The 57,671-nt window shown below is 45.9% G+C and carries 40 protein-coding genes (1 of these 40 running past the window's edge); 16 read left to right on the top strand and 24 right to left on the bottom strand.

Features of this window, described 5'->3' with window-relative positions; all coding sequences use genetic code 11:
• Window positions 1–582 carry the 5' portion of a glycine zipper family protein gene (locus tag AC1EK4_RS04400; RefSeq protein ID WP_036896594.1) on the bottom strand. It extends 264 nt beyond the left edge of the window, so the window shows 582 of its 846 coding nt (coding positions 1–582); its start codon is at window positions 580–582; its stop codon lies beyond the left edge, outside the window.
• Window positions 583–1,023: 441 nt separating this feature from the next.
• Here AC1EK4_RS04400 and AC1EK4_RS04395 point away from each other — a divergent pair, with 441 nt between their 5' ends.
• Complete coding sequence (locus tag AC1EK4_RS04395; protein WP_036896595.1) at window positions 1,024–2,793, top strand: MutS-related protein; 1,770 nt, start codon at window positions 1,024–1,026, stop codon at window positions 2,791–2,793.
• Between the two features lie 737 nt (window positions 2,794–3,530).
• Here the strand turns inward: AC1EK4_RS04395 and AC1EK4_RS04390 are convergent.
• The gene (locus AC1EK4_RS04390; RefSeq protein ID WP_036896577.1) at window positions 3,531–4,814 is read right to left on the bottom strand and encodes an O-acetylhomoserine aminocarboxypropyltransferase/cysteine synthase family protein; all 1,284 of its coding nucleotides are present in this window, start codon (window positions 4,812–4,814) and stop codon (window positions 3,531–3,533) included.
• 148 nt (window positions 4,815–4,962) lie between these two features.
• On the opposite strand from AC1EK4_RS04390, the gene AC1EK4_RS04385 reads away from it, so the two are divergent.
• Complete coding sequence (locus tag AC1EK4_RS04385) at window positions 4,963–5,817, top strand: glycoside hydrolase family 16 protein (RefSeq protein WP_480357176.1); 855 nt, start codon at window positions 4,963–4,965, stop codon at window positions 5,815–5,817.
• Window positions 5,818–5,835: 18 nt separating this feature from the next.
• Here AC1EK4_RS04385 and AC1EK4_RS04380 read toward each other — a convergent pair whose 3' ends face one another.
• From AC1EK4_RS04380 to AC1EK4_RS04350, 7 genes are read right to left on the bottom strand one after another with little or no spacing between them, the layout of a single operon-like run.
• Window positions 5,836–6,963 (bottom strand): sensor histidine kinase, encoded by a 1,128-nt coding sequence (locus tag AC1EK4_RS04380; RefSeq protein WP_036896578.1) that lies wholly within the window; start codon window positions 6,961–6,963, stop codon window positions 5,836–5,838.
• A complete protein-coding gene (locus tag AC1EK4_RS04375) occupies window positions 6,960–8,267 on the bottom strand; it encodes a sigma-54-dependent transcriptional regulator (protein ID WP_480357175.1) in 1,308 nt (435 codons plus the stop codon). Before AC1EK4_RS04375 ends, AC1EK4_RS04380 begins: the two co-directional genes overlap by 4 nt.
• Window positions 8,268–8,286: 19 nt before the next feature.
• Complete coding sequence (locus AC1EK4_RS04370) at window positions 8,287–9,765, bottom strand: TolC family protein (RefSeq protein ID WP_480357173.1); 1,479 nt, start codon at window positions 9,763–9,765, stop codon at window positions 8,287–8,289.
• Entirely contained in the window at window positions 9,762–11,090 is a 1,329-nt protein-coding gene (locus AC1EK4_RS04365; protein WP_480357172.1) for an ABC transporter permease, read from the bottom strand. Before AC1EK4_RS04365 ends, AC1EK4_RS04370 begins: the two co-directional genes overlap by 4 nt.
• Before the next feature lie 6 nt (window positions 11,091–11,096).
• Window positions 11,097–12,365: an ABC transporter permease gene (locus AC1EK4_RS04360; protein ID WP_480357170.1), complete on the bottom strand. Its 1,269-nt coding sequence runs from the start codon at window positions 12,363–12,365 to the stop codon at window positions 11,097–11,099.
• Window positions 12,362–13,615, bottom strand: a complete 1,254-nt coding sequence (locus AC1EK4_RS04355; RefSeq protein ID WP_480357168.1) for an efflux RND transporter periplasmic adaptor subunit — start codon at window positions 13,613–13,615, stop codon at window positions 12,362–12,364. Before AC1EK4_RS04355 ends, AC1EK4_RS04360 begins: the two co-directional genes overlap by 4 nt.
• Before the next feature lie 11 nt (window positions 13,616–13,626).
• On the bottom strand, window positions 13,627–14,292 hold the full coding sequence (locus tag AC1EK4_RS04350; RefSeq protein WP_036896584.1) for an ABC transporter ATP-binding protein: 666 nt from the start codon (window positions 14,290–14,292) through the stop codon (window positions 13,627–13,629).
• 817 nt (window positions 14,293–15,109) lie between these two features.
• Here AC1EK4_RS04350 and pflB point away from each other — a divergent pair.
• Both pflB and pflA read left to right on the top strand, forming a co-directional pair.
• Window positions 15,110–17,356 (top strand): formate C-acetyltransferase, encoded by a 2,247-nt coding sequence (gene pflB, locus AC1EK4_RS04345; protein WP_480357165.1) that lies wholly within the window; start codon window positions 15,110–15,112, stop codon window positions 17,354–17,356.
• A 208-nt stretch (window positions 17,357–17,564) separates the two neighbouring features.
• Entirely contained in the window at window positions 17,565–18,305 is a 741-nt protein-coding gene (gene pflA / locus AC1EK4_RS04340; RefSeq protein ID WP_480357276.1) for a pyruvate formate-lyase-activating protein, read from the top strand.
• Window positions 18,306–18,322: 17 nt separating this feature from the next.
• On the opposite strand, the gene AC1EK4_RS04335 is transcribed toward pflA, so the two are convergent.
• Window positions 18,323–19,297 carry an alpha/beta hydrolase gene (locus tag AC1EK4_RS04335; protein ID WP_231725605.1) on the bottom strand — a complete coding sequence of 325 codons (975 nt, stop codon included), beginning with the start codon at window positions 19,295–19,297 and terminating at the stop codon, window positions 18,323–18,325.
• Between the two features lie 154 nt (window positions 19,298–19,451).
• On the opposite strand from AC1EK4_RS04335, the gene AC1EK4_RS04330 reads away from it, so the two are divergent.
• Both AC1EK4_RS04330 and AC1EK4_RS04325 read left to right on the top strand, forming a co-directional pair.
• Complete coding sequence (locus tag AC1EK4_RS04330) at window positions 19,452–22,436, top strand: PEP/pyruvate-binding domain-containing protein (protein ID WP_480357164.1); 2,985 nt, start codon at window positions 19,452–19,454, stop codon at window positions 22,434–22,436.
• 318 nt (window positions 22,437–22,754) lie between these two features.
• Entirely contained in the window at window positions 22,755–23,300 is a 546-nt protein-coding gene (locus AC1EK4_RS04325; protein WP_036896588.1) for an RNA polymerase sigma-70 factor, read from the top strand.
• 56 nt (window positions 23,301–23,356) lie between these two features.
• On the opposite strand, the gene AC1EK4_RS04320 is transcribed toward AC1EK4_RS04325, so the two are convergent.
• From AC1EK4_RS04320 to AC1EK4_RS04295, 6 genes are all read right to left on the bottom strand, one after another.
• Window positions 23,357–24,382, bottom strand: a complete 1,026-nt coding sequence (locus AC1EK4_RS04320; RefSeq protein WP_036896589.1) for an endonuclease/exonuclease/phosphatase family protein — start codon at window positions 24,380–24,382, stop codon at window positions 23,357–23,359.
• The gene (locus AC1EK4_RS04315; protein ID WP_480357161.1) at window positions 24,379–25,947 is read right to left on the bottom strand and encodes a beta-N-acetylhexosaminidase; all 1,569 of its coding nucleotides are present in this window, start codon (window positions 25,945–25,947) and stop codon (window positions 24,379–24,381) included. Before AC1EK4_RS04315 ends, AC1EK4_RS04320 begins: the two co-directional genes overlap by 4 nt.
• Before the next feature lie 10 nt (window positions 25,948–25,957).
• Window positions 25,958–27,820, bottom strand: coding sequence for an FAD-dependent oxidoreductase (locus tag AC1EK4_RS04310; RefSeq protein WP_480357160.1), 1,863 nt, complete (start codon window positions 27,818–27,820; stop codon window positions 25,958–25,960).
• Window positions 27,821–27,829: 9 nt separating this feature from the next.
• Window positions 27,830–28,789 carry a FecR family protein gene (locus tag AC1EK4_RS04305; RefSeq protein WP_062433529.1) on the bottom strand — a complete coding sequence of 320 codons (960 nt, stop codon included), beginning with the start codon at window positions 28,787–28,789 and terminating at the stop codon, window positions 27,830–27,832.
• 354 nt (window positions 28,790–29,143) lie between these two features.
• Window positions 29,144–30,727 (bottom strand): RagB/SusD family nutrient uptake outer membrane protein, encoded by a 1,584-nt coding sequence (locus AC1EK4_RS04300; protein WP_036896591.1) that lies wholly within the window; start codon window positions 30,725–30,727, stop codon window positions 29,144–29,146.
• A 14-nt stretch (window positions 30,728–30,741) separates the two neighbouring features.
• Window positions 30,742–34,008 (bottom strand): SusC/RagA family TonB-linked outer membrane protein, encoded by a 3,267-nt coding sequence (locus tag AC1EK4_RS04295; RefSeq protein WP_480357157.1) that lies wholly within the window; start codon window positions 34,006–34,008, stop codon window positions 30,742–30,744.
• A 310-nt stretch (window positions 34,009–34,318) separates the two neighbouring features.
• Between AC1EK4_RS04295 and gdhA the strand changes: the two genes are divergently transcribed.
• Complete coding sequence (gene gdhA, locus AC1EK4_RS04290; protein WP_480357156.1) at window positions 34,319–35,656, top strand: NADP-specific glutamate dehydrogenase; 1,338 nt, start codon at window positions 34,319–34,321, stop codon at window positions 35,654–35,656.
• A 224-nt stretch (window positions 35,657–35,880) separates the two neighbouring features.
• The gene (locus tag AC1EK4_RS04285; protein ID WP_062433538.1) at window positions 35,881–36,426 is read left to right on the top strand and encodes a septal ring lytic transglycosylase RlpA family protein; all 546 of its coding nucleotides are present in this window, start codon (window positions 35,881–35,883) and stop codon (window positions 36,424–36,426) included.
• A gap of 199 nt (window positions 36,427–36,625) precedes the next feature.
• Here the strand turns inward: AC1EK4_RS04285 and AC1EK4_RS04280 are convergent, their stop codons facing one another.
• Window positions 36,626–37,471: a glycine zipper family protein gene (locus AC1EK4_RS04280; protein ID WP_036896594.1), complete on the bottom strand. Its 846-nt coding sequence runs from the start codon at window positions 37,469–37,471 to the stop codon at window positions 36,626–36,628.
• A gap of 441 nt (window positions 37,472–37,912) precedes the next feature.
• Between AC1EK4_RS04280 and AC1EK4_RS04275 the strand changes: the two genes are divergently transcribed.
• The gene (locus tag AC1EK4_RS04275) at window positions 37,913–39,682 is read left to right on the top strand and encodes a MutS-related protein (RefSeq protein WP_480357153.1); all 1,770 of its coding nucleotides are present in this window, start codon (window positions 37,913–37,915) and stop codon (window positions 39,680–39,682) included.
• Between the two features lie 371 nt (window positions 39,683–40,053).
• Here AC1EK4_RS04275 and AC1EK4_RS04270 read toward each other — a convergent pair whose 3' ends face one another.
• A complete protein-coding gene (locus tag AC1EK4_RS04270) occupies window positions 40,054–40,311 on the bottom strand; it encodes a hypothetical protein (RefSeq protein ID WP_480357150.1) in 258 nt (85 codons plus the stop codon).
• A gap of 271 nt (window positions 40,312–40,582) precedes the next feature.
• Here AC1EK4_RS04270 and AC1EK4_RS04265 point away from each other — a divergent pair, with 271 nt between their 5' ends.
• The 6 genes from AC1EK4_RS04265 to AC1EK4_RS04240 all read left to right on the top strand — a co-directional run bounded on the left by AC1EK4_RS04265 (window position 40,583) and on the right by AC1EK4_RS04240 (window position 48,854).
• Window positions 40,583–41,044: an MIP/aquaporin family protein gene (locus tag AC1EK4_RS04265; RefSeq protein ID WP_036896601.1), complete on the top strand. Its 462-nt coding sequence runs from the start codon at window positions 40,583–40,585 to the stop codon at window positions 41,042–41,044.
• Window positions 41,045–41,252: 208 nt separating this feature from the next.
• The gene (locus AC1EK4_RS04260) at window positions 41,253–42,470 is read left to right on the top strand and encodes a sugar MFS transporter (RefSeq protein ID WP_036896602.1); all 1,218 of its coding nucleotides are present in this window, start codon (window positions 41,253–41,255) and stop codon (window positions 42,468–42,470) included.
• 211 nt (window positions 42,471–42,681) lie between these two features.
• Window positions 42,682–43,695 carry a class II fructose-bisphosphate aldolase gene (locus AC1EK4_RS04255; RefSeq protein ID WP_036896603.1) on the top strand — a complete coding sequence of 338 codons (1,014 nt, stop codon included), beginning with the start codon at window positions 42,682–42,684 and terminating at the stop codon, window positions 43,693–43,695.
• Window positions 43,696–43,881: 186 nt separating this feature from the next.
• Window positions 43,882–45,168 (top strand): Gfo/Idh/MocA family oxidoreductase, encoded by a 1,287-nt coding sequence (locus AC1EK4_RS04250; RefSeq protein ID WP_480357146.1) that lies wholly within the window; start codon window positions 43,882–43,884, stop codon window positions 45,166–45,168.
• A gap of 88 nt (window positions 45,169–45,256) precedes the next feature.
• Entirely contained in the window at window positions 45,257–48,436 is a 3,180-nt protein-coding gene (locus AC1EK4_RS04245; RefSeq protein WP_062433547.1) for a 3-keto-alpha-glucoside-1,2-lyase-like domain-containing protein, read from the top strand.
• 199 nt (window positions 48,437–48,635) lie between these two features.
• Window positions 48,636–48,854, top strand: a complete 219-nt coding sequence (locus AC1EK4_RS04240; protein WP_036896605.1) for a hypothetical protein — start codon at window positions 48,636–48,638, stop codon at window positions 48,852–48,854.
• A gap of 72 nt (window positions 48,855–48,926) precedes the next feature.
• On the opposite strand, the gene AC1EK4_RS04235 is transcribed toward AC1EK4_RS04240, so the two are convergent.
• The 5 genes from AC1EK4_RS04235 to AC1EK4_RS04215 form a co-directional block, all read right to left on the bottom strand.
• Entirely contained in the window at window positions 48,927–51,164 is a 2,238-nt protein-coding gene (locus AC1EK4_RS04235) for a glycoside hydrolase family 3 C-terminal domain-containing protein (RefSeq protein ID WP_480357143.1), read from the bottom strand.
• A 221-nt stretch (window positions 51,165–51,385) separates the two neighbouring features.
• Entirely contained in the window at window positions 51,386–51,718 is a 333-nt protein-coding gene (locus AC1EK4_RS04230; protein ID WP_036896607.1) for a cupin domain-containing protein, read from the bottom strand.
• Between the two features lie 32 nt (window positions 51,719–51,750).
• Window positions 51,751–52,383 (bottom strand): DUF4923 family protein, encoded by a 633-nt coding sequence (locus AC1EK4_RS04225; RefSeq protein WP_480357142.1) that lies wholly within the window; start codon window positions 52,381–52,383, stop codon window positions 51,751–51,753.
• A 41-nt stretch (window positions 52,384–52,424) separates the two neighbouring features.
• The gene (locus AC1EK4_RS04220; RefSeq protein WP_480357140.1) at window positions 52,425–53,855 is read right to left on the bottom strand and encodes a C69 family dipeptidase; all 1,431 of its coding nucleotides are present in this window, start codon (window positions 53,853–53,855) and stop codon (window positions 52,425–52,427) included.
• Between the two features lie 312 nt (window positions 53,856–54,167).
• On the bottom strand, window positions 54,168–54,896 hold the full coding sequence (locus AC1EK4_RS04215) for a Bax inhibitor-1/YccA family protein (RefSeq protein ID WP_036896609.1): 729 nt from the start codon (window positions 54,894–54,896) through the stop codon (window positions 54,168–54,170).
• A 636-nt stretch (window positions 54,897–55,532) separates the two neighbouring features.
• Between AC1EK4_RS04215 and AC1EK4_RS04210 the strand changes: the two genes are divergently transcribed.
• Window positions 55,533–56,033 carry a Dps family protein gene (locus tag AC1EK4_RS04210; RefSeq protein ID WP_036896610.1) on the top strand — a complete coding sequence of 167 codons (501 nt, stop codon included), beginning with the start codon at window positions 55,533–55,535 and terminating at the stop codon, window positions 56,031–56,033.
• A 121-nt stretch (window positions 56,034–56,154) separates the two neighbouring features.
• Here AC1EK4_RS04210 and AC1EK4_RS04205 read toward each other — a convergent pair whose 3' ends face one another.
• Window positions 56,155–57,003 carry a Cbp1 family collagen-binding glycoprotein adhesin gene (locus tag AC1EK4_RS04205; RefSeq protein ID WP_036896611.1) on the bottom strand — a complete coding sequence of 283 codons (849 nt, stop codon included), beginning with the start codon at window positions 57,001–57,003 and terminating at the stop codon, window positions 56,155–56,157.
• Window positions 57,004–57,671: the final 668 nt, after the last annotated feature.

Genomic DNA, 57,671 nt, shown 5'->3' with positions numbered 1-57,671 from the left:
GACTTTGCAAATTTCACCTCGACTAATCTTATTGTCTTGATTGGCATCTACAAATCGGGCATTACTAATCTCTATCGTGGGACTGTACTTATATCCATTGGCCAATTCTTCTACGCTAGAAGATAGTGGCATGTTGGTAGTAGGTTGTTGAGCGCTGTAGTTTCCTGTATAATCCGTACCGTCGAAGTCATAGATTCTGTCGTCACCACTGTTGGTTTGATCAAATCCACTGTTGTCCGATGTGTCGGAATATGGATAATCGTCAGTGCCTTGATAGTCGCGGTTGCGTATCTTATCGCGCACTCGCTCGTAGCGGTCGTGGCGCACTGGAGCGTCAGAATAGACACGTTCTTGTGCACGTTGGTCGGCCGCGTTGCCGATAGCGCCTCCTATCACGGCACCACCCACCATTCCTACGATGGTTCCTAAGTCCGAACCGCGTGGTCCATCGCTTATTCCACCAACGGCAGAACCCAGTATCGATCCCAATGTGGCGCCGGTATAAGCGCCGGTTCCTGTATAGGTGTCACAGCTACTTGCCATTATAACGGTGCTCATTGCTAATATCGTAAATCTCTTCATGACGAATTTTGCTTTTTAATCTTGTTTCTGTCGCAAAGATACGGTATTTTTCCCCGCTCTTCAAGATTGTTTCCCTACAATGTGATAGGAAAAATCCTATTTCCCCAGTTCTACCACTATATATATTAGAATTTGCATCAGTAGGTTATTACTAGGGCGAAGTTGGTTTTCGCCCTAGCTATCAGTGTGTAGTTATTTGGCATGAGCAATTCACCCATCTTGGTGAGCGAGTATTCCATGCGAGTCGATATTTCGGGATAGACGTTGCTATTTACTCAGTGGTAATGTTCCTGATTCTTCTATGTTTATGATAGCATTTTCTGTAGACAGTAGCTTCTCCATGATCGCTAAAAGATGTGATGATTGCGGAAAAATTCTTTTAAAAGGCTGTGTTCTTGAATATTTTTCGCATATTTGCACTTGTAAATCATATACGACCGAATGGATTTAAAAGCATATTATAGCAGCCATGCCGAATCATTGGCACTCGAAATAGCGCAACTTAAAAGAAAAGGAAATACATTAGTGATAGCCCAAATAGCATTCTTTGTGCTGTTTGTGGCTTTCATTGTTTTATATACGGTGGTGTCGTGGGGCTGGCCTTTATTGGTCGGTTCGGCTCTGTCGCTGTTGGCTTATGCCCTCGTGAGGCGTATAGATGGTCGAAATTCCGACTTGTTGCAGCGTAAGACTGATTTACAACAAGTGTTTTTGCACGAGCAGGCTTCTCTTGACGGCGACTTTACGGCATTCGATGATGGCCGTCGTTATGTCGATGCTCGTCATGAATACACGTTCGATTTAGACGTCTTTGGGCCGGAGTCGTTGTTCCAGCGCATGAATCGTACGGTTACATCGGGCGGTAGTGATCGACTGGCTCGGCAGTTATCGCAATTGGAATATGATGAGAAAGGAGCGGAAGCCATCGCTGAGTTGGCCGTCAAGGATGCTTGGCGAGCTGAATTTATAGCCCTCGGACAGCAGCGACGATTGGATACCAACGAGGTGATGCGGGTGGTGTCGTTGATGCGCGAGACCCGTATTCCGAGTTTTGCACAGAGTAACGGGGTGCGTATCTTGGCGTTTTTGGCCATCGTCGGCTGCTTGTGTGCTTTCGGCGCAGCCTCGTTTGGTATGGCAAGTTGGAATCTTCCGATATGGTGGGTCATCTTGCAATTCGGCCTTGTGTTCCTCTTTACGTCCGGCACATTGAAGCGAGTAGGGAGCGTGGTAGACCGGTTGCACGAGCAGATGGGTACTTATATTAAAGTGGTAAGGCACATCGTAGACGAATCTTTTGCCACTTCGTTGAACACAGCTGACAGTAAGATGCTACGCGAAGCTATCGACTCGTTTGCCCAACTGGAGCAGATATTGGGCGGACTCGACCGTCGCGGTAACATTCTAGGGCTTTTCTTTGCCGATGGACTGGTGTGGAGCGACTTCTTCCTCTTGCGCCGTTTTGCCTTGTGGCAGCGTGATTATGCCGATGAAATGGGCGAGTGGATGGATACGGTAAGCCGTATGGATGCCCGCATATCAATGGCTACGTTCAGCTATAACCATCCCGAAGCCTGTCCGGCAGAGGTGTTGGACGATACCAAAGAGCTGGTATATGAGGCGCAAGGGCTGTTCCATCCATTCCTTGGAGCTAAGGCCGTGCGCAACGATTTCTGCATCGTAGACCACCATTATTATATTATCACTGGTGCCAACATGGCGGGTAAGAGTACTTTCCTGCGTGCGGTGGGCATCAATTATATCTTGGCCATGAACGGTATTCCTGTGTTTGCTGATGGTTATCGGGTGTCTGTGTTTCACCTATTCAGCAGCATGCGCACCACCGACGACCTAGCCCACGGCATCTCTTACTTCAATGCCGAGCTCTTACGCTTACAACAATTGCTGCAATACTGTCGCGATTGTCATCCTACACTCATTATTCTCGACGAGATATTGAAAGGTACCAACTCGCTCGATAAGCTCAATGGGTCGCGCATGTTCTTAGAGGCAATCAGTCATCTCGACGTTACCGGCATCATAGCCACCCACGATTTGGAGCTCTCGAAGATGCAAAGCGACCGATTCCATAACTATTGTTTCGAGATAGAATTGGGTGCTCATGTCACTTATTCATATAAGATTACCTCCGGTGTGGCGCGTAATCAGAATGCTACCTATCTGCTTCGCCGTATATTGGAAGGGGAATAAAAGGTGAAATACCGTTTATTCCGGTTGGGTAGAGATGGTATGTATACCGTCTCTTTTTTGTATAAGCCTTCGCAATAGAACGTTGTAGGGATGCGACATGTCGCGTCCGTAGACCGTATATATACTAAAAGAATGGCATCAAGAGATTGTAAATTCCACCGCGGACGCGGCATGCCGCGTCCCTACAGGAGCCCCACCCCGTCCATTATCTCCCTCGTTTTCTGTCGCACCGACTGAGCCGAAAGCGACTACTCGGTCGATGACCGATGGTTCCCAAAAGGGGGAGGGCGAAAGAAATAGCCCTTCTCCGTCCCATAACTTAAAAACTTATCAACTCAAAAACTTACAAACTAAAACCAAAACTCGTCTACTTATCCACTTAAAACCATCTCCCTCCCCTTTTGGGGAGGGCTGGGGTGGGGCTGTTGCAACGGCTTCTCAGCATCGCTGCCTCGACTTTTCAGCATTTCGGAATAGGCTTGGCAGTAGAGCTGCTGAGCCCTTGCAGCAACCTTACTCTGACTCTCCCCAAAAGGGGAGGGAGATGGTTTTAAGTGGATAAGTAGACGAGTTTTGGTTTTAGTTTGTAAGTCTTTGAGTTGATAAGTCCTTTAATTGTGGGACGGGAAAGGTTCTTTTCTTTCGCCCTCCCCTCTATGGGGAGGGTTGAGGTGGGGCTTCTGTCCTTAATAAAAAAAGGTGTGCCCAAACAGACACACCCTTGTATATACTCATTCTTAAATCTTATCGAGCGCTTGCTTGATGTCATCGAGCAAGTCGTCGGCATCTTCTATACCCACAGAGAGGCGGATGAGGTCGTGAGCGATGCCTGCCTCGCGCAGCTGTTCGTCGGAAAGTTGACGGTGGGTATGACTAGCCGGGTGGAGCACACAGGTGCGGGCGTCGGCCACATGGGTCACGATGGCGATGAGTTGTAGTGAGTCCATGAACTTAATAGCAGTCTCACGGTCGCCTTTCAGACCGAATGCCATAACACCACAAGAACCATTAGGCAGGTATTTCTGGGCTTTGGCATGGTTCGGGTCGGTGGGTAATCCGGCGTAATGTACCCATGCCACACGGTTGTCGGCAGACAAGAATTCGGCTATACGCTGCGCATTGCGACAGTGTTGAGGCATACGTAGATGGAGCGTTTCAAGTCCTAGGTTGAGCAAGAACGAGTTCTGAGGACCGGGGATAGACCCAAGGTCGCGCATCAACTGTGCTACTAGTTTGGTGATATAGCCCATCTTACCGAACGCTTTGGTATAGGTGAGTCCGTGATATGACTCGTCGGGTGTACACAGTCCGGGGAATTTATCGGCATGGGCATCCCAATCGAAGTTGCCACTATCGACTACTACACCGCCCACTTGGGTGGCATGGCCGTCCATATACTTTGTCGTAGAGTGGGTGACGATGTCGCATCCCCATTCAAACGGACGGCAGTTGACGGGCGTAGCAAAGGTATTATCCACTACGAGAGGAACGCCATGAGCATGCGCAACACGTGCAAATTTCTCTATATCCAGCACATTACAGCCGGGATTAGAGATGGTTTCACCGAACATGAGTTTGGTGTTGGGGCGGAAAGCTGCACTCAATTCCTCTTCGGTAGCGTCTTGATTGACGAACGTACATTCGATACCGAGTTTCTTCAGCGTTACTCCAAAGAGGTTGTAGGTGCCACCGTAGATTTCGTTGGAAGCCACTACGTGATCGCCGGCCTCACATATATTGAAGATGGCGAAGAAGTTGGCCGCCTGTCCGCTCGATGTAAGTACAGCACCGATACCACCCTCAAGTGTGGCAATCTTCTTGGCTACGGCATCGTTAGTGGGGTTTTGTAGGCGGCTATAGAAATATCCTTCTTTCTTCAAATCGAAGAGTTGAGCCATTTCTTCAGTGTTGTCGTACTTGAAAGTGGTACTCTGTACGATGGGCAACACGCGTGGCTCACCGTTTTTGGGCTCCCATCCTGCTTGCACGCAGAGGGTAGATGTCTTCAAATTTTTCTTCATAATACAAATGATTTATAATAGTCTCTATCGATGTATGTTGCAAAGTTACAAAACAATTTGAGCCACACAACTAAATACTACCGATTTGTTTGGCATTCCGATAGACTTATGTTATTTTTGTAGACACAATCTATATCAATCAAAAACAATGAAAACCATAATTCAATCTATCCAAACATTGACACTAACCTCAATTCTATTACTGGGTTCCATGAGCTTACAAGCGTGCACTAAAGCCGCTATTGTTCCTGAAGAGAAAGGACAAAAGGGTGATAAAACATTATTTGTGGAGAATTTCGACGGTGTATCCAAGCGACCCGACCCGGCTGTATGGATGCTCTGTAAATACTCAGATACGGTATGGGGACGCTACTTCGAGCATGCACAGAACTATGAAAACGTGCGTGTGGAGGGCGGTTATCTGAAGTTGAAAGCCGATAAACGCGACGGAATTTACCGCAATGGAGGCATCAGAACCATCAAAGGGTTCCCATGTAATACACGCGTTGAAGTGAAGGCGCGGTTCACTCATCAGGTCAAGGGAGGTTTCCCGGCCATTTGGCAGATGCCAATTAAGGGTAAAAACTGGCCTCAAAGTGGCGAGATAGATATCATGGAATGGATACAAAGCACACCCGGAGAAATCTATCAGACGGTGCATACGTCGTACAATCGAGAGCATTTGGGGCGCACCGGAGCCACCAATACACAGCCTAATCGCAACCTCGACATCACGAAAGACCACGTGTATGCGGTCGAGAGAACCGAGAAAGCACTCATATTCTATCTCGATGGATGTGAGACATGGCGCTATGAGAATCGACAAACTACCGATGAGAAAGGGAATATACAGTATCCGTTTGCCGATTACGACTTCGATATTATCTTGAATTTCTCACTCGGTGGCAAGTTCAAGGGTGAGGAAACGTGGCCCGGTGACATTGATGATGCCGATTTACCCGGTGAGATGTGGATAGACTGGGTGAAAGTTTCAAAACTCTAAATCAAGTTTTAGGTTCGTTTAAAAACAAATCTTGAAGACCGTGAGGCCGTTGCTTTCGGTCTTCAAGGAAAAACTGAAGCCATGACGGGTGAGCACTTCGCGTACGAAGATAAGGCCGATGCCTTGTCCGTTGGGCTTCGATGAATAGAACGGGGTGAAGAGATGCGACTCTGTTTCAGCAGTGATAGGGTCGCCATCATCGCTGATTTCAATGCTGTGTGAAGTGGTTGTAAGAGTTATTGTACCCTTGCCATCTATGCTTTCTATCGCATTTTTGATGATGTTTACAAACAACTGTTCCATCAAGATAGGGTCGGCTTGGAGGATGAGCGGCTCATATTGTCGACGGATGGTGATATCTTGGCAGAGTGTTTCCATCGACCTGAGACAAGTATCTAGATGCTCGCATACATCCATAGACTGTAAAGTGGGTTCTGGAATCTTCACCACATCGGCAAAACGTGTGATGAATCGACTCATGGCATAGCTACGGTCGATACACACGCGCATCAATTCCGCGATGTCGGTATCGGCTTTTAATTCCTCTGAAATACTCTCAAGACTCGACGTAATGCCCGCCACGGTGTTGTTTACCTCGTGGGCAATCATACGGACAACTTGTTTATAAGCCTTGTTCTCGGCCTTTCTCACCTCATCGGTCATCGATTCTATAAGTACGAAAGGATGCTGAAAACCATGGTCGATAAACGAAAGTCGTGCTAAACGGTAGATATGACTGTCGCTCAAATGGAGTGTAACGGTCTCTCCTTCTTGCAAGGTGGCGATGCGTTGGACTAGTTCTTGGTTGGCAAGGAAGTGCCGGGCAGCAGGATTTAGCGACGTGGTGTGGCCCTCGAAGTCCATCTGTACCACGCCCATGGGAGACGCCTCGATGAGCAAATCAAGGAAATGATTCTGCTCACGGACGCGCAATCGGTTCTCTTTCAACTGCTCCATCATGCGGTTGAAGATGTCTATGATGCGGTCGGCATCCTTTTGTCCCACGTGTCGAAGACGCGAATTGAAGTCTTGAGCCGACAGTAAATCCATGCCACTCTCAATGATTCGTCGTGGTTTGACGACGTAACGATGATAAAGACCTGCCAAGATGAGAGCCGTGAGAAGAGCTGTTGCTGCGTAAATCATGCCTTGTTGTATTTTTCTAGTCGGCGGTATAAGGCTTGCCGAGTGATGCCTAAGTGGGCTGCCACACGCGTAATGTTACCACCAAATAGCTGCATAGCCTGTTCGATACGGGCACGCTCGGCATCGGCCAGCGTACCGTTGGATTCTGAAGAGAATATCCTGTCGCCATGTTTCAGCCCCAGTTGGAAATCATTGGCGGTGAGATAGTCTTTGTCACTGATGATAATGGTGCGCTCCACAAGATTCTTCAGTTCTCTGATGTTACCCGAATAATTTTGCTCAGACAGCATATCCATTGCTTCTGGGGCAATGTCTACCGAACGAACTTGGGCTGCAAAATGGTTCACGAGTAATGGTATGTCTTCGCGACGTTCGCTGAGTGAGGGTAGATGGATGGTGATTAAGTTGATACGATAGAACAAATCTTCGCGGAATCTACGCTCGTTGATGCGGCTTGGCAAGTCGGCATTGGTGGCCGACACTACACGTATATCAACCTTACGAGGCCTACTGTCGCCCAATGGTTCGAAAGTTTGGTCTTGCAATACACGCAATAGCTTCACCTGTGAAGCCATGTCCAAGTCGCCTATCTCGTCGAGGAAGATGGTTCCTTTGTCTGCCATTTCGAATCGACCGATGCGATCTGACTGTGCATCGGTGAACGCTCCCTTGCGGTGACCGAACATTTCGCTCTCGAAAAGCGATTGTGATATGCCGCCTAGATTGACTTTGACAAAGGGCTTCTTGGTTCTACTGCTATTGCGATGGATGGCTTCTGCAATGAGTTCCTTACCTGTTCCGCTCTCTCCGGTAATCAATACGGATGCCTGAGTTTTGGCCACTCGCGCCACCATATCAAGACATTCTCTGAGCGCCCGACTCTTTCCGATGATTTCAGGAAAGTCGTTTGGTGCCTCCGTTTGTGGTATGTCGTTCATTTGTAGAGCCGTCTCAATGCGCTGTAATAGACTGGCATTGTTCCAAGGCTTGGTGATAAAGTCGAACGCTCCGGCCCTCATACCTTTCACAGCAAGGTCTATACTGCCCCAAGCTGTCATGAGTATGATCGGGATATGAGGCAAAAACAACTTCACTTGGCGTAATAATGTCAAGCCTTCGTCGCCCGATGTGGAGAGCGAGAAGTTCATATCCATGAGTATCAGTTGCAGTTTTGCCCCTTGACTCCGTATCATATCCATGGCTTCCGTGGCGTTGCTGACGGCCAATGGCGTCATTCCTGCTCGCTTCAGCATGAAATTAAGCGATGAACGTATGGTGATGTCGTCGTCAATTATCAGTATCATAACACAAAGCTATATATTTTCATGGCTTCTCACAAATTATTGCTTCAAAATCAGCATCAATGCTATTGTTTGTCGAGAAATCCCATAATGTGAGGCTACGAAGTTGATAATAGTAGTGCCAAAAGAGGTAAGTCTCGTTGATATATTGTTGTCGTGCCTCGTCTTTTCGGATTTGTGCATCGTTCAAATCAAGCGTGTTAATCTTGCCCATGACAAATGTTTCGATACTCGTTTGGTAACGCCGACGGGCTATACTGTCGGCTTCGACGGCGATAGAGAGCTGTCGTCGCTGGTTGTTGAAGTTTTCTACAAGTAGGAATATGTTCTGGTTGAAGGCTTGTTGTTGCTGACGTAGTCGGCTCTCGGTGACCTTTCGGTTGCTTTCGGCCATGCGTAATGTACCGCGACGCTTCCCCCAATCCAACAGCGGAATGGCCACACCTACTCGCACGATGGCATTATCGCGCAGGTCGCGATAGGCATTTTGCAATCGGTCGTTGGCTATTCCGCTCCATCCCATCGTCACGTTGAGCGATATATCTCGTAGGTTTCCGCGTGCTTGCGCCACCGCATAGTCGGCTTCCAATTGGCTTCTTCGGATACTTTGAACGAATGAATTACGAGTTAAAGCCTTGTCTAAGACGTCGACATAAGCAAGTTGGGGTGTGCCGGTAAGTACTTGTTGGGGTGGTGATACTACTTGTAAATCGGCCGAATCGGGCATATCGAGGAAGGCACGCAGCCTGAACAGGCTACTGTTCTTGCTGCTTTCGGCTCGCGCCAATGTCGCTTCGGCTTTGAGCAAGGATAGTTTTAGTTGCATGACATCGCTCTCGCTGACGTGCCCCATACGCCTTCTTTCGCGGGCAATATCGTATAGTCGCTGTGCATTTTCCTTGTTTTGGCGGGTTATATTCACGTTTTCGTTGGCCAAAAGTAGGTCAAAGAAATATTGGATAGTCTTCATGGTGACCTCTTCGGTGGCCGAGATGAAAGCGGCTTTTGCCTCGTTATACTTCACCGGTTCAATGCGTCGGTGCCACTTATGATGGTTTACGCCGAAGAGAGGTTGCTCAAATGTGAGACTCAAAGGTACCGACATGAAGTTCCGATTGTTGGTGTCGTGGATGTAATCGAGCGATGATGTGAGCGATAACCGGCCGCCCGTGAGCCATATATTCTGCTTAATGTTGAGTGCACTCGCTAGCGATGTGGTCTCATTGCGCACATACTTATATGTTCCGTCGGCCTGTTGATAGGCGCTATAGCTTTGGTTGAACTGCGGAAGAGTGCCCACCAATGACAACTCCGGAAGCATATCGGCTCGGTAAGCACGATACTCCCAATAGGCAGCAAGCAACGAATTGCGAGCCACTGCAGCATCCAAGCTCTGCCGACGAGCCATGGCGATGGCGTCGGGGAGCGATAGTTGCAGCGTATCGGCGGCCGCAACGTACTGGCAAATGGTTGTCAAGAGCAGTAAAAACAATCGTCTCATAGTTCTCGAAGGGCTTCTGATGGTAATTCACGCGCGGCTTTTCTCACAGGAATCAAGGTGGCTAAAGTACTGATAAGTACTAAGATGACGTAGGTGATGAGCGTTGTTATACAAAGCAACCGGATGGGGTGATACATCAAATACGAGTAGTATTCTGCCAAAGATTCTTGTCTTGGACTGATATGGAACATTCCCATGGGTTGTAAGATGCTTATTGCTGCCACCCAAGCAAGACAGAATGCGAGTGTTGTGAGCATGGTAGACTCCAGTAAGTATTGCTTCATGATGCTGCGAGTGTCGGCTCCCATCGCCTTTTGTACGCCTATTTCGTCTCGTCGGTCGGCTGTTCTTAACCAGAAAGTTCCTAATATTCCGAGGAATATACAAGCCAAAAGGAAAAGCATAAAGATGCCGGCTATGCGTACAGCACTCATCAAACCGTATACTTCTAACTGGTCTTTCTGTCGTTCGATATCGTTTTTGAGCGATACGGAATAGATATTTCCGGTGCGTAATTTGGGGACAACAGTGGTTTGAAACCATTGTTTGAATGTCTCCACATCGGTATCCTCACGCAGTCGCAACGCAATATTAGTCTTGTCCCATTGGTCTTTCATATCGAAGTTGAGATTCCGGAACACCAGCAGGTTACCGTCGTTCACTTGCATAGTCTGCATGCTGACGTCGTCGAATACCCCAGCAATGGTATAAGCTGTATGTGCATCATCGCTGTATAGTATCTTCTTGCCGATGGCATTGCGTCCGGAGAAGTAGGTTTCAGCAATGTATTTGGAAATATAGACCGTGTGCGGCGAAGTGATACCATGCTCTCCCGGCTTTAACAGATGGATGGGGCGACCCGTATAGGCATCGCGAAACCGATAGAGATGGAGTTGATCTCCACCTGCCATAGGGACGATATGGAAGAATCGTGCAGGTATTTTTCTAGCAGTATCGCCTTGTACCAAGAATTGACTTGCAGTTAAATTATTTCCGTAAGGAGTCGATTCTCCCGTGCCAATCACGCATTCTTCCACGTCTTGATGCTTTTGAATGAGCTGTAAAGCGTGGCGTAGCTCCTGCTCATATACACTGTCATTAGCGCATGTTTCTTTCCATCCTTCATCTTGATTGGTGTACCTATTTAACTCCACGGTATATAGATGGCGACTGTCATAGCCCTTGTCCGATTGAAACGTTGGCCATTGCAATAAGCCAAAATAAACAATAAAGAAAAGGAAGAAAGCCACAAGTGCCAGTTCAATAAACAGCCAACTGTTTTTACTACGTTGATTCCAAAGGGTTTTAAAGATAATTCTTAGCATACGGTTTTACTTTTTAAGGTTCAACGAATCTACAATATTGCGACGCAAAGAGAGGCATCCGGGGACCACGGCTGCCAATATGTTGACTGTCAAGCATACCAAGATAGTGAACAATATAATCCATGGATTGAACAGCATTTCAATAGTGATGATGGGATCGTCGCCTGTTTGGGTGAGCATCGACCGTAAGGCCGAGGCATTGGAAACCACAAGTACATAGGCCAACAAGAGGCCGATGAGCGACCCGATAGCTGTGAGTAGCACGTTCTCTACCATCACTTGCCACAGCAATGTGGACCTTCGCGCACCGAAAGCCTTTCGTATGCCCATTTCGGGAAGGCGTTTTTCCATACGACTGGAGATGAGACTGCTCAGGTTAAGCGACGGAATGACAAGTAGTCCGACTACTAATATTCCCAAAAGAATCAATGTTGCATAGTTGAATTCGTCTCCCGTCATCTCAAAATTGGCCGATTCTGCCAACATTCTTAAGTCGACTTGAAATTCTTTTTGAGAGGTATTCAAGCGTTTGAAGAAGTCGGCAATGGATTGTTGGGCTTGCTTTTTATCGCTCGTCAGTAGGTAGACATCCCATGTACCAAATAGTTTTTCGCTTGCTTTCGTGGCTTTGTTTTGGAGCATCTGTGGCGAAGCTGGCAGCCAAACTTCAGCATACGGTTCGCTAACAAAGGCCGATACGTCGGCTACTACGCCTGCTACGCGGCGCAACATGCCATTGAAGAGTATCTGTCGGCCGGCAATTTCGCTCGCTCCAAACATGCGTTTAGCCAGTGATTCACTGATAACAATGTCGCTTGATGCCCTGAGTATGTCGGCTTCTCCATAGGCTTTACCACTCAAGAACTTGAATTTGAACACGTCCCAAAAGCCTGCATCGGTGTAGACATAGGTTGCCGTGGTGGCTTGTAGATTGTTGGGAAGACTGAGTTGCCCTTTGTTCGGCTTGGTCTTGGTACCTATATAGCTCACTCCTTTCAGCGTTTTTAATCGTTCGGCAAGGCTGTAACTGAGTCTCCCCATCTGAACATTACGGTCGGCAAACTCTGCTTTGCCCGGTAATTCTATACGTAGTGAGGTCATCTCCAACATCATATTGCGTTGGTTGTAAGGGTAAAGAGGCGCCACTTTGATATAGGTTAAGATGATGACCGACATGGTTAACATCACCGAAAGAGCCGTCCCCACGATGTAAATAGTAGAGAATAGCTTATGTTGCCCTATCATTGTTCGGGCCTGACGAAGGTATATATTCATTGTCTTTTGATTTTTAATACGTTGTTTTTATACTGACTCATATCGCTCGTCACGACGGTCTCGCCCTTTTGGAGTCCGCTTTTTACTTCGACAAAGTCAAAGTTTCCAACGCCCAACTTTACCTGTCGGGCTACGAGCCTGTCCTTGCTTTCCTTTACGTATAATATATAGTCGCCTGCGCCTCGATAGAAATTACCGTTGGGAAGGCGCAGTGTGGCCGGACGAGTGGAGGTAACTACGAATACATCGGCTACCAATCCGGGACGTAGTTTCATCTTTTTCGGTTGGTTGTTGAGTTCTATCGTGAACTGTACGACGCCGTTTTGTGCCTGTGGCGTTATACTGCTAATGGTGCCGGTACATATACTTGAAGCTATCTTGATATAGGTTTTACCACCTATCATCAACTGTTCGGCGTAGTCGGCAGCTATCTCTGCGTTGACTTTAAAGTGGTTCATGTCGGCTATGACGGCTACTTGCTGCCCCTGCCCTACCTGTGCTCCCACTTGCGTTTGGATGTAAGTGAGTGTCGCCTTACGCGGAGAACGAATCTGAGCATCTTCCAATGTGCGCTTGTTTTCGGCCATAGTCTTGCCTTGCATGGCCACATCGAGCAGCTGAGCACGCATTTCTGCTTGTTGTATTCGGCGTGTATTAGCCAGTTGATGTTCCTGTTGTTGCAGTTGTAGTCGGGCTACATTGTATTCCATTCGTTTGCGTTCCACGTTGTCACGCGTACTTGAACCGATGCTGTCTAGATGTTGTTCGGCACGCAACTCTGCTTGTAGTCGATTCATTTTCATACGAGCCACGCGTATCTCCATTTCCATATTGGAGAGTGAGGTTTGTTGATTTACACGCAATTGACTAAGCCGTGCCTGTCTCATTTGTGCTTCGTCTTGTGCCCGTTGATACTCGGCTTCGGCCGCATGTAGGTCGAGTAGTAACAGCGGAGTGCCTACTTCTACTTGGTCTCCGGCTCGTTTGTAGACCTCTAAGATACGCGATGAGATGGGCGAATTGATAATTTCTTCGAACATCGGCACCACTTTGCCACCAGCCGTAACGCTTGCTACCACGTCTCCGCGGTCTACTGTAGCGAGTCTCAGCGTACTTTCGGCCACGCCGGGAGTTATCTTTGCGCGAACTATCAGCAGTGCAATGATGAGTAGAATGGATGCTCCACTCACTTTGGCAAGCCTCATCAACAGCCGACGCCGTTTCTGTTGTATGGTAATTTCTCTATCCATGAACTTCCAAATTATATAACCTGCCGGCCGTCGAAGAAGCGAATGGTGCGCGAAGTGTCGCGTGCCTGCTGCTCATTGTGTGTTACCATGACGATGGTAGTGCCGTCTTCGCGATTCAGTCGATGGAGTAGCTCCATGATATCTGCCCCCATCTTCGAGTCGAGATTACCGGTTGGTTCGTCGGCGAGGATGATTTCGGGTGCTCCGATGATGGCTCTTGCGATAGCAACACGCTGACATTGTCCACCGGAGAGTTGTGATGGCAGATGGTGCATGCGATGGGTAAGTTCCACTTTGGCCAACACCTCTTCGGCACGGTGTCTTCTTTCTTTGGCGCTCACGCCTCTATAGAGTAGCGGCATCGACACATTGTCGAGCACATCGAGCGAGTTGATGAGGTGGAACGATTGGAAAACGAAGCCCAATTTACGATTACGGAAGTCGGCCATCTGTCTGTCTCGCATGCCTACTGTGTTTATCCCGTCGATGACGATGCTACCTGTGGTGGGTGTTTCGAGCAGTCCCATAATATTGAGCAAGGTTGATTTGCCACATCCGGATGGACCCATAATACTGAGAAATTCTCCTTTTTCTACTTTGATATTGACGTTTTCCAGTGCTACGGTCTCTATATCGCCGGCACTATATACCTTACTAATGTCTGTGAGTAATATCATATTGTTTATATTATTTTTACTGTTGCGATATGAACAAGATGCATGCCAAAGTTGTAACTCGTTGATAATCAACGCTAGTTGTGTTTTGCTGGTGTACGAAAGCGGACAGTGCGTACGTTGAAAGAGGAGGAAGAGGGAGAAAGAAAAGAACCTTTCCCGTCCTACAACTAAAGAACTTATCAACTCAAAAACTTAGAAACTAAAGCCTAAACTCGTCTACTTATCCACTTAAAACCATCTCCCTCCCCTTTTGGGGAGGGCTGGGGTGGGGCTGTTGCAACGGCTTCTCAGCATCGCTGTCTCGACTTTTCAGCATTTCGGAATAGGCTTGGCAGCAAAGCTGCTGAGCCCTTGCAGTAACCTCACCTCAACCCTCTCTCAAGGAGAGGGAGATGGTTTTAAGTTGACAAGTAGACGAGTTTAGAGTAAGAAGTGAGGAGTTATGAGTGATGAGTAGGGGCGAATTGTATTCGCCCAATAACAGTTTTGATTGAGGGGGAGTACCTAAAGGCATTCAATTTTTGTATCCCTATTAGTCCGCCAGCCGTCATTTCATTCCGGCAAGCGGCTAACGCAGAGGGTAGCCATGTTGTGGCTGGTTGCTGTAGTGAGGAGTTTCTTATCCTCATTACTTGGTATTTTTCCTTAATGTGTATGTCATATATTCTTTGATATGAAGAAATGGTGTTACCTTTGTAGTTCGATTTCCTGTCGGATGAAATCTTTACAGAGGATAAAGATGCTTCTCGGACAGATGAGATGACATAACTATAGAGGTATACAGATTTTATTTTTTCACTCAATAATATTAAGGATAATGAAGAATGAATGGAGAAGTTTCGTAGGACATCAGTGGACAACCGAAGTCAATGTGCGAGATTTTATTCAAAACAATTACACAGGCTTTGACGGAAACGAAGATTTCTTGGCGGCTCCAACGGCTGCTACGGATAAGCTTTGGGGTATTTTGCAGCAGTTACAGAAAGAAGAACGTGCCAAAGGTGGTGTACTTGATATGGAGACTGAAGTCGTTTCGAGTATGACAGCTTATGGTTCGGCTTATATAGACAGCCAATTGAAAGACCTTGAAAAGGTGGTTGGACTTCAGACAGACAAACCTTTGAAGCGTGCTTTCATGCCTTATGGCGGTATTAAGATGGCAGAACAGGCTTGTACCACCTATGGCTATACACCGTCTGAGAAGTTGCACGAAATCTTTACGAAATATTGTAAGACTCATAATGATGGAGTTTTCGATGCGTATACCGACGAGATGAAGTTGGTACGCCACAATCATATTCTTACAGGATTGCCCGATACGTACGGTCGTGGACGCATTGTGGGCGACTATCGCCGTGTAGCTCTGTATGGTGTTGACTTCTTGATAGAAGAGAAGAAGAACGATTTGAATCTCTGTGGAGACGGTACGATGACCGATAATGTCATTCGTCAGCGCGAAGAAATATCAATGCAGATAAAGGCACTCAAAGAGATGAAGGCTATGGCTGAACTCTATGGGTATGATATTTCACAACCTGCACAGAATGCTCGTGAAGCTGTTCAATGGCTTTATTTCGGTTATCTGGCTGCCATCAAGACGCAGAATGGTGCAGCAATGTCTGTAGGTCGTATTTCAACATTCCTTGATATTTATATTGAGCGCGACTTCCGTGAAGGTACTCTTACCGAAGATGAGGCTCAAGAATTGATAGATCACCTTGTGATGAAGTTCCGCATGGTGAAGTTTGCTCGCATTCCTTCATACAATCAACTATTCAGTGGAGACCCCGTATGGGCTACATTAGAGGTGGCAGGTATGGGTATGGACGGGCGTTCGATGGTGACGAAGAGCGACTTCCGCTTCCTTCACACGCTTGAGAATATGGGACCATCGCCCGAACCTAACCTCACTGTGCTCTATAGTCCGCGTTTACCCGAAGGTTTCAAGAAGTATACAGCTGCTATTTCGGTGAAGACAAGTTCTATTCAGTATGAGAACGACGAGGTGATGCGTCCGGTATGGGGTGACGACTACAGTATTTGTTGTTGCGTATCTGCTACCCAGACCGGTAAGGAAATGCAATTCTTTGGTGCTCGTGCCAACTTGGCTAAATGTCTCACTTATGCAATTAGCGGTGGTGTAGATGCTAGAACACGCGAGCAATGTGGTCCTGCTTTGCGCCCAATAGAGGGTGACGTGGTGACTTACGATGAGTTTATGCCTCGCTTCATGGATATGATGGAATGGTTGGCAGGTGTATATGTGAATACCCTCAACCTCATTCATTATATGCACGATAAATACTTTTATGAGGCAGCGGAGATGGCTCTTATTGATACCGATGTACGTAGAACATTCGCAACAGGTATTGCTGGCTTCAGCCATGTGGTCGATTCTATCAGCGCTATCAAGTATGCCAAGGTCAATATCCTGCGTGATGAGACTGGATTCCCACTCGAATTTAAGACCGAAGGCGACTTCCCCCGTTACGGAAATGATGACGATCGTGCGGATGATATTGCTGTATGGTTGCTCAAGACGTTTATCGGCATGATTAAGAAGCACCATACCTATCGTGAATCCGAACCTACTACCAGTATCCTTACCATTACTTCTAATGTGGTTTATGGTAAGTTTACCAGTAATATGCCGGATGGTCGTCCGGCCGGAACACCCCTTGCGCCTGGTGCAAATCCATCGTATGGTGCCGAGAAGAACGGATTGTTGGCATCGCTCAATTCTGTGGCTAAGTTGCCTTATGAGTATGCGCTCGATGGAATTAGCAATACACAGACTATCAGCCCCGATACATTAGGACACGATGATGAAGAACGCGCTCGTACACTTGTGGGTGTCATGGATGGTTATTTCAGTCGTGGTGCTCATCATCTCAACGTAAATGTATTTGGTGTAGATAAGTTGAAAGATGCCATGGAGCATCCTGAGAAACCTGAATATGCTAATTTTACCATTCGTGTGAGTGGTTATGCCGTGAAATTCATCGACTTAACGCGCGAGCAACAAGAAGATGTGATAGCACGTCAGGCACACGACAAGATGTAAAAACGAGAAAAACTGTAGTTTACTCTATATCAAATGAGGGAGCTATGGTCATATGCTCGGATATGAAAAAGAAACGGAGCGCCTCAACAGCGCTCCGTTTCTAATTGGCAAATAGAGAGGATAAGAAATGGAAAAGAACAAGTTAAATATACAAGAACAGAAAAAATGTATGTCGGCGAATGGCGATTTGCATGGCATTCCGGATGATATGGACAGTCCGAAAGTGGGCTTTCTGCATTCTACCGAGTCGTTTGGTTCGGTAGATGGCCCCGGTATTCGCTTCGTCATCTTTTTACAGGGCTGTCCCATGCGTTGTCGCTATTGTCATAATCCGGACTCTTGGAAAAAAGAAAAGCAGCAGAGCGTTACGGCAGAAGAGTTGCTTGGCCGTGCCGAACGCTACCGAAGTTATTGGGGAAAAGACGGGGGGATTACGGTGAGTGGGGGTGAGGCGTTGCTCCAAATCGATTTTCTGATAGAACTGTTTAGCAAAGCTCATGAGCGAGGTATCAATACATGTCTTGATACTTCTGCCCAACCATTCTCTCGACAGTCGCCCTTTTATGATAAGTTTGTACATCTCATGGAGCATACCGATTTGGTGTTACTCGATATCAAGCATATTGATAGCGAGGCTCATCGTATGTTGACAGGGCATCCTAATGAGAATATTCTTGATGCAGCTCGTTGCCTTTCAGACATGGGTAAGCCTGTATGGATTCGTCATGTATTGGTTCCGGGCATTACCGATGATGAAGATGCACTTCGAAGATTGGCTGCTTTTATTCAAACATTAAGCAATGTGCAGCGTATAGAAGTGTTGCCCTACCATGCATTGGGCATTTATAAATGGGAGAATCTGGGTATTCCCTATAGCTTGAAAGATGTGTCTACGCCTGCGAAAGAGCAGGTAGAGTGGGCTGGGAAGATACTTCGTGGTGAGCAGTAAACGTAGGTTGTGGATGCTTATCGAAGGAAGTCATGAGCCAATCTTATGCTTTCTTGGAAAGCAGATTCTTGCCCTTTAACGGTAATAAACAGGTGGACGCTACCTGGTAATACTTCTCGTCGGGCATCGACGCCTAATTGTTGAATGCGCCCGACGAAGGTTTCCCCTTGAGAACATAGAATATCGCGCTCGGCAGCAACCAATAATAGTTTTGGCAATTGTGCCAGTAATGTGTCTGAAGCCATAGAGGGTGAAACCAACGGATGGCATTCCCGACCCTTGGCGTAGGCTTGGTTGAATGCTTCCATGATACTTCCGTCTAAGGCAAATCCTTTTTGATAGGCCTTCCACGATGCCGACTGATCGTTCCAAGCAGATATTACGGGATAGAAAAGGAGCAGCGAATGGAGAGGTGATGTTCCTTTTTGCAAGAAGTTTAATGTGGTGGTGAGGGCTAAATTTCCCCCTGCGCTGTCGCCACCGATAGATATTCGGCAACTATCTGCGCCCCATTCAGAGGCTTTCTCTTTTGCCATACGCACCGCATTGATACAGTCTTGCAGTCCGGCAGGGAAGGGATGTTTGGGTGCTAACCTATAGTTGAGAGCCAATACCATCACTTCGCCTTGGGCAACCAGTTGCTGACAGAAGCGAGCACAGCTGTTGATACTGCCGAATGTCCATCCACCACCGTGCAGATAGATGAGGAGTGGGAGCGTCTTTTGTTTCTTGTTACGGGGAGTATATAGACAGAGTGTATTGCTGATGTAAGATGTTATGACCTCATTACATACTTCTGGAACTTGGTTGCGTGAATTTCTAATAGCGGCAAGTGGGGCAGTATTGCCTTCTATGGCTTTACGAATAGCTGCTGTTTGTTTTACTTGTAGTCCTTCAGGCATCTGTTGCAAGAACAAATCGGCTTCTTTCTTGAAATTATATTCAGTAGTGATATTCTTTTGTTGTGCAAAAGATGGGAGGTTGGATATCATTATCAGACAGCTTATAAATAGTAAGATACGTTGCATGATGAAACTGTTTTGAACTTCGGAATGCAAAACTACAATAAAAAGAGAAGCCAGCAAAGCTTTCATATAAATTGCCTGTAAATTTCGTTATTATCTTCTATTTACGTTATCTTTGCCTATGACTAAAGTAACAATTATGAGCGGAGATACCGAGCAAAAGAAGTTTCTGAATAAGTTTTATCTCAAAGATGTGACGTTTGTCAACCTGATGATGCGTCGTATTTATAATGTTCTCATTGTGGCCAATCCCTATGATGCGTTCATGTTGGAGGACGATGGACGCGTAGAAGAGAAGATATACAATGAGTATATGCAGTTGGGATTACGTTATCCGCCTACGTTTACGCAGGTGAGTACGATAGAAGAAGCTTCAAAAGTGCTACAGACAACGAACATAGACTTGGTGATCTGTATGCCGGGTAACGCCGATAATGATGCTTTCACCGTGGCTCATGCCATCAAAGATGAATTCCCCGCCATTCATTGTATCGTACTGACGCCTTTCTCTCACGGTATTACCCGTCGCATGCAGAATGAAGATTTGAGTATCTTTGATTATGTGTTTTGCTGGTTGGGCAATACCAATCTCATCCTTTCTATCATCAAATTGATAGAAGACAAGATGAACATAGAGCACGATATACGCGAGGGTGGGGTGCAGATGATTCTCTTGGTGGAAGACAGTATCCGTTTCTATTCGTCTATTTTGCCCAATCTCTACAATTATATATTGTTGCAGAGCCAGCGGTTCTCTACCGAAGCGTTGAACAAACACACGGCTACGTTGCGTATGCGAGGTCGTCCGAAGGTGGTATTGGCACGAACTTACGAAGAAGCGTTGGCCATGTATGAAAAATATAAGGACAATACGTTGGGCGTTATCAGCGACGTTCGTTTCCCACGAGGCGGTGTGAAGGATGGCGAGGCTGGTCTCTCATTGTTGAGAGAAATCAGAAGCCGTAACGAGTATGTGCCGCTTATCATGGAGAGTTCGGAGTCGGCAAACCGCCAAATGGCTGAGGCTGCAGGCTTCCACTTTGTAGATAAGAATTCGAAGAAGATGAGTATAGACCTCCGTCATTTGATGGAAGAGCACATGGGATTTGGAGATTTCATCTTCCGTAACCCGAAGACACATGAAGAAGTGATGCGTGTGAGCTCGCTCAAGGAACTGCAAGACAACATTTTCAAGATTCCCGATGACTCCATGCTCTACCATGTGAGTCGCAATCACATGAGTCGTTGGCTCTCGGCGCGTGCCATTTTCCCGGTATCGGCGTTCCTTAAGAATATCACTTGGCACGAGTTGCAGGATGTAGAAGCACACCGTCAGATTATATTCGACGCCATTGTGCAGTATCGACACATGAAGAACATCGGTGTGGTAGCCGTGTTCGACCGTATGAAGTTCGACCGTTACGCCCATTTCGCACGTATCGGTGAAGGTTCGTTGGGTGGTAAAGGGCGCGGACTTGCATTCTTGGACAATGTTGTGAAGATGCATCCGGAGTTTAATGCCTACGAGAATATAAAGGTACAGATACCCAAGACGGTAGTATTGTGCACCGATGTGTTCGACCAATTCATGGAGCAGAACAACCTATACCAAATAGCTTTGAGCGATGCAACGGACGAAGTGATACTTCAACACTTCTTGCGAGCGCAGTTGCCCGACTCGTTGATAGTCGATTTCTTCACATTCTTCGAGGCTACGAAACGCCCTATTGCTATTCGTTCGAGTTCGTTGTTGGAGGATAGTCACTATCAACCATTTGCCGGAATCTACAGTACTTACATGATACCTTACTTGGATGACAAGTATGCCATGCTGCATATGTTGGCCGCAGCCATCAAGAGTGTGTATGCATCTGTGTACTATCGCGATTCTAAAGCGTACATGACGGCCACCAGCAACGTGATAGACCAAGAGAAGATGGCCGTGATATTACAGGAAGTAGTGGGAAAACAATACGGTACTCACTATTATCCGAATATCAGTGGAGTGCTGCGTTCGCTCAATTATTATCCCATTGGCGACGAAACGGCCGAAGAAGGAATCGCCTCTTTGGCTCTCGGACTGGGTAAGTATATCGTGGATGGAGGGCAGACTTTACGTGTATCTCCTTATCATCCCGACCAAGTGTTGCAGATGAGTGAATTGGAAATAGCCCTGCGTGAGACGCAGACGCAGTTCTATGCACTTGATATGGCGCACGTAAGCGACGACTTCAATGTAGACGATGGGTTCAATATCAGTCGTCGGAAAGTGAAAGAAGCCGACAAAGATGGCTCGCTTTACCTGATAGCATCGACCTTTGATCCCTACGATCAAGTGATACGTGACGGGCTATATGAGGGTGGACGAAAAATCATTTCGTTTGCCGGTGTATTGCAACAAGGAGTGATTCCGTTTGCCGAAGTGATGCAAATGTCGATGAAGTATGGCTCTGAAGCCATGCGAAGGCCGGTAGAAATAGAGTTCGCCTGCAATATCTCGGAAGATAATGCTGCCGAATTCAACCTGTTACAGGTACGTCCAATCGTCGACGCCAAGCAAATGTTGGATGAGGATGTGTGTGGTATTACCGATGAGGAATGCCTGTTGCGCTCGCATCACTCGTTGGGACATGGTATTTCGGAAGATGTTGTCGACGTGGTATACGTGAAGTACGACGACACGTTCTCGGCCATGAACAATTATTATGTGGCCGACGATATAGAGCGAATCAACCGCAAGTTCCTGACAGAAGGGAAGAACTACATCCTTGTAGGACCCGGTAGGTGGGGTTCAAGCGACCACTATCTAGGCGTACCGGTGAAGTGGCCGCATATCAGTGCAGCCCGTGTTATTGTGGAAGTGGCGCTCAAAGATTATCGGGTAGATCCTAGTCAGGGTACCCATTTCTTCCAAAATCTGACAAGTTTCGGCGTAGGCTATTTTACCATAGATATGAATACAGAGGATGGCGGACTCATTCGGAAGGAGTTATTGGATAGCTTGCCTGCCGTGGAAGAGACGCCGTATGTACGCCATGTACGCTTCGGCCATCCGCTACGCATTCTCATGGACGGTAAGAAACAAGAGGGAGTGGTGTTGAGGTAAGTAACTGTTAATAAGCCTTTTGAAGACAATAAAAAACTAAAGAAACAGACCTTTTATCACAAAATATTTGGAAGCAATTTGTTTTCATATTATCTTTGCATCGTGTTTTTCATGGTATTAGATTTAAGGTTAACAAAGGTTGGGACTCAGCGGAGCCCCTTTTTTTATGCCCTTACGTTTGTATGGCGATTTTCTAGTATCTTATTGGCTTGGTTAGGCTTGTGAATTTCAGTTTTTTTACTTACTTTTGCTGTCAATAATACAATACGGATTGTAGTATGATAATGCTGTGCTTAATCCCTCATCTACACGGATATAATGACCGATTTTGAAAGACTTTATATCACATGGTATGCTCGTGTGAAGAACTTCGCACTTGTCTATGTGAAGCGTGAAGCCGATGCGGAGGATATAGTGCAGGATGTTTTCGCGAGAATATACGAACGTGAAGACTTGTTTAATAAGGATATAAACATCACAAGTTATCTGTTTATATCGGTCAAGCATGCTTGCTTGAATCATTTGCGCGAACGATTGACGGTGTCGGAAGCTTATTCCAAGTATTACGAAACGCAACGACTGGAGATGCAACTCATGTATGACTCGTTGGAACAGTTGGATATGAACTTCTCGGACGAGTCTATAGAGACGATGTTGGAAAATGCCATTAACCATCTACCGGATAAATGTAGGCAGATATTTATCATGAGTAAGCTCAAAGGCACGAAGCAAAAAGCCATCGCACAGGAGTTAGGTGTGTCGGTAAATACGGTGGAAGTGCAGATGAGCATTGCTTATAAGAAGCTACGAGAAGAACTCAAAAACTGCATTCCTTTGTTGGCGTTCCTGTATATGATGCCTTAGAATGGTAGCCTCGTGCCTTAGTTTGAATGTCTTACTCAGATTTCATAACTTGGTAGTCAACGGATTTTGAATTTCACCAATACGCCTTTATGGTCGGTGGGCCATAGTCCTGTGGGAAGCACAAAAGAGTCTTTGGTATCTTCCTTGAGAGCTGTTGAGCGGTAGGCAGACATGTCGGGACCGAATATCTGAGCCGATATGGGCGTCACACCTTTACCTTTATAGTAGATGAAGTCGATGCGTTCGCGCTCGTCGGCCTTTGGTGCCCACGTTAATTGTTCCATCTTTACAGCCGGATTATAGCTTGGATAAGTGAAGCCGGGATGCGTGATGGCACTGGGATAAACCTCGCGATAGGCATCTCGGAAGCCGTTTTTGTAGAGCATGGTAGACACGGTCCAAGGTACGATCATGCCATGATGGTCGTAAAGGTCTTTGGTTTGGGCAGTCCAATCCAAATGAGACGGTTCGTTGAAGTCGCCTCCGAAGACTACACAATGACCTGCTTTGATGTCATGGCGAGCCTCGTTGATAAACGTCTGTACCTCATTGTCACGCCAAGAGAGGTCGTTCAACTTCAAAAGTTCGGCCACCGACTGTGGTCGTTCGCACTCCTTCCATGTGCAACCATCGTATCCGTAAACATTGTAATAAGCACAATCAAGGTAGTCTAAATGTCCTGTATAGACGCTGACCTTGCGCCCTTGCACCTCGGCTGTGAGTTTATAGATGCTCCCATGATCCTTGTTGAGGGTTGAAACGTAAACAGAATCAAGGATAGGATAGCGACTCAAAAGGCCAGAATCGTCTGTGCGGAAAGAATAATAGGTTAGTCCTTTGGCCTTCAAATCGTTGACGAGTCGGCGCGTAAAGTTTACGTTATGGTAGTTACGCACTTCACTCAGCGTGACGAAGTCGGGTTTCAGACGGCACAACTCGTTGACGATGGCATCGTAACCGCCCGGTACCACCGTGCCTTCCTGCCATATATTCCATTGCAATACGGTAATCTCAACATCCTTACGAGCCTGAACGTTGAGGCTCATCAGTACCACTAAAAGGGTAAATAAAATCTTTTTCATTTTGTTATTTCTGCTTTGTAAGTATTAGTTTCATGGTTTATGTCGAAGCAATTGTAACCCTTGCTTCGCAGATAGGATTCGATATGGAGCACGCGTTTCCTAAAGTCGGTATAGGATGACTTGGTTCCCCAAGCTGTTTCGGCAATGGCTAAGAGACGTGGATACATCATGTATTCAACGTGAGAGGGTGTTTCTATATATTCCGCCCATAGGTTTCCTTGTATTCCATCAATGTATTTCTCTACGTTGCTTCCTTTTAGTTCGGCAGGAATAGGGTCGTAAGAATAGACCTTTTCCAAAGGTGAATAACCGCCAAGAGCCTTTGGCTGTGTTTCAGGCTTATCTTGATAATGGTCTAGATAGTAGTATTTAGATGGACATATCACAACATGATGTCCCATTTTGGAGGCTTTGATGCCACCTTTTTCGCCACGCCATGACATGACAAGTGTTTGTGGCGAAAGTGTAGTACCATCGAGAATTTCGTCCCAACCTATCATTCTGCGACCGTGAGCCGTAAGGAAACTGTCGATTCTACTGATGAGATAGCCTTGTATCTGTGCCGTATCGTTCATGTTCATACGATTGTATAGTCCGATACATTTGGGACATTTCTTCCAATAACGCATCGTCGCTTCATCGCCACCGATATGGATTACTTTTGAAGGGAAGACACGCATCACCTCTTGTAAGATGTCGGTAAGGAACTTAAACGTATGCCCATTGCCCACACAAAGGTCGAACCCATCACCTTGTCCGGTACAAGACAGGTCTTTAAACACCTGCATCACCTCGTAGCTATGGCCGGGCATCTCGATTTCAGGGACGATATTGATGTATCGACTGCGTGCATACGCTACGATTTCTTTTAAATCTTTTTGTGTATAATAGCCTCCGTAAGCCCCCGGTGTGTCTTTTTTACAAAACTTACGTCCTTCGTCTATCCACTGGTCGCGACTGCATTGCGTGCGATAAGCCGCCCCGTCGGTGAGTTGTGGATACTTCTTAATCTGCATTCGCCACCCTTCGCAATCGGTAAGATGCAGATGTAAGGTGTTCAATTTGAAGTAGGCTAGAGCGTCAATCTGTTTCTTGATGAAGTCTTTTGACCAAAAATGGCGCGATGTATCAAGCATGAATCCGCGATGAGCAAAGCGCGGGCTGTCGGTTATCTCGGTACATGGAATATGCTTCTGCTGCTCCATTTGGCGTAAAGTCTGTATTGCATAGAATATACCGGATGCTGTGGAAGCCTCTATCCGAATTGTATCGAGCCCCACATTCAGTTTATATCCTTCGGCGCGAAAGGCTCCTTGGGTGAGCCGAAGTACAATGACGCCTTTTGGTTGTGCTTGTGTTGTCTGTTTGGGCGTGCCCATCAACATTGCCACCTGTTCTTTAATGTACTTCGAGTCCTTACCTTTTAAGTTGCTCACTATCTTGTAATGTCTATCGACTGCAAAAGTTCCATTACCTATTTGTTGCTGTACGGGCAATGGCAGTAGCGTCTGTGCATTGAGACCAAGGCAGTAAAAGAGACCGAGATAAAATAGAAACTGTTTCATGTTAGTATATTTATTGTACGGTAGGCGGCTTACTTAAGATGCCACCCTCATTGTATTGCTGATTATTGGGGAGTCCTTGACCTCCTATCCCTTTCTTCATAAGCTGCTTTAGGAGACTGAGATACCGTGTATAAATGTCGCGTGGAAGTGCTTGATGCTGTTTGCAGAGCGATGCTGCCATTCCTACAACCTCGCCCATCATGCCCGTTGTGCGCATGACACGAACCGAACCGAGGGCTATATGTGTCACGCTGATGTCGCGACCAGCCATAAAGAGATTGTCAATATTTCTAGAATATAGGCATCGATAAGGTACGCCATAAGGATAAATTACCTTTTGTTTCGATATGGCTTTATACTCATTGCCGGGGAAATAAATGCCGTTGAGTGAGTCGGGATAATGCAAATCAATACTCCACGTGGTGGTGAACGATGCATCTTCGTGCGAAACATGTTTTATAAGATCTTGTTCACTCAGTACATAGTCGCCTAGTAGACGACGCGACTCGCGTTTTCCGGCAACATAAGCCACCCATCCCAACTGTTCTTTCTCAAACTTTTTTCTCTTTGAATATTGGTTTTTCAGGTAGCTCCAGTTAGAATATACCACCATCAGACCGTAGTCTCTGATTCGTTCAAAGTCGGTTATCTGATTTTTGTTGAGCCCTGTCTCCCATGTCCATTCGCCCTTTTTGATGGGTTCACAACTCTCTTCGGTGAATGAGATACCATAGTTGAATGGGCGGAATGTATTGGTTTTCTTCGTTGGTTGGGCATACCATTGTACCGAAGCCCCCATGGTCATCTCGTCGGCCTGCTTCGGTGCTAATGGCTCTTCGAACTCATTGTAGGCTTCACGTCCCATCTTATAGTCGGCTCCGGCTAAATATCCCACTGTAGCATCGCCCGTACAGTCGGCAAACAGTGGCGCCTTGAAGATCAGTGGTTGCGATGTCTGTGTGTTTAGGGCTATGACACAGGCTATTTTATTACCTTCCATCTGCACCTTGTTCACGTGGTAATTGGTAAAAAGAGAAATGTTTGGTTCACGCTGAACGATGTCCATCTTCTTGTGGTCGGCATAGTTTTCGGCTGGCATGGCATTGCCCTCTTCCGTTGGGCCAAACTCTTTTTGGAGTCCACCGAGGTTTGGAAACTTTCCTGTTTCGATTCTTCCACCTAGATGGACTCGTACTTCTGAACTGTTATTGCCACCCAAGATGGGGCGATCTTGCACCAAAGCTACTCGCATTCCTAGTCGGGCTGCTGATACAGCCGCGCTGATTCCGGCCACACCACCACCTACAACAACAAAATCGAATGTTCCTGCCGAAGAGGCAACGCTAGGTAGTTGGAGCAGTCGTTGGCGCATATTGGCTAATGCTAGCGAATCATCGGACGGTAAGTTGTTGCCAGTTGTGAGATAAATGGCATCACAGCGACCGTCAAATCCAGTTAGGTCTTTTAGTCGGAGCGTTGCTTTTCCTTTTTTCAGAGTCACCTTACCGGCCTTTTGCCACATCCATTGTGTGCCGATATTTCCAAGTGTTGGCGACAATCTCTTACCATTAATCCATAGCGAGAAAGCCCCTGCACCCTGCCCATGATGCCACGGTGATGTCCAGTTATAGGTTCTAACGAATGCATAGTATGTGCCATCGTGTGGCACGGTGATGTGGGTTGATGCGTCGGCAACAGGCACTCCCATGCCGTGGGCGATGAGATAAGGCGACCCCATTTGGTCCATAAACTGTTGGTCGACCGCCCATCCGCCTTTTACTTCAAAGCTCTCTGCCTCTACAAGTATGTCTGCGGCTAGTGCTGAAGTTGTGACGAGTAGGGGTAATAAAAGGGTTGATAGAATTTTTATCATGCGTATGTATTAGTATAATATGATTTCGTTTTTCTCGGCATTGTGGCTGATATGGAACGGATATACCTTCGAAATAAGCTGTAGAATCGACGTAACACCATCGTGTAGACGGAATTTTCCTGTGTATTCTTGTTTGGCAATATCGTCGTTTTTGATGATGATGTCGACATGGTAATACTGGTGTAGGCGTTCGGCCACTTCTTGCATGCTGGCCGACTTAAACGAGATGATGCCATCGCGCCATAGTATATCGTCTTGGTCTACGGCTAGAATCTTTTGTTGGTTGCCGGCTATAATGAGTTGCTGATGGGGCGTTAGTATTGTTCCTTGAGCTTCCTTGCTAGGTTGATAGACTCTGACCGAGCCTTCATAGAGGGATACGTCTAGTGTAGTGGGGGTATAGCAACGCACGTTGAATTCCGTACCAAGCGCTTTTACCTGTCTATTGCCTGCTTGAACAATGAATGGATGACTCTCGTCTTTGGCTACATCGAAGTAAGCTTCGCCATGCAGCAAGACGGTTCGTTCGTCCCCAAAGGTCGATGGATAAGTGATAGTAGAACCGGAGTTGACCCATACCGAGGTGCCGTCGGGAAGTGTAATCTGTGCCCGTTGTCCCTCCGGTACATTTAGTTTCTGATAAGCTATGGGTTGCTGAGAACCTATGTGGTATTTGAAGATAGCGGCTGTACCGATGATGCCAAGTATCAATATGGCTGCGTAGCGAAGCAGTTGTCGAGCCAGCAATTTCATGGTATCTCTTTTTTGAGCCTTCTGTCTCTGTAGTAGACTTTCTCTGCCGGCTTCCTCATTGGTGAGATCGGGGTGGAGAGATATCAGTGCTTTCATATTGATAGCACGGGTTAGTTCGGCCTTTAATGTTGTCGACGACTGTGCATCTTGTAATAGCTGTTCGGTATCTTGGCTATTGAGAGTTCCTTCCAAATATTGATTGATGCGTTCATCCATTTGTTCCTGTTTTTATGATATAGACAAGCAAATATAAGAAAACCACTAAACAAAAGAGCTAGAAAATGTATCTAATTTGCTATAATTTACTCTTTTGTGGGTAGATTGGGTGTTTTAGACGAATATAGTTTACCTTAGCGACATGAGATAATTGATACTTTGAGTATTTAAATGAGTCATGAGTTATCTCAAGTGTCCATCTTCTTAAATTGCTGCAAGGCTCTTGCAGTAATGTTGAATGGGCCATGCAGCATTACTGCCAAGTTGAGACAGAAATGTTGCCTAGCCTAGGCAGTAAACACAAAAAAAGAGAGACAGCGTGTCACCACGCCATCTCTCGTGTCTAATATAACCTTAACGTCGTATATTTGAGTTCAAAGAGGCATCGTCGGCAGGGTAAGGTAGGTAGATGCTCTTGTCTCCATTCCATGTCACATTATCAGGAATGAGGACGTTTTCTTTTTCCATTACACCTGTTGTAATTTCGATAGGAGCATTCTTCTTGCGATAGTTGAAGAGCGATTCCAAGCGGTTGAGACGGAACAAGTCTTGACGTCGGCAAACCAAAGCAGGCCAATATCCAGCAATTTCCCAACCATGCTCCTTCACACAAGCTTCGGCAAACTCGTTTCCTGACATGCCTGTTGGGAGATTCTCCAGACCTGCTCTATGCCTAACTTGGTTGATACAGTCGTAAGCTAAAGCGTTGGGAGTACCCTCTGAACGGGCTTGTGATTCGGCATACCACAGCAATACTTCAGCGTAACGAACCAAGCGATGGCGATGGCTATTGGTGCTTTTGCCACCTGCTGGTTTTGTATAGTCATAGTCGGTGAAGCCGGTTCCAGTGAGTAGATTGCAGTACATGGGGTGCTTCTCCTCTACTTCCCACCAGTCTATCAGTTCTGTTTCGCCGTTTCGCCCGTTATTTTTAACTATTTTCGGACTAATGGTGGCGTCTTTACGAGCGCCTGCGGGGAAGTCTTTCCAGAACTTGTATTCGCTCCAACCATCGCCCCATCCACCGAGAGATTCAAACAAATCGCTGACAGCCATCTCGGAATCTTCGTCCCAAACATACGAGCCATTGTAGTTGATACCTACGATGGTCTCGTTGGTATAGTTGTGGCTGGGAGCATAGACCATGTTGTAGCTAGGCTCAAGCATGTATTCATACTTGCCGGCTTTTACTCCGTCGATGACTGCTTTTGCACTGGCGGCCGCTTCTTTGTAATATTCGGTCTTGTTAAGGGGCCATCCTGCCATTCCCATATAGACTGCTGCGAGTACAGATTGTGCTGCTTGCTTGGTGATATAGATATTGGCTCCATTCATCTTCCGGGGTGCTTTGGCGTAAGAGGTGGGCAATATCTCGACACAATCTTTCAAGTCTGCGACAATTTGATTATATATTTCTTCGACCGAAGCAAGAGGACGCGAATAGTCAACTTCACCGCTTAGGTTCATAGGAACGGGGCCAAATACTCTTACAAGTTTGAAGTAGCTCACGGCACGCCAAAACTTTGCTTGTCCGATAGCAATGTTTACTTCCTCTTGAGTAGTCGGAGTTTTCTCTGCATTGTTGATGAGATAGTTGGCAGCCTTAATCACTTTATATCCCGAATTCCATACAGCTGCAGCGCCTTTATTGCCGTCTGTGGGGTGGAAAGCATCTACATCAGCATACGCTTGCTTGTTGCTTCCGGGGTGTGTAGTGATGTCGTCGCCTTGCCAAGCAATGATTAATGGGTTGGTGTTGTTTTGAGAATTCATTACTTGGCGGTACAAAGCGTAGGTGCCCATGTCTAGTTCTTCTTGGGTAGAAAAGAATGTATCGGCAGTCAACCTACCCTTAGGATCTTCGTCAAGGAAGTTTTGGCATGAAGTCATCAGTGCCAAGCAGGCACTTAATCCGGCTATAATATAAGTCTTTTTCATATTGTCTGTGTCTATTAGAAGTTAACTTTCAATCCAAATGTTACGGTTCTTGATAAGGGGTAAGCACCCATATCGATACCATCATTGAGGTCGGTGCTGCCCAATTCAGAACTCATGAATGAGACACCGGCAGGATCCATACCTTTATATTTGGTAATGGTAAACAGGTTTTGAACGCTTAATGAGAGGGTGGCATCGGCAAAACGAAGCACCTTCTTGGGTAGGGCGTACGACAGAGATAGATTGTCCAACCTGAGATAATCGGCGTTCTCCAGCCATTTAGTAGATGCTGCCTCGTAGTCGTTGTCGGTGACTGTGACTGATGGGTATATGGGGTTAGCGCTCTTTCCAAATGAGTTGTAGTAGGCATCACGCAGAGTGATGAATTTAGAGTTGCCATTGAAGGAGGCTGCCGTATAGCGAATGAGGTTTAGGCGCTGTACACCAATGGCTCCGGTGAAGAACGCGCTGAGAGTCCAGTTGCGCCACGTGACGATGTTGTTCCATCCGAAACTGAAGTCGGGAGTAGCTTTGCCGGTCACAATTTTGTCGCCTTCGGAGAGCGTACCGCTGTTATCATAGTCGGCATACGTATCATGTCCATTTGCATCGATGCCTGTCCAGTCGTAAAGGAAAAACGAACCGATGGGGTAACCTACCTTTACGCGCGATACAGCTCCGACCAAACCATAGGCTGGAGTGTTTCCGGCGATGAATGGGATGTTGTCTAATGAAGTGACCTTATTCTTCAAGAAGGTGCCTGTAAAGGCTGAATTCCATGAGAAATCTTTCGATCTGAGGATATCGGCATCAATAGTAAAGTCCAAACCACGGTTGGTTACCTCGCATGCATTGACCCAGTAAGAACCTCCACCGTCGTAGTTGGGCATGTTCTTGCGTAGCAATCCATCTTTCGTAAACTTTACAAAGTAATCGAATGTGAATCTTATGCGACTATCAAGGATACCGAAGTCAAGACCAGCGTTGAATTGATGAGTTTTCTCCCAAGTCAAGTCGGGCGTAGGAACATTGGTTCCAGTCCAGTAACCGGTGTACTTGGAGTCGCCACCAAAAGCGATAGTGGTTTGAGACATTAAGCCTAATGTCTCGTACGGATCAATAGCCTGACTACCTACGATACCATAACTGAGTCGTAGTTTGGCATTCTGGATAACGTTCTGGTGTTGCATGAAATTCTCATTACCAAGTTGCCAAGCCAAAGCAAGAGATGGAAAATAGCCCCATTTCTGATTAGAGAACTTGGAAGAACCGTCGGCACGGAATGTTCCGGTGACCAAGTAGCGATCGTTGTAGTTGTACATCAAACGGCTCACATAAGAAAGAAGCGACCACGAAGAGTAACTGTTGTTGTCTTGACGACTTTTGGCTAGTGTAGAATTCCACCAACCTACGCTCTCTGTTAAGAGATTATCGCCTGAAATTTTCATGAATCTGGTTTTGGAGAATGAAGATTCAAAGACACCGGTAGCTGTGAGAGAATGCAGTCCCCATTGCCCATGATAAGTCATGTTGTTGGTGGTTTGTAATGCCATTCGTTGGGTATCGGCATTCGACATACCGTTATTGATGTTGACGGAAATCTTCTTTGAGTTGAAATAATAATATTTATAGTCGTTGTAGTCTACTCCATTAGTAGAGGTGAACGTAAGGTTTGGCAGGATGGTAAACTTTAAATCTACTCGCGCATTGAGAATGTCGCGACGATTTTGCGACCTACTTTCCTTCAAAGTTGCAACAGGATTATACTCTGTAATAGCGCAATAACGGTCGGGATTGTAGCCTCCGTTGGCATCGTATATGTCTGTTACGGGAGAGTAGTTGAGCATAGCCCACAGCACATTGTTTTTAGATGCGGTGAAGTTATGGCTCTTATCAGCACTGTGAGAGAAGTTGATGTCGGTGGTAAGACTTAGCCACTTCGATACGTCGGAAGTCATATTGGCTCTGAACTGGTAGCGATTGTAGTTGTTTTCGATGACGGTGCCTGTCTGACCTATATAGTTGGCAGAGACATAATATTGTGTCTTATCGTTGCCATTAGACAATGCTACTTTGTAATCTTGGGTGATACCGGTCTTGAAGACTGCATCTTGCCAGTCGGTTCCAGTTGTTCCGTTTTGGAAAGAAGATAGCTGGTTGCTGTCGAAAGTATTGGGATGAGCTTCGTTGTAAGCCACTGCGAACTCATAAGGACTAAGTGTATCGTAACGTTTTGCCACATTGCTGACACCCAGTTTGGCATCGAAAGTGATGAGTTGTTGGTTGGCTTTACCGGTTTTAGTTGTGATTAAGATGACACCATTGGAGCCTCTTGAACCGTAAATGGCTGTTGCCGAAGCATCTTTGAGGACTTGCATGGACTGTATATCTTCCGGATCTAGACCGGCAACACCACTCTCTCTCACGATACCATCGACTACATATAGCGGGTCGTTGCTACGATTAATGGAACTGGCACCGCGTACCCTGACTTTGATAGTGCCTCCGGGAGCGCCACTATTGGTAACCGAAACACCAGCAACACGACCTTGTAACGCATCTGTGGCATTGACAATGGGCTGATCTCTGTACGATTTGCTGTCGAGCACAGCGATAGAACCGGCCAAATCTGCTTTTTTTACGGTGCCATAACCGATGACGACGACTTCATCGAGGGCCTCTATATCGTCGGTCATTGTTATCTGCATACTTTCGCTAGCTTTGATTTCTTTATCCTTGGCACCTATATATGAGACGAGCAATGTGCTTCCTTTGGGGGCATCGATTTCAAAGTTACCATCCATATCGGTAATTGTTTTGTTCTGTGTACCTTTCTGTATGATGGTAGCACCGATGAGTGGTTCCCCTTTTTCATCTGTGATATGTCCGGTAAGTTTACTTCCTTTAGTACTTTGTTGGTGTGTTTCGACAGCCTTCTTTCTAAATACTACATATTTATTTTGTGTAATATCATAATTGAGATGAAGTTCAGAGGCGAGGTGAGAAAGGAAATATTTCAGGTTGCCCTTGGTTTGTGTAAACGTAATCTTGGCGTTTACATCGACGTCTTTATCGCTGTAGACGAGCAAAAATCCTGTGGAATGTTCGATTTGAGCAAATAGTTTACCCACAGAAAGGGTTTTGGTAGGAATCTCAAGGCTTTTGTTTTGGGCAAAAGTTTGTGGTGTTGATAAGAGTAAGAAAAGGAAGAGTAGGAGTCTCATCGGATGTAAATAAGAAGAAGGTGAGCTCTTCCGACATTTAGATAAATAACGATTCATAGGTTTTATAGTTAGAATTAATAAAGTCTTTAATGGCATATTGGTGCATCGCCCTTATTGCATGGCGTGCATAGATTGTTTCTCTGGTCATATTCTCATAGGCGTTTTTCTTATAAGTTTTGTTATTATAACACAGCAGAATAAAAAATCCACTAAGAGCAAACAGAAAAAAATAGGATATATTGCCATAAACTTTATTATTGTTTTAAATCTTTTTTGACATTGTGATTTGGCACTTATGTATAAAAACTCTATATTTGCAACATAACCAAGGGTGTTGGTTCGCCTGCCCTTTTAATCGATACTAGTTATGGAAGTAAGTAAAATCTTGAATGATTTGGAGCGAAGGCATCCGGGTGAAAAGGAGTATTTGCAAGCAGTAAGTGAAGTCCTTATGTCTATTGAAGACGTGTATAACAAGCATCCGGAGTTTGATCGCATGAAGATTATGGAACGTTTGGTGGAGCCGGAGCGCATCATTACGTTTCGTGTACCATGGGTTGACGACCGTGGAGAGGTTCATGTGAACTTGGGCTACCGCGTGCAATTCAACAGTGCCATAGGTCCTTATAAGGGTGGACTGCGCTTCCATCCGTCGGTAAACCTGTCGATTTTGAAGTTCTTAGGGTTTGAACAGACATTCAAGAATGCGCTCACCACGTTGCCAATGGGTGGCGGTAAAGGCGGAAGTGACTTCTCCATACGTGGTAAGAGTGATGCCGAAGTGATGCGATTCTGCCAATCTTTCATGCAAGAACTCTATCATTATATCGGCCCGGACGAGGATGTTCCCGCCGGCGATATAGGTGTTGGAGCCCGCGAGATAGGCTATCTCTTCGGCACATATAAGAAGCTGACGCATCGTTGGGAAGGTGTGTTGACCGGTAAAGGCGTTGAGTGGGGCGGCTCGCGTATTCGTCCTGAGGCAACTGGATTTGGTGCTTTATACTTCGTCAATCAAATGTTGCAGATCCACGATATAGACATCAAGGGCAAGACTGTGGCTATTTCGGGTTTTGGAAACGTGGCTTGGGGAGCTGCTAAGAAGGCTACTCAACTCGGTGCAAAGGTCATAACGATTAGCGGACCGGATGGATATATCTATGATCCGGACGGTATTTGCGACGAGAAGATAGCTTATATGCTTGAGCTAAGAGCCTGTGGCAACGACGTATGTCAGCCCTATGCCGATGAATTTGAGAGTGGTCGGTTCTTCGAAGGACGCAAACCTTGGGAGCAAAAAGCCGATATTTATCTGCCATGCGCTACCCAAAATGAACTTAATGGAGAAGATGCCGACCGCATATTAGCTCATAAACCGCTCTGTGTGGCAGAGGTATCGAATATGGGATGCACTGCCGAGGCGGTGGAAAAGTTTATCCAAGCGCGACAACTATTTGCTCCCGGAAAGGCCGTAAACGCCGGTGGTGTGGCCACATCGGGACTTGAAATGACGCAAAATAGTATGCGCCTATCATGGCCGGAAGAAGAAGTAGATGCACAATTACATCGTATCATGCACTCTATACACGACCAGTGTACGCTCTATGGTAAGCAGGCCGACGGCTATATGAATTACGTGAAAGGAGCTAACATTGCTGGATTCATGAAAGTAGCCAAAGCTATGATGGCGCAAGGTGTTGTGTGATAGCATGTGGTGTTAGTAGGAGTTAATGAGAGTTAGGCTCGCGTTGCTCATTGGGAGTTAGGTCAAATGTCTATAGATGAGGCAAAAAAAACAAATGGCTTTTAACTCCGAGGCTGTCGAAGATAGCCTTAACTCCTGCTAACTCCTTTTAATAACTTAATATATAACGAGTGGAATATCGAAGAAGCGTAATCCTTTTAATATGGTTATGTGCCTTTACCACGATGTTTGCACAGCAAACCGGGAAGGCATCCTACTACTCCAAGAAGGCTACAGGAACCCGTACGAGTAGTGGAGAGAGGCTACATCATGATAGCCTTACGTGTGCTCACCGTACTTATCCGTTCGGTACGTTGCTGAAGGTGAGAAACCTTAGCAACGACAAAACGGTCATTGTACGAGTTACCGATCGTGGCCCATATGGTCGCGGCCGTGTTATTGACCTATCATGGGCAGCAGCCAAAGAGCTGGGAATGCTTGCCCAAGGAGTGACCGGCGTTGTTGTTGAAGTGTATGCTGAGGCTCCTGCTATTCCTTACAAGCCCGATGAAGAGGTGTATATGCCGAGTTTAGATTTCGGAGTTGCTGAAAGTGGCTCTAGTTTTGTGAGCGATTGGGTTGAAGATGCTGCCCAAGAAGCCAAGAAACTTCCCCAGAAAGCTAAGGCTGTCAAACCTGTACGGCGTAAGCAGAAGGTGCAATATGCTCCCTCTAAGCAAGCTCCCAAGACTAATAGTTGGAAGAATATATTCAATAAATTCTTAGAGTAGAGCAAAAAACTCTACTCTTTTTTTGTGCCATCAAACAGCCTTTAAAGAGTTGGAACTAGCAATAAAAATGTCGACAGAAACCCCGCCTTCACCGTTATGGCTGTGACTCTTTAGTAAGAATCAGCTGAGTATCTGTCGACAAATATATGGAATTGTACGCTTATGTACTCTTTCCAATGTTTTTAAGACAAAGCTATCATTATTTCTGTGTGGGAATATTAAATTCGCTTACTTTTGAGATAGCTTTGTTACCCTGTACCACCGAGATACAGATTTTGGCCGTTCCTGCTTTCAACTTGTTATCAGCTTTCACTACGGCTGTATATCTTATGCCCTTTCCGGGGAGTATTTTCTCGATATGGATGCTAGGCGAAACGTAGAGATGTCGGTTTCCGTCGGCCTCCACCACCATCGGTTGAACGTCTGATATAGTTTCTTTACCACGGTTGTAAACCTCAAAGATGACTTTGCAAATTTCACCTCGACTAATCTTATTGTCTTGATTGGCATCTACAAATCGGGCATTACTAATCTCTATCGTGGGACTGTACTTATATCCATTGGCCAATTCTTCTACGCTAGAAGATAGTGGCATGTTGGTAGTAGGTTGTTGAGCGCTGTAGTTTCCTGTATAATCCGTACCGTCGAAGTCATAGATTCTGTCGTCACCACTGTTGGTTTGATCAAATCCACTGTTGTCCGATGTGTCGGAATATGGATAATCGTCAGTGCCTTGATAGTCGCGGTTGCGTATCTTATCGCGCACTCGCTCGTAGCGGTCGTGGCGCACTGGAGCGTCAGAATAGACACGTTCTTGTGCACGTTGGTCGGCCGCGTTGCCGATAGCGCCTCCTATCACGGCACCACCCACCATTCCTACGATGGTTCCTAAGTCCGAACCGCGTGGTCCATCGCTTATTCCACCAACGGCAGAACCCAGTATCGATCCCAATGTGGCGCCGGTATAAGCGCCGGTTCCTGTATAGGTGTCACAGCTACTTGCCATTATAACGGTGCTCATTGCTAATATCGTAAATCTCTTCATGACGAATTTTGCTTTTTAATCTTGTTTCTGTCGCAAAGATACGGTATTTTTCCCCGCTCTTCAAGATTGTTTCCCTACAATGTGATAGGAAAAATCCTATTTCCCCAGTTCTACCACTATATATATTAGAATTTGCATCAGTAGGTTATTACTAGGGCGAAGTTGGTTTTCGCCCTAGCTATCAGTGTGTAGTTATTTGGCATGAGCAATTCACCCATCTTGGTGAGCGAGTATTCCATGCGAGTCGATATTTCGGGATAGACGTTGCTATTTACTCAGTGGTAATGTTCCTGATTCTTCTATGTTTATGATAGCATTTTCTGTAGACAGTAGCTTCTCCATGATCGCTAAAAGATGTGATGATTGCGGAAAAATTCTTTTAAAAGGCTGTGTTCTTGAATATTTTTCGCATATTTGCACTTGTAAATCATATACGACCGAATGGATTTAAAAGCATATTATAGCAGCCATGCCGAATCATTGGCACTCGAAATAGCGCAACTTAAAAGAAAAGGAAATACATTAGTGATAGCCCAAATAGCATTCTTTGTGCTGTTTGTGGCTTTCATTGTTTTATATACGGTGGTGTCGTGGGGCTGGCCTTTATTGGTCGGTTCGGCTCTGTCGCTGTTGGCTTATGCCCTCGTGAGGCGTATAGATGGTCGAAATTCCGACTTGTTGCAGCGTAAGACTGATTTACAACAAGTGTTTTTGCACGAGCAGGCTTCTCTTGACGGCGACTTTACGGCATTCGATGATGGCCGTCGTTATGTCGATGCTCGTCATGAATACACGTTCGATTTAGACGTCTTTGGGCCGGAGTCGTTGTTCCAGCGCATGAATCGTACGGTTACATCGGGCGGTAGTGATCGACTGGCTCGGCAGTTATCGCAATTGGAATATGATGAGAAAGGAGCGGAAGCCATCGCTGAGTTGGCCGTCAAGGATGCTTGGCGAGCTGAATTTATAGCCCTCGGACAGCAGCGACGATTGGATACCAACGAGGTGATGCGGGTGGTGTCGTTGATGCGCGAGACCCGTATTCCGAGTTTTGCACAGAGTAACGGGGTGCGTATCTTGGCGTTTTTGGCCATCGTCGGCTGCTTGTGTGCTTTCGGCGCAGCCTCGTTTGGTATGGCAAGTTGGAATCTTCCGATATGGTGGGTCATCTTGCAATTCGGCCTTGTGTTCCTCTTTACGTCCGGCACATTGAAGCGAGTAGGGAGCGTGGTAGACCGGTTGCACGAGCAGATGGGTACTTATATTAAAGTGGTAAGGCACATCGTAGACGAATCTTTTGCCACTTCGTTGAACACAGCTGACAGTAAGATGCTACGCGAAGCTATCGACTCGTTTGCCCAACTGGAGCAGATATTGGGCGGACTCGACCGTCGCGGTAACATTCTAGGGCTTTTCTTTGCCGATGGACTGGTGTGGAGCGACTTCTTCCTCTTGCGCCGTTTTGCCTTGTGGCAGCGTGATTATGCCGATGAAATGGGCGAGTGGATGGATACGGTAAGCCGTATGGATGCCCGCATATCAATGGCTACGTTCAGCTATAACCATCCCGAAGCCTGTCCGGCAGAGGTGTTGGACGATACCAAAGAGCTGGTATATGAGGCGCAAGGGCTGTTCCATCCATTCCTTGGAGCTAAGGCCGTGCGCAACGATTTCTGCATCGTAGACCACCATTATTATATTATCACTGGTGCCAACATGGCGGGTAAGAGTACTTTCCTGCGTGCGGTGGGCATCAATTATATCTTGGCCATGAACGGTATTCCTGTGTTTGCTGATGGTTATCGGGTGTCTGTGTTTCACCTATTCAGCAGCATGCGCACCACCGACGACCTAGCCCACGGCATCTCTTACTTCAATGCCGAGCTCTTACGCTTACAACAATTGCTGCAATACTGTCGCGATTGTCATCCTACACTCATTATTCTCGACGAGATATTGAAAGGTACCAACTCGCTCGATAAGCTCAATGGGTCGCGCATGTTCTTAGAGGCAATCAGTCATCTCGACGTTACCGGCCTCATAGCCACCCACGATTTGGAGCTCTCGAAGATGCAAAGCGACCGATTCCATAACTATTGTTTCGAGATAGAATTGGGTGCTCATGTCACTTATTCATATAAGATTACCTCCGGTGTGGCGCGTAATCAGAATGCTACCTATCTGCTTCGCCGTATATTGGAAGGGGAATAAAAGGTGAAATACCGTTTATTCCGGTTGGGTAGAGATGGTATGTATACCGTCTCTTTTTTGTATAAGCCTTCGCAATAGAACGTTGTAGGGATGCGACATGTCGCGTCCGTAGACCGTATATATACTAAAAGAATGGCATCAAGAGATTGTAAATTCCACCGCGGACGCGGCATGCCGCGTCCCTACAGGAGCCCCACCCCGTCCATTATCTCCCTCGTTTTCTGTCGCACCGACTGAGCCGAAAGCGACTACTCGGTCGATGACCGATGGTTCCCAAAAGGGGGAGGGCGAAAGAAATAGCCCTTCTCCGTCCCATAACTTAAAAACTTATCAACTCAAAAACTTACAAACTAAAACCAAAACTCGTCTACTTATCCACTTAAAACCATCTCCCTCCCCTTTTGGGGAGGACTGGGGTGGGGCTGTTGCAACGGCTTCTCAGCATCGCTGCCTCGACTTTTCAGCATTTCGGAATAGGCTTGGCAGTAGAGCTGCCGAGCCCTTGCAGCAACCTTACTCTGACTCTCTCCCAAAGAGAGGGAGATGGTTTTAAGTTGACGAGTAGATGGATTTAGTGTGAGAAGTGATGAACTATGAGTGATGAGTAGGGGCGAATTGTATTCGTCCAATAGCAGCTTTGGGGTGAGGGGAGTACCTAAAGGTGCTCGACTCTCGTATCTCTAGCAGTCCGCCAGCCGTCGTTTCACTTCGGCAAGCGGCTAACGTGAAGGGTAGTCATGTTGTACAGTTCTTCTTAAAACGGCACGATGAATGTTCTGAAATAAAGGACGATAGGAGTAAAATATGCAAAAAAGGGTAAAGAGTAGTTGTGACCTAAAGATAATTTACTTATATTTGCGTTGTCTAACGAAACGAATCACCTCTTTTAAAAAGAGTTATATGAAAAAGTGTTTAGCAGAAATGATTGGCACGATGGTGCTGATTTTGATGGGTTGCGGCGTTGCTGTGAGCCTGAATTGTTCTTCAAATTGTGCGGATGTAGCTAATGCCGGTACGGTTATTGGTACGGCTATGGCATCCGGTTTGTCTGTTGTAGCGATGGCTTATACCATTGGTGGTATTTCCAGTTGCCACATCAATCCGGCTATTACGCTCGGTGTTTACCTCAGTGGAAGAATGAATGCCAAGGATTGCGGTATGTATATGCTGTTCCAAGTCATCGGTGCAATCATCGGTTCTGCCATCCTTTATGTGTTGACCATGAATGCACGCTCTATCGGCCCGGCTTTGTTCCAAGGTGGTACGGCGCTTGTTAACCTCTGGATCTTCATTGTAGGTCCGTTCGTAGGTGCAGCTTGTGCAGCCGGTATTTGGAAAATGATAGACCCTGCAACTAAGTAATACCATCAAAAAAATAATCAAGGGAATTGGTAGCGATACCATTTCCTTTTCTTTTGTCTGCTTGTCGACTGTGAAAATGCAGTCGGTATAAGTAATAAATGGAGGCGGGTGAATCGTGTGACGTCTCCGGAGTGTGTCATCCAATAATCTATATGAAGTAGTGAAAATTCAGCAATTTGAAAATCAGGGTGGGGAGCAAGGGGGCTTATTGACTGGTAGTCGTGCTTCGTTGACAGCGAAACAGTATGTCGTTCCGTTTATTCTGATAACGACCTTATTCTTTTTGTGGGGCTTTGCCCGCGCCATATTGGATGTGCTGAACAAGCATTTCCAAAACGAATTCAGTATCTCTATCACTCAGTCGTCGTTTATTCAGGTGACTACCTATTTGGGATATTTCTTGATGGCGATACCTGCCGGCATCTTCATCAATAAGTACGGATATCGCAAAGGAGTAGTTTTCGGACTCCTGCTTTTCGGTATTGGTGCCTTGTTGTTCATTCCCGGCTCGGCTTCGGGTACGTTCAATGCCTTTCTAGGTGCATTGTTTGTCATTGGTTGCGGGCTTGTATTTCTAGAGACTTCTGCTAATCCTTATGTTACGGAATTAGGTGATAAGTCGACAGCTACGAGCCGATTGAACCTCTCGCAGTCGTTCAATGGCTTGGGAAGTTTGTTTGCTACGTTCGTTGTAGGGCAGTTCTTATTCGGCAATTCCATTGATGGTGGCGACGTAGCCGTTCCTTATACCATACTGGGTGTGCTGGTGTTGATGATAGCAGCGGTCTTTGCCAAGGTGAGACTACCGGAAATTAACCATGGTGAGGAGCCTGCATCGGGTGGTGGATTGTGGAGCGATATACGTGGACTGTGGCAACATAAGGTCTTCGTCTTTGGGCTCATAGCTCTCTTGGCCTACGAGGTGTCAGAGATTTCCATCAATAGTTATTTTATCAACTTTGTCACCGGACAAGGGTGGATGGACGATAGCGTGGCGGCAGTGGTACTTACTTGTGCGCTGGCCTTCTTTATGGTAGGTCGGTTCTTAGGCAGTTGGATTATGCGATATGTCCGTCCGGAGCGTATGTTGTTTATTTGTGCGGTGGGCAGTGTGTCGTGTCTTTCGCTTGTATTGCTCGATATTCGTATCGTCTCTTTGGTGGCGTTGATAGGCAACTATCTGTTCGAGGCCATCATGTTTCCGACCATATTCTCACTCGCATTGACCGGTTTAGGGCGATTGACCAAGAGTGCTTCGTCGCTATTGATGATGACTCCGATAGGTGGATGCGGCTTTTTGTTGATGGGATTGATAGCCGATAACGTGAGTATTGTGGCTCCGTTCCTCGTTCCGCTCGATGGTTTCATCATCGTATTGCTCTATGCTTACAAGTTGTTGAAACACAGTTGTAAGAGTGAGGAATGATGAGTTAGGAGTTAGGAGTGAGGAGTTTTGTGATAGTATAAAACTTGCCATTTAGACTAAATTAACCCTATATCAACTTCAAAAAAACGGAACATGTTTTCTTATTCAAAAAGAAAATGTTAATTTTGCATGCAATAGGCGTGCCCATGTGGGCTCTCTTCGTTAGCGCCTATTTAGCTATAGGCTATTCACATATAAACATAAATAAATTATGGCAGTAGATTACAAAAAACTAGGCTTGGTAAACACTCGCGAGATGTTTAAGAAAGCCATCAATGGAGGTTATGCTATTCCGGCATTCAACTTTAACAACATGGAGCAGTTGCAGGCTATCATCAAGGCTTCTTCAGACTTGAAGTCACCTGTAATCCTTCAGGTTTCTAAGGGCGCTCGCAACTATGCTAACGCTACTTTGCTTCGCTATATGTCACAGGGTGCAGTAGAATACGCAAAGGAATTGGGTTGTAACCATCCCGAAATTGCTGTTCACTTGGATCACGGAGATTCTTTCGAGACATGTAAGAGCTGCGTAGATGCAGGTTTCTCTTCTGTAATGATCGACGGTTCTTCTCTTCCTTACGATGAGAACGTAGCTTTGACCAAGAAGGTTGTAGAATATGCACATCAGTTCGACGTAACTGTTGAAGGTGAACTTGGTGTATTGGCAGGTGTAGAGGATGATGTTGTTGCAACAGAATCTCACTATACAAAGCCTGAAGAAGTTATCGACTTCGTTACAAAGACAGGTGTTGACTCACTGGCTATCTCTATCGGTACTTCTCACGGTGCTTATAAGTTCACTCCGGAGCAGTGTACTCGTGACCCGAAGACTGGTAAGCTTGTTCCTCCTCCATTGGCATTCGACGTGCTCGATGCTATCATGGAGAAGCTCCCCGGATTCCCAATCGTGCTCCACGGTTCTTCTTCTGTACCACAGGAGTATGTTGATATGATCAACCAGTACGGTGGTAAGTTGCCTGATGCAGTAGGTATTCCTGAGGAACAACTTCGTAAGGCTTCTGCTAGTGCAGTATGTAAGATTAACATCGACTCTGACTCTCGCTTGGCATTTACTGCTGCTGTTCGCAAAGTATTTGCTGAAAAGCCGGGCGAATTCGACCCACGTAAATACTGTGGACCTGCTCGTGATTTGATGACAGAGCTTTATAAGCACAAGATTAAGGAAGTGCTGGGTTCTGACAACAAGATTGCTCAGCTCGACTAATCCGCATTAGTATATATAAATAAAGGTGGAACTCTTCGATAGAAGGGTTTCACCTTTATTCGTTTAGGGGCAGTATGAATGTTCTGTTTTTTTGAAATTTTACATTTAAATGCAAAATTTTGTAATAAAGTTTTGCAATCTAGATTTCTTTCGTAACTTTGCATTTCTGCAAAAACTATTATTATCATGAAAACAGACAGACGTACTTTTCTCAAAACAGCAGGTGTATTGGGACTATTTACTATCGTTCCGCGCAGGGTATTGGGTGGTAATGGGTTCATAGCACCTAGTGATCAACTTACAAAAGGCATTATTGGAGTGGGAGGTATTGGTAAAACCTCTAACCATTTCACAAGCAACCAAGCTTGCCGACTCACTGCTGTTTGCGACGTAGATTCCAAACATTTACAACAAGCAGTGAATTTAGGGAAGAATAGGCTTGGTGAAGATTTGAAGACTTATCATGACTTTCGTGAATTGATTCATCAGTCAAACGTAGACATTGTGCATATTGCAACACCGCCACATTGGCATGCGCTGATGGCTGTAGAGGCCGCTAAGGCAGGGAAAGACATCTGGTGTGAGAAGCCAATGACACGTACTATCGGTGAAGGAAGAAAGGTTGTGGAAGCCGTTCAGCGTTATAAGCGTGTATTTAGACTGAACACTTGGTTCCGTTTTACCGATACATTCTATGGATTAGGGACAACTGTGACTCCATTGAAGAAACTGGTGGACAGCAAAATGTTGGGTTGGCCGCTCAAGGTTAGGGTGTCTGGCGCTACCGGTTTCACTTGGAAGTTCTACTGGGTAGGCAAAGATCATCTCAACGTACAGCCTGTTCCGCGTGAGCTTGACTATGATATGTGGCTCGGACCGGCTCCATTTAAGCCTTATAGCGCTCATCGTGTGCATCAGACATTCCGTGGCTATTGGGATTATGATGGTGGTGGACTCACCGATATGGGGCAGCATTATCTTGACCCGGTGCAATACTTGCTGGGTAAAGACAATGAATCGCCTGTCAAGGTAGAAGTGGATGCTCCTCAACAGCATTGGGATGCCGTAGGAATATGGCGTAAAATCACTTATACTTATGCCGATGGATGCCAAATAATACTTGAAGGTGAGGGTTACGAGAGCAAAGGTAAGGTTCCTTACATCGAGGGTCCTGAAGGTAAAGTGTATAAGGGATTTGAGTGTACTATCCCCGATGTGATGAACAAATTGGCCGAATTGCCCGACCCGGAACCGCAGCGTACCGACTTCTTAGATTGCGTTCGTACACGTCAGAAGTTTGCTCTGAACGAAGAAAATGGGCATCGTAGTTGTACATTGGTCAATATGGCGACAGTGGCATTACGTCTACACCGTGATGTTTTAAATTATGATCCAAAGAAAGAACAGTTTATTGATGACGATGCTGCAAACGCTTTGGTAAATCAACCTATGCGTGGTGGTTGGACATTGTAGTACTTATATAAATATAGCATACCAGATGAAAACATTGAGATATTCATATATTATATTATTATTGTGTTGTTTGTGCTTCCACACAAGTATGCGTGGGCAAGACGCACGAAACCGTGTGGCATCGACAATCATAGCCGATGGTTTGGCACAATTGCCAGCCAAGAACAGCGCGGTGTACAATGAAGTCATGGACGAGATAGCTCGTACCGGTGCAGAAGGAATGACTTCATTGGTAGGAATGCTCGTACCGGAAGGCAAGGGCAACAACGCGCCATTTGAATATGCCATTAGTAGTGTCACGGATTATGTCACACATCCTAGCAAAGCAGGTTTGCGTGACGGTGTGAAGCAAGGACTTATCAAGGGACTTGCTGCCTGTCAAGATAACGCTAATAAGGCTTTCGTGCTGGCACAGATTCAGAAAGTGGCAACACAGGCAGACATTCAGCTCTTCATGGGATACCTTGGTGATACTTATTTGCAGTCGCATGCCCTCGCTGCATTGGCTACCGTGCCGGGCGTAGATGCTACACTTGTTGCCAAGATGGGTGGTATGAAGGTGTCGAAAGAAGGAATTGCCCATTTGATAACCATGCGTAAGCTCACAGACCCTGTCTTGGAAGAAATGCTTTTGTCGTGGATTCCCGGCGCCGATGTCGCTACTTTGAAGAGTGTTTACGATGCTTTGACCTATTGCGGTGGTTTGAAATCGATGAAGGCATTGGCTGTTGCGGCTCAGAAAACGGGTTTCAAATATGAGGGAACACAGGCTACAGACGCTTATATGAGACTATTGGAGCGTCTAGCTTCGACTCATGGCAAGAACGTAATGAAAGCATCGAAGCAACTGATAGCACAAGGTGATAGAGCCGTAAGATGCAATGGACTGGGCTTATTGTTGCAGTCGGCTGGGCCAAAGGCAGGTGCTGAGGTGCTGAAAGCGCTGAAAGATGGTGATATTCAGTATCGTAACACGGCATTAGAGATGGCTGAAAGTTGTGCCGGTGATGGTATTTACGCTCAAGTATTGCGCAGTTTTGCTAAGTTATCTCCTACAGCTCAGTGCGATGTTGTGCGTTGGTTAGGTAACAACCATGTATCGTCGGCTATCGAAACAGTGAGCAATGCGATGAATAATGCCGATGAGAACTTGGCTAAAGCAGCTATTCAGGCTGCCGGAAAGATCGGTGGTGAGCGTGCATTGGAGGCTCTTACCGGTCAGTTGAGTGGTAAATATGCCAAGGAAGCCATGAGTGCCTTACTCGCATTCAATGGAAATGTGAATACGGCAGTGGTAGGTTTGTTGGCAGATAACAATCCATCAACTTTGACACATGCACTAGGTCTTGTTTCCAAACGTCATATTTACTCTGCTTACGATGCTGTTCTGCGCTTGTTGGATAATTCTGATAATGGTGTAAAACAAGCTGCTTATGGTGCTTTGGTAGGTATTACGAGCCCCAAACAGTTTGAACAATTGAGTGATATGCTTGAGAAATCAGATGCCACAACGGCTTCCAAACTCCAGAATGCACTCCTTTTTGCATTGCATACTATGTCTCCTGACCAACAGTTCAAGCTGGTTAGTGGTCGTATGGTTGCTAGTAAGCGTCCTCAACTTTATTATCCTCTGTTGTCTCAGGCAGGTAATATGGAGGCACTTCAGTTGCTGCAAAGTGAATATAAGAAGCCTTCTACGCAGGCAGATGCCTTTGCTGCCTTGTTGAAAGTGAAGAATCCGGAAGCTATTTCTACTCTCTATGCTATAGCATCTACCGACAATAAGCGTAAAGATACAGCTCTGACGAGCATGTTGGCCTTGCTGAAAGCATCTCCGAAGAATGCAATGGGTAGATTGATGGAGTATGAGAAAGCTCTCGCTTTAAATCCTTCTGCAGCGGTAAAGAATGCTTATCTTGGCGCTGTAAGTAGTATCTATGAGTTGCCGGCATTGTCGTTGGCAGTCAAATATCTCGCGGATAACACCACATCATTTGCAGCTGCAACAGCCGTGAAGACCATTATTGGTAAGAACAGTGGCCTGCAAAAGGGCGAAATGACGCGTGGATGGTTAGAAAAAGCATTGCAAGTGTTTGCCGGTATGACCAATAATGCCGATGCAGGATATTCTGTTGATGAAGTAAAAGGCATCTTGGCGAAGTTTGGTACTGGTGGTTTTGCTCCGGCCATGAATGATGGTAAGACGCAGAAGGGTGTTAGCTTGAATGCTAAGAAGAACTATGAGAACTTTGAGTTGTACGCAGAATGGCGTGCCAACGAGAAGTCTGAATTGTGGCTGAGGTCTCAACCTGCTATCGCATTGAATAAGAATGGCGAGGTGGAAATTTTGGCAACAACTTCAAAGGTAGCCACTCCTGTTGTCCAAAGTGCTGCTCCCGGAGAGTGGAATGTGCTTTATGCAAAGTTGGTTAACGACCGTTTGATGGTGGTTTCTAACGGTGTTGTATTGAACGATAATGCCGTATTTGCTCCGCAAGATAGTAAGAAAGCAGCGACTGTTAGTGGACTTATTAAGTTTGTTGGTGCTGCAGATGGACTTGAAGTTCGTAACTGTTACGTGAACGAATTGCCTTCAACACCTGTCTTTACGCTATCTAAGGAAGAGAAAGCACAGGGGTTTGAAGTGCTCTTCGATGGTAGATCGCTCGACAAATGGCAAGGTAATTTCAACAACTATGTGCCTGAAGATGGTAGTATTTATGTGAAAGCACACTTTGGAGTAGGTGGTAATCTCTATTCAAAGAAGACCTATAGCGACTTCGTATATCGTTTTGAGTTCTGCTTTGTCAATCCCGGTGTAAACAATGGTATCGGTATTCGTACCAAACTTAACACCAATGCGGCTTACGAAGGCATGGAGATTCAAGTGTTAGACCATGATGATCCTATTTATAAGGGACTTCAAGACTATCAGCAGCATGGCTCTGTTTACGGCATCATTGTACCCAAACACGTGAAGTTTGGAAAGCTTGGTACTTGGAATACCGAGGAGATTAGAGCCGTAGGCGACCGCATCACGGTTACAGTAAATGGTGAAGTAATCCTCGATGGCAATATCAGAGAGGCATGCCAAGGCCATAATATTGCCCCTGATGGTGGTAAAGACAATCCTTATACGGTTGACCATAGAAACCATCCCGGCTTGTTTAATAAGGAAGGCCACATCAGTTTCTGCGGACATGGTGAGGGTGTGAAGTTTAGAAACCTGCGAATCCTTGATTTAAGTAAGAAGAAAGGTCGTAAATAGTTCGTCTGTTCAGTTATACAATGCTTTTGTAAGCATATCATTATTAATTGCATTTGGTGGGTCGGTTTATACCGGCCTGCCAAATGTTTTTTAATGGTTCTGTTGTCGGAAGAGGCATCTCTATCAAAAAACAAGATAATGTTTGCTATTGTCAGTCAATTCCATTACTTTTGCATGTAGAATCAAATACATTATTAATATGTCAGCACTCATTGCATTTATATTGTTCGTTGTCGTGGCATTGGTAGGCTGGGGCATTGCCGAACTGAAGAATAAGAGTTGTACTTACACACATTCCGAAGAGGAACGTGAAGAAGCTGAGGTGCTTCACAAGATTTTGGAAGACCGCAACTTCAAGGAGTTGAACCTGAAAGACTTGTTGGCTCACAACAGTACGAAAGGTTACGATGCAGTATAAGTAGACCGCTTATAAGCAAAAAGCCAAGGCAGAAGCAATCTGTCTTGGCTTTTTCTGTATATGAAGGCTGGGTTATTTCAGTTCAAATGTAGCCTTCAAAGGTAAATTGTCAGAGGCATTTCCTACGAGCGCTTCAAACTTTCCGGGCTCTGCTTTCCAGTCTCGCGACTGCTCATCGTAGAATGATAAAGCGCGTTTGTCGATGCTTATCTCTACATCGCGACTCTCTCCCGGCTTGAGATTTACCTTTGCAAAGCCTTTAAGCTCTTTATAAGGACGGTCTACAGACGACTTTATGTCGTGTATATAGAGCTGTACCACTTCGCTACCTGTGTGACTTCCAGTATTCTTAACGTTCACGGTGAAGGTCAAAGTACCGTCAGCCGACATGCTATTGGCGGAGCTTCTAAGGTTTGAAATCTTGAATGTTGTATAGCTCAAACCGTGTCCGAAGGCAAAGACCGGTTTCGTTTTCTCACGGTCAGCCCAGCGGTATCCCACGTAGATACCTTCTTTATATTCTATGTCAATGATGTCTTTCTTGGGGCGCCATGTACCGGGATAAGTGTTAAGAGCATGTGCACCAACGTCTTGAAGACTAGCCACCCATGTGAAAGGAAGTTTACCTGAGGGGTTGGTATCGCCTACAAGTACCGAAGCCAACGCTTCTCCTGCCACGCTTCCGATGTACCATCCTTGTACGATGGCAGGTACCTTGTCTTTCCAAGGCATGGATACGGAGTTACCGGAGATATTGACATACACAAGATTGGGATTCACCTTGGCCAGTGCTTCTATCACTTTATTCTGATGATAGGGTAGATCGTAGGTTTTACGGTCGTGGCTTTCGCAGTCTTGATAGTCGCTCTTGTTGAGTCCACCGAAGAAGATGACGTAGTCGGCCTTGCGTGCTTTCTCCACTGCATCAGCGATGAGTTGTTCCTCACTGCGCTTATCTGCCAAGTCTTGCCCAGTGGTAACACCGTTGTAAGCACCTGTGATGTCGCCCACATATCCACGTTCGTATTCCACGTTGATGCCCGGAACGCGCTGTTCTAACAGTTTTTTGAGTCCATCGAGTGGTAGTGTTTCGCGTTGTGCTTTCAGCGAAGAGCTACCTCCCCCCACTGTCATCATCTTGATGGCATTCTCGCCTACAACCAATATACGGCGTGCTTTATTGAGATTGATGGGCAGTATATTGCGCTTATTTTGTAGCAATACGATACCCTCGGCGGCGATTTGGCGAGCTGCATCATAATGAGCTTCCGAGCACATGCTGCCTTTCTTTCTGTCAGTCATGGTTGTTCTGAAGAACAAACGAAGTATGCGGCGCACCTTATCGTCTAATTCCTTGGTGGTATATTTTCCTTCTTGGATGCCTTTCAGGTACGGTCTAGCTAGAAAATATTGTTCGTATGCATTGCCTGCACCACTGTGTAGCCCATCAGTCCATGTGCCAAATTCAAGGTCAAGTCCGTTCTTTACCGCCTCATCTGTGTCGTGGGTAGCTCCCCAGTCGGATACGACGACACCGTCAAATCCCCATTCTCCCTTCAAAATTTTGTTGATAAGAATGTCGTTGTGACTGCTATGTTGGTTCTTATAGAGGTTGTATGCCCCCATGATACCCCATGCATGGCCTTCTTTTACGGCCGCTTCAAAGGCCGGTAAATAGATTTCGCGCATGGCTCGGTCGCTGATGATGATATTGTCTTCGCTACGGTTTTCCTCGTCGTTGTTCATGGCATAGTGCTTCACACAAGCAGCTACTCCATTGCTTTGCAGACCTTGAACATAAGGTACTACCATCTTTGAAGCCAAGAATGGGTCCTCGCCCATATATTCAAAGTTACGACCATTGAGCGGTGTGCGGTATATATTCACACCTGGACCGAGCACCATGTCCTTGCGCCTGTACAGTGCTTCCTCTCCAAGATTCTTTCCGTAGAGCATCGCCATTTTAGGATTCCACGACGATGCAAGGCAAGTGAGTGCCGGGAAAGCCGTACAAGAGTCGTTGGATTGGCCTGCCTGATCCCATTGATCCCACAATACTTCGGGGCGAATACCATGAGGACCGTCGTCAGTCCAGAAGTCGGGGAAGCCCAATCGGGGTACTCCGGCCGAAGAGAATTTGCTCTGTGCGTGTAGAACTCTGATTTTTTCTTGCAGCGTCATGCGGTTCAATGCATCCTCAATGCGTTGCTCAATGGGTTTACTCTCGTCCAGATAGACCGGTACTTGGGCGTAGCTGCCCAGTGTTGTGAGCAAGGCTATCCCCATGACGATTGTTTTTCTGATTTTCATGTTTAGGTATTATTCGTTTGTTTAATATCATACAAGAACTTAATTCTTGTATGATGCAAAGTTAATAAAAACGAGCTAGATGGAAGTTTAAATATAAATAAACATGGTGGAAATCTTGTTTTAAGTGGTAATTGTGTGTAGATAAAAGAAATTCCCATTCAACATATTGATTGTTGAATGGGAATTTTTCATCAATATATGGCCTAGCCTATACCGTCTTATTACCCTAACGTGGGTACCACGGCAAGATAGACGACGTCGTGGTCGGTGCAGTTTTCAAACCAATGCTTGTGCCCTTCTGGACAATAATGCATCTGTCCGACACGTGCAACCTCCGTATGACCATCGTAATGCACTGTCAGTTCACCACTAATCACGTACATTACCTCAAACGAACCACGATGTTCGTGCTCGCCACTGCTGGCTCCCGGTCGTAGGGTGGAATACATAATACGGGCTTTGTCGTCGACGACGGCACGCATATCCAGTTTCCCTTCTCCGCCTTTAAAACCTTCGATATGCTCTTCTTTGAGCTTGTCAAAATCGATAATCATAATGTTTGATGTTGTTAAATGGCCGAACGCTATTATTTCTTGAGGTCGAATCCCATACGCATGCCGTCGTAGTTCTTGCACAATGTGCTGATGGTTTGCAGGCTGCTGTTGCCACTAAGCTGTGCACCGGTTTGGAAAAGTTTCAGCAATTTGGTCGACTCGAAGAGCAAACTCAGCCCCGATGTCGACTTCTGTACGTAACAAGGGAGGCTTACCAAGGCAGTCTTCAACGTCAGTTTAGACGTTCCGGGGTCGTAAGTATAGGTACCGCTGAGGCTTTTCCCACGCAGTTTTCCGGTGAAAGTCTTATCACTATTGAAAGTAAACTGGGTGTTGCTGCCCTGAATACCCACTTTGCTGAAACTGCTTTTCAGTTTCGATTTAGCCGTACTGGCAGCCACTTGACCGCCGGCTTTAGCCAATACGTTCTTGCTAGTGAATGCTACCCCCGGCTGATTGTACCTCCATGTGCCCACCAAGTCGCTTTCGCTAGCTTTGTTGGTACCCAATACGCTCGACAGGATATTGCCCGCTGCGTCACCGGTAGTGCTGCTGGTGGCAGCACTCTTTGCCTTGCTTAAGATTTTATCGAACTGTGGTGTGGCAGCCGATGCTGTCAATGTCATGGCTGCAAAAGCCATACTCAATATACTCATCTTTCTCATTTGGTTCTCTCTAATTGATTAAATGTTTCTATTTCTTTATGTTATGCTCCGTGGAACAGATACTCTGTCTGTATGTCTTGAGCCAATCTCGTGAAGAGTTCGTCCTGTAATTCCTCGGCCACAACCAAAGCTTCGGTCAGTACTTTGTCCGAGAATGCCTGCAATAATTCTTGTGCATGCATGGGCTGAGTCTTGTAAATGGCAAGATATTGCTCCTCCATCTCGCGCTGATATTGTGCGGTTTCGGCCTCGAAACGGGCGTAACGCTCTTGGATAATGGGCGCATAACGGTTGAAATTGACCATACCCAGTGTCATTACCTTGCGGAATTTCCAATAAGCTGAATCCTTGTCGGCGTGGTCGTTACCCACGGTGTAGGCTTTCGGATAGCTCTTGACACCTTGATACAAGGGCACGAACACGCCTAGCGCAGCCATACCTTCGGCCATATAGTCTACACGCCCGATGGCTGTAGGCAACTCCGGACGTACGTGCAAGATGTGGGTCTGCGTGGTACGGAAGATGGATACAGGGCGGAAACGCTCCTTGGGATTGTTATTTAAGTATGGGTCGTGTTCCGTACCATTATAGTGGAAGCGGAATGCGCGACGCATATCGTCGAGCGATAGTGGATGCTCTGCCTTGGCAAACACGGGGAATGTATTCTGTGTTACATCGTTTTTGATGGCCGGACTGAATAAGCCTTGCAAGCCCCATACGCGAGGATAGTTGTATGTGGTATCTAGTTCCACGTCGCGAGCGTATGCCTCGTGGAAGTCGAATGGTTCTCCCTTGTTTGGATCGTACAATCCGTTGGCCACTGCATGTTCTATCAAATCGGCCGAAGCCATGTAGTTTTCGGTGTCCTGAGGGTCGTAGGTGCGGAACCGACTCTGGTTTCCCGTCACGAAATATTGGTCGTCGGGGATGCGTGTAGCCAACCAACGATGACCACCGGCGTTCTCTAAATACCATGACTCTTGGCTGTCTACGAGTCCGATGGCGAATCCTTCGGCTGAGCCATATTCTTCTATCAGCTTGCCGATACGAGCCACACCTTCGCGTGCAGTGCTCACATAGGGCAACACAATATTATATATACAGTTCTCGGCCACGCCGGTTTCTACGAGTGGATCGGCCGCCAACGCCTTGTCATTGGTGAATATTGTCTCCGTTGCACTTATGCCTACGCCCACGGTATTGAATCCTGCGCTGCCCCAATGTCCATGTAGGTGGAAAGGCGACAGAGCCGAATAGCCGAATGCTTTCTTCGGAAGTGGGCAGCGGAACTTACTGTCTTGTGCCACAAACTCCTCTGGTCCGTTGTCGGTATCTTCGAATATCTGTAGATTTTTAGCTACCATGCCGTCCCAATCTTCCGACCGGGCGACAATCATACTACCGTCGTTTGTCATCTTTTTACCCACGAGGATGGTAGTACACTCTGAAGGTAGCGTTGTTATTGTTTTCATATTGTATGTCTTTTAATCTCTCCCGTCCCCTCCCAAGGGGGGAGTGCCAGCGAGAGGTTGATTCTTTTGTAGTCCCTTCTGGGTATATTTTGTTTTTGTGTTGAAAGGATTTGCCGGCGTTTTCCACCTTGTAGCTCGCCATTTTATACTCAATGAGACGGTGTACACACCGTCTCTACTGTAGCTGATACATTTTCCCATCCCTTTATGAAGAGGTTTAATATCCATCTCCCTCTCCTTGGGAGAGGGTCGGGGAGAGGTTTTATATCTTTCTCCCTCCCCCTTTTGGGGAGGGTAGGGGTGGGGCTCTTCCTACTCCCTATTCCCAAATATTCTCAGCAAATAGAGGAATAAATTGATGAAGTCTAGGTACAATGACATCGCACCCAGCACTGCTAGTTTCTGCGAACGCTCGCTTAAATCCTCAGCCTGTGCCATCATCACCTTGATACGTTGGCTGTCCCATGCGGTCAATCCTACGAATATGAGGACACCGATATAACTTACGATGAGGTCGAAACCGGTGCTCTTAACGAGGAACACATTCACCAGCGAGGCGATGATGAGTCCAATGAGCCCCATGGTCAGCAGTCCGCCAAGTTTCGTCAGGTCGCGTTTGGTCGTGTAACCATAAATGGCTGTAGCAGCGAAAGTGCCGGCCGTGATGAAGAACACTTTGGCAATGGTCGTCATGGCATAAGCCAAGAAGATGAATGACAAAGTGGCACCGTTGAGGATAGAGAACAAGGCGAAGAGCAAGGTTGCCATTGTAAGCGACATCTTATTGATGCCGGCGTTGATAGCCAGTACCAATCCCAGTTCGCCAAGGAGCAGACCCCACATTACAAAACTGTTGTTGGCGATGAGCGCCAGCAGGTTGGGCGAGGTCGCAACACCGTAAGCTGTGACTCCACTGAGCACCAATGCCAATGTCATCCATACATATACTTTGCGCATGAGAGCCGGAAACGCTGCCGAAACAGCCATGTCGATACCGGCCTCGTGTTGCCTAATCATTCTTTCAAGTTCTTTTACGTCCATATCATTTCTTTTTATAATGGTTGATAATCATGTGATTGCAAAAATACAATATAAATATGAATATACAAAGAGAGTGCCAAACTGTTCTTGACATTTCGACAATTTCTCGCAACCGACTATGTTGCTTAGTCCTTATAATTAGAGGTTTGTAGGGACGTGACATTTCGCGTCCGCAAGTATTCCATGATACTTCATGATGAATAAAATGCCCTGTGAATGCTGCCGTTATTTTCCTACGGACGCGATATATCACGCCCCTACAGATAATATCTTTTGTTGGTCGATGCTAATCTTGTATCAAGTAGGATTCTATTGTTTCTTTGTTCTAAATCTCAACTAGGCTATTTGCCAACTTGAAACCATCTCCCTCCCCTTGGGAGAGAGAAACTTATAAACTCAAAAACTTACAAACTCTAATCGTTGCAGCTGCTTGCCAGCATTGCTGTTCGGTCGTTTCAGTTTTGCTGCCTAGCCAATACAGCGATGCTGCTATGCCTTTGCAGCACAGGACTTTAGAACTTCTTATAGATATAATCAATTTGTGTATAGTTTTTATCTGTTGTGGTATCGTGAAATAAGGGTTATCTTTGCAGCGTAAACAAAAATAAAACGACAATTAAAGAAAGGAAAGTGAATATGAGAACTTTAGATTATTTACAGTTGAATGAGAATAAAGTGAATGTAGTGGTAGAATCTTTGAATGGCTTGTTGGCCGATTTGCAAATTTTTTATAGCAACTTACGTGGGTTGCACTGGAATGTGAGAGGACGCGGATTCTTTGCCCTGCATGCCAAATATGAAGAATTGTATAATGGTGTAGCCAATCAGGTAGACGAGGTGGCAGAGCGTATTCTGCAATTAGGAAGTAAGCCTGAGAATCGTTATAGCGAGTATCTGAAGGTAGCACGCCTGCAGGAAGATGGTTTTGAACCTATGGGACGTGCCGGTGTTCAGAAGGTTTTAGACACGTTGGCAGTGCTGATTGGCGAGGAAAGAGAAATTTCGGCAAAAGCTGCTGAAGCCGGTGATGAGGTGACGGTAGCTCTAGTGGGTGACTTCTTGCGAGGCCAAGAGAAGTTGGTTTGGATGCTTTCTGCCTTCTTGGCAAGGAAATCGGAAGTTGAAATGGAGAAATAATCGAGTAGAGGAATCTCGGTAGGGGCGAATGATATCTGCCCTCTCTTTTAGTAATATTGTAAAACGAAACAAGGGGAAACCAATTGCTGGTTTCCCCTTGTTGATGCTGGTTAGTATCTATTTAGTTCTTTGTTCTTATAACCAAGAATTTACTTGTGCTCCAGAATTCATCGGGATTGGTGATGCGCAGTGTGTACTGTTTGTTGGCATCGCGTGTAAGTGTGTAACTGCCGGCTGGGTGAGTGGTCAACAACTTCGCATAGTTGGAGGCTAAGTTGAATTCTTGTCTTTCGCGAATATCAATTCTTTCAAAGTAGCTGCGGTTGAAAGTATTGCGCAGAATCTTACCATCTACCCAAATGCGTTTTTGTTTCAACTCTTGCTTGGTGCCGAAGAGTACGTAGCCGGTATGCAACTCTTTGTCTTGTTGGCTGATGGTCTCGCTCTTTTGCTGACTCTCGGTAGTAAGGTTGCTTACGTTGGTGTTCAGGTCGGTGATGGTAGAATCTAGTTGGGCAATGTGGATATTCTTTTGTGCTAATTCAGCTCTCAAAGATTCCAATTCCTTATTTTTCTCCTCTAACTGTGCTTGTAGATTGTCGATGGTCTTTTGTAAAGCGGTTCCTTTGAACGAACTTTTAGACAGTTGTGCTTGTAATTCTTTGATGCGTTCGCGGTTCTTCTGCATGGTCTCAGAAATCAACTTGATGTTTTCTTTGATGACTTGTGTGCGATTAGACCTTTCTCCGAGTTTGGCAACCGTTACGCGGTTTTGAGCTGCGTTGATAGCTTGGAATCCTTCTTGAATGTCGTTGAAGTTCTCCATCATACCATTGATTTCGGTGTCTCTTTCTGCAATGATAGCTTGTAGAGAATCGATGCGTTCATTGGTAGCAGTGTTGGCCTGTTGATTGTTGCATGCTGTCAATGTTGCAAAGATAGCTAATGCCATAAATACTAATTTTTTCATAAATCTCAAGTTTTTGGGTTAAACATATAGCAAGGTAATTCGCGATAGACAGTTATGTCGGTTTAGGACGTCTTCCTTGCTTTTTTAGAAAACTGCTGGTAAAGAAACGAATATATTTTCTAAATGAAATCAACTTGCAAATTAAAAAATCCCATATTTATTTTATTTTGCGTTAACTCTACAAAAATTAAAATCTGATAGATTTATTTCGAAGTGCCTTATATATATTATGGTGTAAAGAGTGTTTTTTAATTGATTTTGTAATGTTTGTTGAAAAGATGCAATAAAAAACGATTTTTCTTCTTAAAACATTTGGCTGGTATTCTAAATCTTATTACTTTTGCATCCGCTTACGAGAACAACGCTTACAGCAAGTTCTTGAGAGCACATAAGAAATCGTTCTTTGAAAAGATTTACATAAACAGATAAGTAGTACAAGAGTCGACTCTTTACTTGTTTTATATAGGTAATAGAGTTGGGTAAAAGAAACGAACCGTCGAAATAAGATTCGAAATAGGTGTTCTTTAGACATTGATAAGTTTATCGTACGAGCAAAGGATATAAAGCTTCTATTTTAGAAGCAAATCAAAATTTTACAATGTAGAGTTTGATCCTGGCTCAGGATGAACGCTAGCTACAGGCTTAACACATGCAAGTCGCGGGGCAGC

The organism is Prevotella sp. C0026C3 (genome assembly GCF_056590795.1).
This window is presented reverse-complemented; position numbering and strand designations above follow the sequence as displayed.

Bases quoted from the DNA above. Each gene is read 5' to 3' on its own strand.
- AC1EK4_RS04395 (WP_036896595.1), top strand. From the start codon at position 1,024: ATGGATTTAAAAGCATATTATAGCAGCCATGCCGAATCATTGGCACTC.
- AC1EK4_RS04390 (WP_036896577.1), bottom strand. From the start codon at position 4,814: ATGAAGAAAAATTTGAAGACATCTACCCTCTGCGTGCAAGCAGGATGG.
- AC1EK4_RS04385 (WP_480357176.1), top strand. From the start codon at position 4,963: ATGAAAACCATAATTCAATCTATCCAAACATTGACACTAACCTCAATT.
- AC1EK4_RS04380 (WP_036896578.1), bottom strand. From the start codon at position 6,963: ATGATTTACGCAGCAACAGCTCTTCTCACGGCTCTCATCTTGGCAGGT.
- AC1EK4_RS04375 (WP_480357175.1), bottom strand. From the start codon at position 8,267: ATGATACTGATAATTGACGACGACATCACCATACGTTCATCGCTTAAT.
- AC1EK4_RS04370 (WP_480357173.1), bottom strand. From the start codon at position 9,765: ATGAGACGATTGTTTTTACTGCTCTTGACAACCATTTGCCAGTACGTT.
- AC1EK4_RS04365 (WP_480357172.1), bottom strand. From the start codon at position 11,090: ATGCTAAGAATTATCTTTAAAACCCTTTGGAATCAACGTAGTAAAAAC.
- AC1EK4_RS04360 (WP_480357170.1), bottom strand. From the start codon at position 12,365: ATGAATATATACCTTCGTCAGGCCCGAACAATGATAGGGCAACATAAG.
- AC1EK4_RS04355 (WP_480357168.1), bottom strand. From the start codon at position 13,615: ATGGATAGAGAAATTACCATACAACAGAAACGGCGTCGGCTGTTGATG.
- AC1EK4_RS04350 (WP_036896584.1), bottom strand. From the start codon at position 14,292: ATGATATTACTCACAGACATTAGTAAGGTATATAGTGCCGGCGATATA.
- pflB (WP_480357165.1), top strand. From the start codon at position 15,110: ATGAAGAATGAATGGAGAAGTTTCGTAGGACATCAGTGGACAACCGAA.
- pflA (WP_480357276.1), top strand. From the start codon at position 17,565: ATGGACAGTCCGAAAGTGGGCTTTCTGCATTCTACCGAGTCGTTTGGT.
- AC1EK4_RS04335 (WP_231725605.1), bottom strand. From the start codon at position 19,297: ATGATATCCAACCTCCCATCTTTTGCACAACAAAAGAATATCACTACT.
- AC1EK4_RS04330 (WP_480357164.1), top strand. From the start codon at position 19,452: ATGACTAAAGTAACAATTATGAGCGGAGATACCGAGCAAAAGAAGTTT.
- AC1EK4_RS04325 (WP_036896588.1), top strand. From the start codon at position 22,755: ATGACCGATTTTGAAAGACTTTATATCACATGGTATGCTCGTGTGAAG.
- AC1EK4_RS04320 (WP_036896589.1), bottom strand. From the start codon at position 24,382: ATGAAAAAGATTTTATTTACCCTTTTAGTGGTACTGATGAGCCTCAAC.
- AC1EK4_RS04315 (WP_480357161.1), bottom strand. From the start codon at position 25,947: ATGAAACAGTTTCTATTTTATCTCGGTCTCTTTTACTGCCTTGGTCTC.
- AC1EK4_RS04310 (WP_480357160.1), bottom strand. From the start codon at position 27,820: ATGATAAAAATTCTATCAACCCTTTTATTACCCCTACTCGTCACAACT.
- AC1EK4_RS04305 (WP_062433529.1), bottom strand. From the start codon at position 28,789: ATGGATGAACGCATCAATCAATATTTGGAAGGAACTCTCAATAGCCAA.
- AC1EK4_RS04300 (WP_036896591.1), bottom strand. From the start codon at position 30,727: ATGAAAAAGACTTATATTATAGCCGGATTAAGTGCCTGCTTGGCACTG.
- AC1EK4_RS04295 (WP_480357157.1), bottom strand. From the start codon at position 34,008: ATGAATCGTTATTTATCTAAATGTCGGAAGAGCTCACCTTCTTCTTAT.
- gdhA (WP_480357156.1), top strand. From the start codon at position 34,319: ATGGAAGTAAGTAAAATCTTGAATGATTTGGAGCGAAGGCATCCGGGT.
- AC1EK4_RS04285 (WP_062433538.1), top strand. From the start codon at position 35,881: ATGTTTGCACAGCAAACCGGGAAGGCATCCTACTACTCCAAGAAGGCT.
- AC1EK4_RS04280 (WP_036896594.1), bottom strand. From the start codon at position 37,471: ATGAAGAGATTTACGATATTAGCAATGAGCACCGTTATAATGGCAAGT.
- AC1EK4_RS04275 (WP_480357153.1), top strand. From the start codon at position 37,913: ATGGATTTAAAAGCATATTATAGCAGCCATGCCGAATCATTGGCACTC.
- AC1EK4_RS04265 (WP_036896601.1), top strand. From the start codon at position 40,583: ATGAAAAAGTGTTTAGCAGAAATGATTGGCACGATGGTGCTGATTTTG.
- AC1EK4_RS04255 (WP_036896603.1), top strand. From the start codon at position 42,682: ATGGCAGTAGATTACAAAAAACTAGGCTTGGTAAACACTCGCGAGATG.
- AC1EK4_RS04250 (WP_480357146.1), top strand. From the start codon at position 43,882: ATGAAAACAGACAGACGTACTTTTCTCAAAACAGCAGGTGTATTGGGA.
- AC1EK4_RS04245 (WP_062433547.1), top strand. From the start codon at position 45,257: ATGCGTGGGCAAGACGCACGAAACCGTGTGGCATCGACAATCATAGCC.
- AC1EK4_RS04240 (WP_036896605.1), top strand. From the start codon at position 48,636: ATGTCAGCACTCATTGCATTTATATTGTTCGTTGTCGTGGCATTGGTA.
- AC1EK4_RS04235 (WP_480357143.1), bottom strand. From the start codon at position 51,164: ATGAAAATCAGAAAAACAATCGTCATGGGGATAGCCTTGCTCACAACA.
- AC1EK4_RS04230 (WP_036896607.1), bottom strand. From the start codon at position 51,718: ATGATTATCGATTTTGACAAGCTCAAAGAAGAGCATATCGAAGGTTTT.
- AC1EK4_RS04225 (WP_480357142.1), bottom strand. From the start codon at position 52,383: ATGAGAAAGATGAGTATATTGAGTATGGCTTTTGCAGCCATGACATTG.
- AC1EK4_RS04220 (WP_480357140.1), bottom strand. From the start codon at position 53,855: ATGAAAACAATAACAACGCTACCTTCAGAGTGTACTACCATCCTCGTG.
- AC1EK4_RS04215 (WP_036896609.1), bottom strand. From the start codon at position 54,896: ATGGACGTAAAAGAACTTGAAAGAATGATTAGGCAACACGAGGCCGGT.
- AC1EK4_RS04210 (WP_036896610.1), top strand. From the start codon at position 55,533: ATGAGAACTTTAGATTATTTACAGTTGAATGAGAATAAAGTGAATGTA.
- AC1EK4_RS04205 (WP_036896611.1), bottom strand. From the start codon at position 57,003: ATGAAAAAATTAGTATTTATGGCATTAGCTATCTTTGCAACATTGACA.